General features: G+C 69.7%; 55 protein-coding genes (1 of these 55 cut by a window edge). 35 read left to right on the top strand and 20 right to left on the bottom strand.

The window, feature by feature from the left end:
- Window positions 1-121 precede the first annotated feature (121 nt).
- The gene (minC, locus tag AAHF99_RS24200; protein ID WP_342166925.1) at window positions 122-832 is read right to left on the bottom strand and encodes a septum site-determining protein MinC; all 711 of its coding nucleotides are present in this window, start codon (window positions 830-832) and stop codon (window positions 122-124) included.
- Window positions 833-990: 158 nt separating this feature from the next.
- Between minC and addA the strand changes: the two genes are divergently transcribed.
- Both addA and trxA read left to right on the top strand, forming a co-directional pair.
- Window positions 991-4,467: a double-strand break repair helicase AddA gene (gene addA / locus AAHF99_RS24205; protein WP_342166926.1), complete on the top strand. Its 3,477-nt coding sequence runs from the start codon at window positions 991-993 to the stop codon at window positions 4,465-4,467.
- Between the two features lie 177 nt (window positions 4,468-4,644).
- A complete protein-coding gene (gene trxA, locus AAHF99_RS24210) occupies window positions 4,645-4,974 on the top strand; it encodes a thioredoxin (protein ID WP_243952045.1) in 330 nt (109 codons plus the stop codon).
- Window positions 4,975-5,010: 36 nt separating this feature from the next.
- On the opposite strand, the gene AAHF99_RS24215 is transcribed toward trxA, so the two are convergent.
- Window positions 5,011-5,658 (bottom strand): TetR/AcrR family transcriptional regulator, encoded by a 648-nt coding sequence (locus tag AAHF99_RS24215; RefSeq protein WP_412759943.1) that lies wholly within the window; start codon window positions 5,656-5,658, stop codon window positions 5,011-5,013.
- 104 nt (window positions 5,659-5,762) lie between these two features.
- Here AAHF99_RS24215 and AAHF99_RS24220 point away from each other — a divergent pair, with 104 nt between their 5' ends.
- From AAHF99_RS24220 to AAHF99_RS24265, 10 genes are all read left to right on the top strand, one after another.
- Window positions 5,763-6,974, top strand: a complete 1,212-nt coding sequence (locus AAHF99_RS24220; RefSeq protein ID WP_342166928.1) for an HlyD family secretion protein — start codon at window positions 5,763-5,765, stop codon at window positions 6,972-6,974.
- An 11-nt stretch (window positions 6,975-6,985) separates the two neighbouring features.
- On the top strand, window positions 6,986-8,572 hold the full coding sequence (locus AAHF99_RS24225) for a DHA2 family efflux MFS transporter permease subunit (protein ID WP_342166929.1): 1,587 nt from the start codon (window positions 6,986-6,988) through the stop codon (window positions 8,570-8,572).
- Between the two features lie 126 nt (window positions 8,573-8,698).
- Window positions 8,699-9,853: an RIP metalloprotease RseP gene (rseP, locus tag AAHF99_RS24230; protein WP_342166930.1), complete on the top strand. Its 1,155-nt coding sequence runs from the start codon at window positions 8,699-8,701 to the stop codon at window positions 9,851-9,853.
- Window positions 9,854-10,271: 418 nt separating this feature from the next.
- Entirely contained in the window at window positions 10,272-12,830 is a 2,559-nt protein-coding gene (gene bamA / locus AAHF99_RS24235) for an outer membrane protein assembly factor BamA (RefSeq protein ID WP_342166931.1), read from the top strand.
- Window positions 12,831-13,006: 176 nt separating this feature from the next.
- Window positions 13,007-14,068 (top strand): UDP-3-O-(3-hydroxymyristoyl)glucosamine N-acyltransferase, encoded by a 1,062-nt coding sequence (lpxD, locus tag AAHF99_RS24240; RefSeq protein ID WP_342166973.1) that lies wholly within the window; start codon window positions 13,007-13,009, stop codon window positions 14,066-14,068.
- 109 nt (window positions 14,069-14,177) lie between these two features.
- Complete coding sequence (gene fabZ, locus AAHF99_RS24245; protein ID WP_243952038.1) at window positions 14,178-14,642, top strand: 3-hydroxyacyl-ACP dehydratase FabZ; 465 nt, start codon at window positions 14,178-14,180, stop codon at window positions 14,640-14,642.
- A 4-nt stretch (window positions 14,643-14,646) separates the two neighbouring features.
- Window positions 14,647-15,465, top strand: coding sequence for an acyl-ACP--UDP-N-acetylglucosamine O-acyltransferase (gene lpxA, locus AAHF99_RS24250; protein WP_342166932.1), 819 nt, complete (start codon window positions 14,647-14,649; stop codon window positions 15,463-15,465).
- Between the two features lie 10 nt (window positions 15,466-15,475).
- Window positions 15,476-16,339 (top strand): LpxI family protein, encoded by an 864-nt coding sequence (locus AAHF99_RS24255; protein WP_342166933.1) that lies wholly within the window; start codon window positions 15,476-15,478, stop codon window positions 16,337-16,339.
- Complete coding sequence (gene lpxB, locus AAHF99_RS24260; RefSeq protein WP_342166934.1) at window positions 16,336-17,532, top strand: lipid-A-disaccharide synthase; 1,197 nt, start codon at window positions 16,336-16,338, stop codon at window positions 17,530-17,532. Before AAHF99_RS24255 ends, lpxB begins: the two co-directional genes overlap by 4 nt.
- Window positions 17,533-17,600: 68 nt before the next feature.
- Entirely contained in the window at window positions 17,601-18,086 is a 486-nt protein-coding gene (locus AAHF99_RS24265; protein ID WP_342166935.1) for a hypothetical protein, read from the top strand.
- 4 nt (window positions 18,087-18,090) lie between these two features.
- Here AAHF99_RS24265 and AAHF99_RS24270 read toward each other — a convergent pair whose 3' ends face one another.
- Complete coding sequence (locus AAHF99_RS24270; RefSeq protein WP_342166936.1) at window positions 18,091-18,306, bottom strand: hypothetical protein; 216 nt, start codon at window positions 18,304-18,306, stop codon at window positions 18,091-18,093.
- A gap of 74 nt (window positions 18,307-18,380) precedes the next feature.
- On the opposite strand from AAHF99_RS24270, the gene AAHF99_RS24275 reads away from it, so the two are divergent.
- Together AAHF99_RS24275 and fae are read left to right on the top strand one after the other, a co-directional pair.
- On the top strand, window positions 18,381-19,640 hold the full coding sequence (locus AAHF99_RS24275; protein WP_342166937.1) for an NRAMP family divalent metal transporter: 1,260 nt from the start codon (window positions 18,381-18,383) through the stop codon (window positions 19,638-19,640).
- Between the two features lie 60 nt (window positions 19,641-19,700).
- A complete protein-coding gene (gene fae, locus AAHF99_RS24280) occupies window positions 19,701-20,240 on the top strand; it encodes a formaldehyde-activating enzyme (protein WP_342166938.1) in 540 nt (179 codons plus the stop codon).
- 114 nt (window positions 20,241-20,354) lie between these two features.
- Here the strand turns inward: fae and AAHF99_RS24285 are convergent, their stop codons facing one another.
- Complete coding sequence (locus AAHF99_RS24285; RefSeq protein ID WP_342166939.1) at window positions 20,355-21,503, bottom strand: DSD1 family PLP-dependent enzyme; 1,149 nt, start codon at window positions 21,501-21,503, stop codon at window positions 20,355-20,357.
- 211 nt (window positions 21,504-21,714) lie between these two features.
- On the opposite strand from AAHF99_RS24285, the gene AAHF99_RS24290 reads away from it, so the two are divergent.
- From AAHF99_RS24290 to mutL, 8 genes are all read left to right on the top strand, one after another.
- Window positions 21,715-22,434 carry an ABC transporter ATP-binding protein gene (locus AAHF99_RS24290; protein ID WP_409564601.1) on the top strand — a complete coding sequence of 240 codons (720 nt, stop codon included), beginning with the start codon at window positions 21,715-21,717 and terminating at the stop codon, window positions 22,432-22,434.
- Window positions 22,427-23,167 (top strand): ABC transporter ATP-binding protein, encoded by a 741-nt coding sequence (locus tag AAHF99_RS24295; RefSeq protein WP_342166940.1) that lies wholly within the window; start codon window positions 22,427-22,429, stop codon window positions 23,165-23,167. Before AAHF99_RS24290 ends, AAHF99_RS24295 begins: the two co-directional genes overlap by 8 nt.
- A 59-nt stretch (window positions 23,168-23,226) precedes the next feature.
- Complete coding sequence (locus AAHF99_RS24300; RefSeq protein ID WP_409564600.1) at window positions 23,227-24,444, top strand: ABC transporter substrate-binding protein; 1,218 nt, start codon at window positions 23,227-23,229, stop codon at window positions 24,442-24,444.
- A gap of 27 nt (window positions 24,445-24,471) precedes the next feature.
- A complete protein-coding gene (locus AAHF99_RS24305) occupies window positions 24,472-25,359 on the top strand; it encodes a branched-chain amino acid ABC transporter permease (RefSeq protein ID WP_243952027.1) in 888 nt (295 codons plus the stop codon).
- A gap of 23 nt (window positions 25,360-25,382) precedes the next feature.
- Window positions 25,383-26,369 (top strand): branched-chain amino acid ABC transporter permease, encoded by a 987-nt coding sequence (locus tag AAHF99_RS24310; RefSeq protein WP_342166941.1) that lies wholly within the window; start codon window positions 25,383-25,385, stop codon window positions 26,367-26,369.
- Between the two features lie 7 nt (window positions 26,370-26,376).
- Window positions 26,377-27,135 (top strand): SDR family NAD(P)-dependent oxidoreductase, encoded by a 759-nt coding sequence (locus tag AAHF99_RS24315; protein ID WP_342166942.1) that lies wholly within the window; start codon window positions 26,377-26,379, stop codon window positions 27,133-27,135.
- A 235-nt stretch (window positions 27,136-27,370) separates the two neighbouring features.
- Complete coding sequence (locus tag AAHF99_RS24320) at window positions 27,371-27,727, top strand: hypothetical protein (RefSeq protein WP_243952024.1); 357 nt, start codon at window positions 27,371-27,373, stop codon at window positions 27,725-27,727.
- Window positions 27,728-27,779: 52 nt separating this feature from the next.
- Window positions 27,780-29,678 (top strand): DNA mismatch repair endonuclease MutL, encoded by a 1,899-nt coding sequence (gene mutL / locus AAHF99_RS24325; protein ID WP_342166943.1) that lies wholly within the window; start codon window positions 27,780-27,782, stop codon window positions 29,676-29,678.
- 6 nt (window positions 29,679-29,684) lie between these two features.
- Here the strand turns inward: mutL and AAHF99_RS24330 are convergent, their stop codons facing one another.
- Complete coding sequence (locus AAHF99_RS24330) at window positions 29,685-30,062, bottom strand: 4a-hydroxytetrahydrobiopterin dehydratase (RefSeq protein WP_243952022.1); 378 nt, start codon at window positions 30,060-30,062, stop codon at window positions 29,685-29,687.
- A gap of 193 nt (window positions 30,063-30,255) precedes the next feature.
- Here AAHF99_RS24330 and AAHF99_RS24335 point away from each other — a divergent pair, with 193 nt between their 5' ends.
- The 3 genes from AAHF99_RS24335 to AAHF99_RS24345 are packed head-to-tail and all read left to right on the top strand — an operon-like array spanning window position 30,256 to window position 32,716.
- The gene (locus AAHF99_RS24335) at window positions 30,256-31,242 is read left to right on the top strand and encodes an ABC transporter substrate-binding protein (protein ID WP_342166944.1); all 987 of its coding nucleotides are present in this window, start codon (window positions 30,256-30,258) and stop codon (window positions 31,240-31,242) included.
- 21 nt (window positions 31,243-31,263) lie between these two features.
- The gene (locus AAHF99_RS24340) at window positions 31,264-31,995 is read left to right on the top strand and encodes an ABC transporter permease (RefSeq protein ID WP_342166945.1); all 732 of its coding nucleotides are present in this window, start codon (window positions 31,264-31,266) and stop codon (window positions 31,993-31,995) included.
- Window positions 31,976-32,716 carry an ABC transporter ATP-binding protein gene (locus AAHF99_RS24345; RefSeq protein WP_342166946.1) on the top strand — a complete coding sequence of 247 codons (741 nt, stop codon included), beginning with the start codon at window positions 31,976-31,978 and terminating at the stop codon, window positions 32,714-32,716. The genes AAHF99_RS24340 and AAHF99_RS24345 overlap by 20 nt, the downstream gene beginning before the upstream one ends.
- Before the next feature lie 3 nt (window positions 32,717-32,719).
- Here AAHF99_RS24345 and AAHF99_RS24350 read toward each other — a convergent pair whose 3' ends face one another.
- On the bottom strand, window positions 32,720-34,627 hold the full coding sequence (locus AAHF99_RS24350; protein WP_342166947.1) for a hypothetical protein: 1,908 nt from the start codon (window positions 34,625-34,627) through the stop codon (window positions 32,720-32,722).
- A gap of 134 nt (window positions 34,628-34,761) precedes the next feature.
- Entirely contained in the window at window positions 34,762-35,088 is a 327-nt protein-coding gene (locus AAHF99_RS24355) for a HesB/IscA family protein (RefSeq protein ID WP_243952017.1), read from the bottom strand.
- A gap of 116 nt (window positions 35,089-35,204) precedes the next feature.
- On the opposite strand from AAHF99_RS24355, the gene AAHF99_RS24360 reads away from it, so the two are divergent.
- The 4 genes from AAHF99_RS24360 (at window position 35,205) to AAHF99_RS24375 (ending at window position 39,677) form a co-directional block, all read left to right on the top strand.
- A complete protein-coding gene (locus AAHF99_RS24360) occupies window positions 35,205-36,464 on the top strand; it encodes a deoxyguanosinetriphosphate triphosphohydrolase (protein ID WP_342166948.1) in 1,260 nt (419 codons plus the stop codon).
- 89 nt (window positions 36,465-36,553) lie between these two features.
- Window positions 36,554-37,399 (top strand): tryptophan synthase subunit alpha, encoded by an 846-nt coding sequence (gene trpA, locus AAHF99_RS24365; RefSeq protein ID WP_342166949.1) that lies wholly within the window; start codon window positions 36,554-36,556, stop codon window positions 37,397-37,399.
- 37 nt (window positions 37,400-37,436) lie between these two features.
- Complete coding sequence (accD, locus tag AAHF99_RS24370) at window positions 37,437-38,345, top strand: acetyl-CoA carboxylase, carboxyltransferase subunit beta (RefSeq protein WP_342166950.1); 909 nt, start codon at window positions 37,437-37,439, stop codon at window positions 38,343-38,345.
- Window positions 38,346-38,351: 6 nt separating this feature from the next.
- Window positions 38,352-39,677, top strand: a complete 1,326-nt coding sequence (locus AAHF99_RS24375) for a bifunctional folylpolyglutamate synthase/dihydrofolate synthase (protein ID WP_243952013.1) — start codon at window positions 38,352-38,354, stop codon at window positions 39,675-39,677.
- A gap of 7 nt (window positions 39,678-39,684) precedes the next feature.
- On the opposite strand, the gene dxr is transcribed toward AAHF99_RS24375, so the two are convergent.
- The 6 genes from dxr to AAHF99_RS24405 form a co-directional block, all read right to left on the bottom strand.
- Complete coding sequence (dxr, locus tag AAHF99_RS24380; protein WP_342166951.1) at window positions 39,685-40,863, bottom strand: 1-deoxy-D-xylulose-5-phosphate reductoisomerase; 1,179 nt, start codon at window positions 40,861-40,863, stop codon at window positions 39,685-39,687.
- Between the two features lie 19 nt (window positions 40,864-40,882).
- A complete protein-coding gene (locus AAHF99_RS24385) occupies window positions 40,883-41,755 on the bottom strand; it encodes a phosphatidate cytidylyltransferase (RefSeq protein ID WP_342166974.1) in 873 nt (290 codons plus the stop codon).
- Window positions 41,756-41,768: 13 nt separating this feature from the next.
- Window positions 41,769-42,332 (bottom strand): ribosome recycling factor, encoded by a 564-nt coding sequence (frr, locus tag AAHF99_RS24390; RefSeq protein ID WP_342166952.1) that lies wholly within the window; start codon window positions 42,330-42,332, stop codon window positions 41,769-41,771.
- Window positions 42,333-42,448: 116 nt separating this feature from the next.
- A complete protein-coding gene (gene pyrH, locus AAHF99_RS24395) occupies window positions 42,449-43,171 on the bottom strand; it encodes a UMP kinase (RefSeq protein ID WP_342166953.1) in 723 nt (240 codons plus the stop codon).
- 421 nt (window positions 43,172-43,592) lie between these two features.
- A complete protein-coding gene (gene tsf, locus AAHF99_RS24400) occupies window positions 43,593-44,519 on the bottom strand; it encodes a translation elongation factor Ts (protein WP_342166954.1) in 927 nt (308 codons plus the stop codon).
- Window positions 44,520-44,646: 127 nt separating this feature from the next.
- Window positions 44,647-45,717 (bottom strand): 30S ribosomal protein S2, encoded by a 1,071-nt coding sequence (locus tag AAHF99_RS24405; RefSeq protein ID WP_342166955.1) that lies wholly within the window; start codon window positions 45,715-45,717, stop codon window positions 44,647-44,649.
- 239 nt (window positions 45,718-45,956) lie between these two features.
- Between AAHF99_RS24405 and AAHF99_RS24410 the strand changes: the two genes are divergently transcribed.
- A complete protein-coding gene (locus AAHF99_RS24410) occupies window positions 45,957-46,214 on the top strand; it encodes a CCDC90 family protein (protein WP_342166956.1) in 258 nt (85 codons plus the stop codon).
- Here AAHF99_RS24410 and AAHF99_RS24415 read toward each other — a convergent pair.
- From AAHF99_RS24415 to AAHF99_RS24445, 7 genes are all read right to left on the bottom strand, one after another.
- Entirely contained in the window at window positions 46,198-46,935 is a 738-nt protein-coding gene (locus tag AAHF99_RS24415; protein WP_342166957.1) for a pseudouridine synthase, read from the bottom strand. The two genes, AAHF99_RS24410 and AAHF99_RS24415, sit on opposite strands and share 17 nt — an antisense overlap.
- Window positions 46,932-47,837, bottom strand: coding sequence for a class I SAM-dependent methyltransferase (locus AAHF99_RS24420; RefSeq protein ID WP_342166958.1), 906 nt, complete (start codon window positions 47,835-47,837; stop codon window positions 46,932-46,934). The genes AAHF99_RS24415 and AAHF99_RS24420 overlap by 4 nt, the downstream gene beginning before the upstream one ends.
- A 138-nt stretch (window positions 47,838-47,975) precedes the next feature.
- Entirely contained in the window at window positions 47,976-48,935 is a 960-nt protein-coding gene (gene era / locus AAHF99_RS24425) for a GTPase Era (RefSeq protein WP_342166959.1), read from the bottom strand.
- Window positions 48,932-49,726, bottom strand: coding sequence for a ribonuclease III (gene rnc, locus AAHF99_RS24430; protein ID WP_412759944.1), 795 nt, complete (start codon window positions 49,724-49,726; stop codon window positions 48,932-48,934). Before rnc ends, era begins: the two co-directional genes overlap by 4 nt.
- The gene (gene lepB, locus AAHF99_RS24435) at window positions 49,696-50,481 is read right to left on the bottom strand and encodes a signal peptidase I (protein WP_342166961.1); all 786 of its coding nucleotides are present in this window, start codon (window positions 50,479-50,481) and stop codon (window positions 49,696-49,698) included. Before lepB ends, rnc begins: the two co-directional genes overlap by 31 nt.
- Window positions 50,482-50,647: 166 nt before the next feature.
- Window positions 50,648-51,046, bottom strand: a complete 399-nt coding sequence (acpS, locus tag AAHF99_RS24440) for a holo-ACP synthase (protein WP_342166962.1) — start codon at window positions 51,044-51,046, stop codon at window positions 50,648-50,650.
- Window positions 51,043-51,789 carry a pyridoxine 5'-phosphate synthase gene (locus AAHF99_RS24445; RefSeq protein WP_342166963.1) on the bottom strand — a complete coding sequence of 249 codons (747 nt, stop codon included), beginning with the start codon at window positions 51,787-51,789 and terminating at the stop codon, window positions 51,043-51,045. Before AAHF99_RS24445 ends, acpS begins: the two co-directional genes overlap by 4 nt.
- A 320-nt stretch (window positions 51,790-52,109) precedes the next feature.
- Between AAHF99_RS24445 and rpsF the strand changes: the two genes are divergently transcribed.
- The 5 genes from rpsF to AAHF99_RS24470 form a co-directional block, all read left to right on the top strand.
- Window positions 52,110-52,526, top strand: coding sequence for a 30S ribosomal protein S6 (rpsF, locus tag AAHF99_RS24450; protein ID WP_243952000.1), 417 nt, complete (start codon window positions 52,110-52,112; stop codon window positions 52,524-52,526).
- Window positions 52,527-52,528: 2 nt separating this feature from the next.
- A complete protein-coding gene (gene rpsR / locus AAHF99_RS24455; RefSeq protein ID WP_091948993.1) occupies window positions 52,529-52,783 on the top strand; it encodes a 30S ribosomal protein S18 in 255 nt (84 codons plus the stop codon).
- Between the two features lie 129 nt (window positions 52,784-52,912).
- The gene (locus AAHF99_RS24460; protein WP_342166964.1) at window positions 52,913-53,920 is read left to right on the top strand and encodes a DUF2232 domain-containing protein; all 1,008 of its coding nucleotides are present in this window, start codon (window positions 52,913-52,915) and stop codon (window positions 53,918-53,920) included.
- Between the two features lie 46 nt (window positions 53,921-53,966).
- Complete coding sequence (gene rplI, locus AAHF99_RS24465) at window positions 53,967-54,539, top strand: 50S ribosomal protein L9 (RefSeq protein ID WP_342166965.1); 573 nt, start codon at window positions 53,967-53,969, stop codon at window positions 54,537-54,539.
- 222 nt (window positions 54,540-54,761) lie between these two features.
- Window positions 54,762-55,111, top strand: partial view of a replicative DNA helicase gene (locus AAHF99_RS24470; RefSeq protein ID WP_243951997.1) — the start only. Its footprint extends 1,138 nt past the window's final position; 350 of the gene's 1,488 nt are visible here — the first part of the coding sequence; the start codon lies at window positions 54,762-54,764; its stop codon lies off the right edge, out of view.

Below are 55,111 nucleotides of genomic sequence, written 5' to 3' on the forward strand. Positions count from 1 at the left end.
TATGCTGGATCGCTCGACGGATCGCCTCCGTCGTCGTGGCGCTGCCGTGAAGAACCTGGCCCATAGCGCGTCCCTCCACTCCGACGTGAAGAGTGCACCATCAAACCCCGGGATCAAACATCTAGCGCGTCTGATCGAACAGCGACAGCCTTAGCGAATCCTCGACCAGCCGCACCTCCACCGGCTGGTTGCGGAAGGCGGGGTCGAGATCGTCGGCGGCCTTGTACAGGCCGTCGATGGCCACAAGCTCCGGCTCGAAGCGGCGGCACCAGATCCGCGCGGTGGGGTTGCCCGAGGCGCCCGCCACCGCCCGGCCGCGCAGGGCGCCGTAGACGTGGATCGAGCCCCCGGCGATCACCTCCGAGCCGGAGGCGACCGCGCCGAGCACGGTGACGTCGCCGTCGAGGTGCAGGATCGTCTGGCCGGAGCGGACGGGGCTGTCGAGGATCAGCGACCGGGCCGGCATCACGCGGGCGGCGGGCTCCGGCGCGGGGGCGTCGGGCGTCTCCACCTCCCCCGAGGGCCGGCCACCCGAGAGCGAGGGCGGCAGGCCGGGGCCGAGCATGCCGGGCGGCGCGCCCTCGATACCGTGAACGGGGATGTTGCGCGCGGTGAGGTCCGCCACGAGCCCGTCGAGATCCTCCCGCGTCAGCGACAGGCCGGTGAGATCGAGGATGGTCGGGCGTCCGGCGAAGAAGGCAGGGGCCCGCCGACAGAGGGCGTCGAGGTCGGCGAACCAGTCCGAGACCGGCGGCACGGGCGCCAGCACGGTCGCCATGAAGGAACGGCCGCGGAAGCGGATCGGCGGACGGGCCTCGTTGGAATTGGTCATCGTCACCGGCGGATCGGGTGGTTTCGCAGGCAAACGCCTTCGCTCATCCATGAGGCGGCGCAGGCGCCTCCGCAATCCCGGTGCGTCACGGAGATGGCGCGCGAGGCGAACACCTCGTGTACAAGTCGGGTCTCACGACGATCGCGCGGACGGACACCTTGGATTCCCCAGCGGGACGGACCCTGCCAGACACTGCCCGGACGATCGTCGTCGATCCGCTGACCCGCGAGAACCAGCGCCGGGCGGCCGATCCGCGCGCCTCGGCCTGGGTCTCGGCCAATGCCGGCGCGGGCAAGACCAAGGTACTAACCGATAGGGTCGTGCGGCTGCTCCTCGACGGGTCGCCCCCCGGCCGCATCCTCTGCCTCACCTTTACGAAAGCCGCCGCCGCCAACATGGCGATCCGCGTGTTCCAGCGCCTCGGCCGCTGGGTCACGCTGGAAGATGCCGCCCTCGCGGACGAACTCATCGAACTGACCGGCGAACGGCCCTCGGCCGAGCGCCTGCGCATGGCGCGGCGCCTTTTCGCCCGCGCCGTGGAGACGCCGGGCGGCCTGAAGATCGAGACCCTGCACGCTCTCTGCGAGCGGCTGCTGCACATGTTCCCGTTCGAGGCGAACGTGCCGGCCCGCTTCGTGGTGCTGGACGAGACGCAGGCGCAGGAAATGTTCGCCCTGGAGACGGCGAACGTGCTCGCCGACGCGACCCAGGCCGGCGAGAGTCCGTTGGGCGCGGCGCTGGCCCGCGTCACCGCCGAGGCGACAGGGGAGGCCCTGCACGATGCGGTACGCGCGGCGGTACGCGCCCATGCGCTGATGGCGAGCCGCAACGGGCTCGACGGCGCCTTCACCCGCCTGCGCAGCGAACTCGGCCTCGCCGCCGGGGAGAGCGCGGAGCGGATCGAGGCCGCGATCCTCGATGACGGGCTCGACGACCTCACCGCCATCGCCGCCGCCCTCCAGACCGGCAAGGCCAGCGACGCCACCCTGGCCGAAACGGTTATGGAGGCCCACGCCGCGCTGAACCGCCCTGACCGGGGCGAGGCGGTCGAGCTCTACAAGGCGATCTTCTTCACACAGAAGGACGAGCCGAAGGCCGACAAGAGCCTCGGCACCAAATCCGTCCCCGAACCGGTGAAGCTCGCGCTGATCGAGGAGCGGGACCGCCTCGTCCCCCTCTTCGACCGCTTACGCGCCGCCCGCGCCCATGCGCGGACGGAGGCGCTGTTCATCCTCGCCGCCGAGATTCATCGCCGAGTGGAGGGGCAGAAGGCCCGCCTTGGCGCCCTCGACTTCGACGACCTGATCCGCCGCGCCCTCGATCTGTTGTCGCGGGTCGGCGCGGGCTGGGTACTCTACAAGCTCGACAAGGGCATCGACCACGTCCTCGTGGACGAGGCGCAGGATACGAACCCCGAGCAATGGGCGATCCTGCGCACCCTGACCCAGGAATTCGCCGCCGGGGCCGGCGCGCGGGAGGGCCACCGCACCCGCTTCGCGGTGGGCGACCCGAAGCAGTCGATCTACGGCTTCCAGGGCGCCGACCCGCGCGAATTCGCGGTGACGCGCAAGGCCTGGATCACCGAATCGCGCGCGGCGAACATCGTCTTCGCGGACGTGCCCCTCACCCTCTCCTTCCGCTCCACGACAATGGTGCTGAAGGCGGTCGATGCGGTCTTCGCCATCGACGCGCACAATGACGGCCTGTCCGAGGAGGACATCCGCAAACCCGTCCATGCGAGCGCCCGCCCCCAGGCGGCGGGCTCCGTGGAGATGTGGGACATCGCCGAGCCCGAGGCCACCGACGAGGTGAGCGCCTGGACCGCCCCGGTCGATACGCCCGATCCCGGCGCCCCGGCGCTGCGGGTCGCGCGGCGGGTGGCCTTGGCCGTGCAGGCCTGGACCCGCGACGGCGACGCCACCGGTCGGATCTGGCGGCCGGGGGACATCCTGATCCTCGTGCGCAAGCGCGGCCCCGCCTTCGAGGAGGTGATCCGCGCCCTCAAGGGCCTCGGCGTCCCCGTGGCTGGGCAGGACCGGCTGGAGGTCTCGGCCCATATCGCGGTGATGGATCTCGTCGCCATCGGCCGCGCCGGGCTGCTGCCCGCCGACGACCTGACCCTGGCGACCGCCCTCAAGACGCCCCTCGTGGGGCTGTCCGACGAGGATCTGGTGCGCCTCGCCTCCGAGCGGGACGAAGCGGAGACATTGCAGGACGCCCTCGCCCGCCACGCCGAGGCGGGCGACGCCGCCGCGATCGCCGCGCGGGACGCCCTGAACACCTGGATCGGCCTCGCCGGCGCGCTGGGGCCGTTCGGCTTCTACGCGCGGCTGCTCGGCCCGATGGAGGGACGGGCGAAGCTCGTGGCGCGGCTCGGCGGCGAGGCGGGCGACGCCATCGACGTGTTCCTGGCGGCGGCAGCGCAGTCCGAGGGCAGCGACGAGGCGCCATCGCTCGGCGGGTTCCTGGCGCGCTATGTCGGCGCCGAGGCCGGGCACACCGTGAAGCGCGACCTCGAATCGGGCCGCGACGAGGTGCGCGTGATGACCGTGCACGGCTCCAAGGGGCTGGAAGCGCCGGTCGTGGTCATTCTCGACGGCTGCGAGGCCTTCGCTGGGAAGGACCCGCCGCTACTGCCGATGCTCGGGCGCGACGCGGTGCTGCCGCCGGTCTGGGCGGGCAAGTCGCAGGATTGCGCGGCGACGGAACAGGTCCGCGCCGCCCTCTCCGCGCGGTCGCGACAGGAGCACAACCGCTTGCTCTACGTCGCCATGACCCGCGCCGCCGACCGGCTGATCGTCGCCCCCTTCCGGGGCAAGATCCGCGAGACGGACGCCGCATGGTGCCGGATGATCCGCGCCGGGATGGAAGCCGCCCTCGGCGAGGGCGAGACCGTCGAACTGTCCTACGGCCCGGCGACGCTCTGGCGCGAGGGCACAACGGCCAGGGGCGAGGCGCCTGCGTCCCGCACCCGCGAGGACCGGCCCGAGGCTCCGGCGTGGCTGCGCCGCCGCGTCGAGACGGAAACTGTGGCGGAAGCGCCGCTGCATCCTTCCGGCATGCTCGATGCCGCCGACGGGGCGCGCCTGCCCCCGCCACGCCTCGCCGATGCCAATGCCCGCCGCCGGGGCCTCCTCGTCCACGCCCTGTTGCAGCACCTGCCGCGCGTGGAACCGGCGACGCGGCGCAAGGCCGGGCTGGCCTATCTGCAATCGCGCGCGCCGGGCCTCGGCGAGCCGGCCCTGCGGGGCATCCTCGGGGCGGTCATGCGCCTTATCGAGGATCCCGCCCTCGCACCGCTCTTCACGAACGACGCCCGCGCGGAGGTGAGCCTGTCCGGCCGCGTGAGCGTCGGTGGGGTGGAGCGCCCAGTGACGGGCCGCCTCGACCGCCTCGCCGTCACCGATGACACGGTGACGCTCGCCGACTTCAAGACCGGCCGCCCGCCCGCCGAGGACGCCCCCCTCCCCGAGATGGAGGCGAGCCAGATCGCCCTCTACGCCCGGCTGCTCGCGCGGATCTATCCCGGCAAGCGCATCCTGCCGATGCTGGTTTGGACCTCCGGCCCGGTCATCCGCGAACTGGACGACGCCACCGTCGAGGCGGCGCTGGCGCGGGTGGGGATCGCGGGCTGAGAAAACCGTGGACGCAATCGGTTCGGGCATGAATGGCGTGCCCCGCCGTCATGCGTCCCGCGCCGCGCTCCTTGACCACCCGGACGCCCGTCGCCAATTCTGGCTCGACCGTGCGGGCGAGTGTCCGTCCGTGGCCGTCCGGCATCCCCAGCCGGCGGCGTTGCGAAAGGTAGTACGATGGCGACGGTGAAGGTTACCGACGCGAGCTTCGAGCAGGACGTTCTCAAGTCCGCGGAGCCGGTTGTCGTGGATTTCTGGGCCGAGTGGTGTGGCCCCTGTCGGCAGATCGGCCCGGCGCTCGAAGAGATCGCGACCGATCTCCAGGGCAAGGTGAAGATCGCCAAGGTCAACGTCGACGAGAACCCGGGGATCGCCTCTCAGTACGGCATCCGCTCGATCCCGACGCTGCTCTTGTTCAAGAACGGTGAGCGGGTCGACCAGAAGGTCGGCGCGGCCCCGAAGGGCGACCTGTCCCGCTGGATCTCGGCTCAGACCGCCTCGGCCTGATCCGCACGAGGCGTCGGGCCGCCCGGCCCGGCGCCCTCACGGCGCGTAGCCAGCGAGGAAGATCCGCACCGCCTCATCGACCCGGTGGTGGAGTTCGCCTTCGTTCTCAATGCCTCCGGCCGAGAACAGGAGCCGCGTGAACAGGCCCGCCTGACACAGGTGCAGGAAGTGCTTCGCGGCGAGTGTCGTGTCCGCCTTATTCAGGCGCCCCGCGACGACCTGCGCGTCGAGATAGGCCGCGAGCCGCCCAACCCCGAGTGCCGGCCCCGCCTCGAAGAACGCCCGCCCCAGATGCGGGAACTTCTCGCAGGCGCCGATCACCATGCGCACCAGCGAGACGTGCTCGGGCTTGCTCATCTCCACGAGATAGATCCGGCCGAGGCGCGTGAGCACGCCGCGCATGTCGGGATCCTCGACATCCAGCGAGAACAAAGCCTCCGCAAGATCGCGCTTCTGCGCGATGGTCAGCGCCTCGAACAGCGCGTCCTTGCTGTCGAAATAGACGTAGAGCGTCCCCTTCGACACGCCGGCGGCCTTGGCGATCTCGCCCATGCTCGCCCCGTCGAAGCCCGACGCCGTAAAGACCCGGCGCGCGCCTTCCAGGATCTGCCGCCGCTTCTCCGTCTCGACTCCGTCGCGCTCGACGGCACTCGTCCCCGCCACCTGTCTTGCCCCCAAGCTCATTGACCGAACGGTTCGGTCAAAATATGCTGAGGGAATTCGGGATCGGCGTCAACGCTCGTTCCGCTCATTGACCGAACGGTTCGGTCAAACTGGAGTGTATTCGGATGTCCCTCCGTGAGGATGCCGGGCGGCCGACCGAGGTCGCGGACGACGAGAGCCTGAGCGCAGCGTCTCCGCCACGCGCCGATTCCCGTTCGGTGGCCACCGTGCCCACGCAGGCCCTGGCGCCGGCTGAGCCGGTGAAGCGCAAGCGTCCGCTCCGCAAGCTTCTGCTCCTCGGCCTGCTGGCGGCGGCCGTCGGCGGGGGCGGCTACGAGGGCTGGCAATGGTGGAGCGTCGGGCGGTTCTTCATCTCGACCGACGACGCCTATGTGCAGGCCGACATCTCGGTGCTGGCCGCCAAGGTCTCGGGCTATCTCGAAGCCGCGCCCGTGGTGAACGGCCAGACGGTCGCGCGCGGCGATGTCATCGCCAAGCTCGATGACGGCGATTACCGGCTCGCCTTGCAATCGGCGCGGGACAAGCTCGCCACCCAGCAGAGCACCATCGAGCGGATCGGCCGGCAGGCGGATGCCGCCGAGGCGCAGGTCGCGCAGGCTTCCGCGCAGGTGGAGGCGAGCCGCGCCGACGCCGTGCGCGCCGATGCCGACTATCGCCGCGCCACGCAGATGCAGGCCGATTACGTCGCGAAGTCACGCATCGACCAGACCAAGGCGGACCGCGACCGCACCGAAGCCGCAGTGAAGGGCGCGGAAGCCGCGCTGCTCGCCGCCCGCGCCAACGTCGATGTCCTGCGGGCGCAGCAGAAGGAGGCCCGGAACCTCTCGGCCGAGCTGAGCACCGCCGTGGACCGCGCCCAGCGCGACCTCGACTTCACGGTGATCCGCGCGCCCTTCGATGGCGTCGTCGGCAACAAGGCGGTGGAGGCGGGCGCCTACGTGGCGCCGGGCACCCGCGTGGCCGCCCTCGTGCCGCTGCAGAGCGTCCGCATCGACGCGAACTTCAAGGAGACGCAGGTCGAGCGGATGCGCCCCGGCCAGGCGGTGATCGTGACCGTCGATGCCTATCCCGACCGGCCGATCCGGGGTGTGGTGGAATCGTTCTCGCCGGCCTCCGGCTCGGTGTTCAGCCTGCTGCCGCCTGACAACGCCACGGGCAACTTCACCAAGATCGTGCAGCGCCTGCCCGTGCGGGTGAAGGTGCCCCTCGACGTCGCCCGCGAGGGCATCCTGCGGCCGGGCCTCTCGGCGGTGGTGAAGGTGGACACCCGCGAGGCGGGCGGGCGGGCGAACGCCCGGGTCGCCGAGGCGCACTAGAGCCCGCCGCCATGGCCGCCTCCGCCGCCCTCTCGCCGGCCGCTATCCCGGTGCCGGCCGATCCGCCTCTCGACCGGCGGCGGATGATCGCCTTCCTGTGCATGGTGTTCGGGATGTTCATGGCGATCCTGGACATCCAGATCGTCTCGGCCTCCCTCAACGAGATCCAGGCCGGGCTCTCGGCCTCCGGCGACGAGATCCCCTGGGTCCAGACCAGCTATCTCATCGCGGAGGTCATCTCGATCCCGCTCTCGGGCACCCTCTCGCGGGTGCTCTCGACCCGGTGGATGTTCGCCATCTCGGCGGGCGGCTTCACCGCCATGAGCCTGATGTGCGCCTCCTCCTCGACCATCGGCGAGATGATCGTCTGGCGGGCGCTCCAGGGCTTCATCGGCGGCGGGATGATCCCGACCGTCTTCGCCTCGGCCTTCACGATCTTCCCGCCCTCGAAGCGGACCATCGTCTCGCCGATGATCGGCCTCGTGGCGACCCTGGCGCCGACCATCGGCCCCACGGTCGGCGGCTATCTCACCGACCTCATGTCCTGGCACTGGCTGTTCCTCGTGAACGTCGTGCCCGGCATCCTCGTCACGGTCTCGACCGCGATCCTCGTGGATTTCGATAAGCCGAACCTGTCGCTCCTCGACGATTTCGACTGGTTCGGCCTCGGCGCGATGGCCGCCTTCCTCGGCTGCATGGAATACGTGCTGGAGGAAGGTCCGAACCATGACTGGTTGCAGGACGAGGCGGTCTTCGCCTGCGCGATCATCTGCGTCGCGAGCGGCCTGCTGTTCTTCTGGCGGGCCTTCACTGCCCGCCAGCCCATCGTGGACCTGCGCGCCTTCTCGGACCGCAACTTCGCCAGCGGCTGCGTGGCGAGCTTCATCATGGGCATCGGCCTCTACGGGCTGACCTACCTCTACCCGGTCTATCTCGCCCGGGTGCGCGGCTACTCGGCCCTGATGATCGGCGAGACGATGTTCGTCTCCGGCCTCTGCATGTTCGCCACCGCGCCCATCGCCGGGCGGTTCTCCGGCAAGGTCGATCCGCGCATCCTCATGGCGATCGGCTTCGCCGGCTTCGCGGCGGGCACTTGGATCGTCACCGGCCTGACCAAGGATTGGGACTTCTGGGAACTGCTCTGGCCGCAGGTGCTGCGCGGCTGCTCGCTGATGCTGTGCATGATCCCGATCAACAACATCGCGCTCGGCACCCTGCCCCCGGCGCGGATGAAGAACGCCGCCGGGCTCTACAACCTCACCCGCAACCTCGGTGGCGCGGTGGGGCTCGCGCTCATCAACACCCTGCTCAACGACCGCTGGGACCTGCACCTCACCCGGCTGCACGAGCGCTTCACGTGGTCCCACGCCCCGGCCCTGGAGCGGCTCGACGCCATGCAGCGGGGCTTTTCGGATTACGGCAGCGCCGCCTCGTCCATGGCGCTGAAGGCCATGACCAACACGGTGCGCATCCAGGGGCTGGTGATGGCGTTCGAGGACGTGTTCCTCGTCCTCACCGTGCTGTTCCTCGCCATGGCCTGCGCGGTGCCGCTGATCCGCAAGCCGAGGGCCAGCGCGGGCGGGGGCGGCGGCCATTGAGGGGTGGATTGCGGGGGGCGCTGCGGATGCGGCAGGATTGAATAGCCTCCGCCAGTACCGATCTGCTAATGACGGATCACGGGACCGACGGAAGACGGCCCCGCGCCGACGGCCGGGACGGGACGCATGGATTTTCTCAACGCTATGGGCGGCACCGCCGGAAGCTTCTTCGGCGCCGTCATCCCGTTCCTGTTCGTGCTCACGGTCGTCGTGTTCGTGCACGAGATGGGCCACTTCCTCGTCGGCCGCTGGTGCGGTGTCGGCGTCCACGCCTTCTCCATCGGGTTCGGCCCGGAACTGTTCGGCTTCAACGACCGTCGCGGCACCCGCTGGAAGCTCTGCGCCATCCCCCTCGGCGGCTATGTGAAGTTCCACGGCGACGCCAACGGCGCCAGCGTACCGGCCCCCGAACTCATCGCGCAGATGACCCCGCAGGAGCGGGCGATCAGCTTCCCGACCCAGCCTGTCGCCAAGCGCGCGGCCATCGTCGCCGCCGGGCCGGTGGCGAACTTCATCCTCGCCATCGCCCTCTTCGCCGGGGCGATCTGGCTCGGCGGGCGCTACGAATTGCCGGCCCGCGTCTCCTCCGTTGAGGCGAGCAGCGTCGCCGACCAAGCCGGCTTCAAGCCGGGCGATCTCATCACCGCGATCGACGGCGAGGCGGTCGGCGACTTCAACGCCATGTACCGGACGGTGACGGGCTCGGCCGGCACCCCCCTCGCCTTCACCGTCGAGCGGGACGGCCGCACCCTCACCATCAACGCCACGCCGGCTACTATCGAGGAGCGCACGCCGTTCGGCCGCCACCGGATCGGCCGGCTCGGCATCCGCTCGCCCAACGGCAGCGAGGCGAAGCTCGTCCAGTACAACATCGCCAACTCGCTGAAGCTCGGGGTGAGCGAAACCTACTTCGTGGTGGAGCGGACCTTCTCCTACCTCGGTAAGCTGATCACCGGCCGCGAATCCGCCGATCAGCTCTCCGGCCCCATCGGCATCGCCCGCGTCTCGGGCGAGGTCGCCAAGACCGGCGGCGTCGGCGGGCTGGTCGGGCTCATCGCTCTGCTCTCCGTCTCGATCGGGCTGCTGAACCTCTTCCCCGTGCCGCTGCTCGATGGCGGGCACCTGCTGTTCTACGCCTTCGAGGTGGTGCGCGGCCGTCCCCTCAGCGAGCGCGCGCAGGAGGTCGGCTTCCGCATCGGCCTCGCCCTGGTGCTGATGCTGATGCTGTTCGCCGCCTGGAACGACATCCTCAACCTCGGCGCCTCCCTGCGGAACACCTGATCCGCCCCAGTGGGGGCGGTGGATAGGGTGCAAAAATAAACCCGCCCGCCCCCGCCCCGGCGCCCAGCGAGCGCCACAATCTTGGCCGTACTCTCTCCTCCAGCGAGCTTGCGGGACGGTTTACAACCGCTGAACGCATGAGCCGGTGCCACCGGAAAGTGGCGCTGCCACAGGCATTTACGCCTTGTTCAGCATGATCGCCGCTTTCGTCGCACGGTGACCGCCGCGTTAAGTGGCGCGAAGGCCACGACGCGGCAAAATCCCCTCCTGAACGCTACGGCCACGTTTGCTTGGCGGGGGAATCCCTTTAAGAGCTTTGCTTGGACCGAAGCCACGCTTGGACCACGGGAATGGGACGATCGACCAACGGTCGCCCGCGCAGGCAAGGCCTGCGACCAGATCAGAAACGGGCGATTGCATGATGTCGTTGACGGGCAAGCATCGGCGTAAGTCGATGCGGAAGACCATCGTCCTGATCTCCGCCGGGGCGGGTATGGTCCTGGGCGGAGCCGCCCAGGCTCAGCAGATTGTCGTGCAGGGCAACCAGCGCGTCGATTCCGACACCATTCGGTCCTACGTCACCGGCACCGCTTCGGGCTCCGCAGAGGAAGCCCGGCGCAACCTGCTCGCCAGCGGCATGTTCTCGGACGTGAAGGTGTCCCAGGGTGGCGGACGCACGGTCGTGACCGTGCGCGAGAACAACCTGATCAACCGGGTGGTCTTCGAGGGCAACAAGAAGGTCGAGAAGGCGACGCTGGAGAGCGTGGTCGAGTCGAAGTCGCGCGGCCCCTACAGCGAGGCCACGATCAACGCCGACCTCGCCCGCATCCGTGACGTCTACAAGCGCTTCGGCCGTGGTCTCGCCAAGGCCACCTACCGCACGGTCACGCTGCCCAACGGCCGCGTCGACGTGATCTACGACATCGACGAAGGCGATAAGACCGGCATCCTGTCGATCAACTTCGTGGGCAACCAGGCCTATTCCGAGCGGACGCTGCGCGGGCTGATGAGCTCGTCGGAGATGAACTTCCTGTCGTTCATCAAGACCTCGGACGTCTACGATCCGGACCGGATCAGCCAGGACCTCGAGCAGGTGCGCCGCTACTACCTGAAGAACGGCTATGCCGACTTCCAGGTGGTGAACGCCGATGCGCGCTACGTCGAGGGTGAGCAGTCCGGCTACGTCATCACCATCACCCTGAACGAGGGCCAGCAATACGCGGTCGGCGCCGTGGCGGTGGATTCGCGCCTGCCCGGCCTCGACACCGAGGCCCTGCGCAGCGACATCGCCACCAATGTCGGCGACACCTACAACGCCGACGACGTCGAGCGGACGCTGAACACCTTGACCCGCGACGTGAACCGGGCGGGCTACCCGTTCGCCCAGGTCCGCCCGACCGGCCAGCGCGATCCGGCGACCCAGAAGGTCTCCCTCGGCTTCGTGGTCGAGGACGGCCCGCACGTCTACGTCGAGCGCATCAACGTCCGCGGCAACACCCGCACCCGCGATTACGTCATCCGCCGCGAGCTCGATTTCGCCGAGGGCGACGCCTACAACCGCGTGCTCACCGACCGCGCCGAGCGCCGCCTGAACGGCCTGGGCTTCTTCAAGAAGGTCCGGTTCTCGAACGAGCCCGGCTCCTCCCCCGACCGCGTCGTCGTGAACATCGATGTCGAGGATCAGCCCACGGGTTCGTTCTCGGTGGCGGGCGGCTACTCCACCCAGGACGGCATCATCGGCGAAGTCTCGGTCTCCGAGTCGAACTTCCTCGGCCGTGGCCAGTACGTGCGCCTCGCCGGTACCGGCGGCCAGTACTCGCGCGGTGTCGATTTCTCGTTCACCGAGCCGTACTTCCTCGGCTACCGCCTCGCGGCCGGCTTCGATGCCTTCTACAAGTACTCGGACCTGACCCGGTACTCGCGCTACGAGACGACCGTCTATGGCGGCCAGCTCCGTATCGGCCTGCCGATCACCGAGGAATTCGGCGTTACCCTTCGCTACTCGCTGTACAACACCGAGCTGAAGGTCCCGAACAGTCTCAAGAAGCCGTACAACGACTGTTCGATCCCGATCCCGGGCTACACGCAGACCTACGCGGGTGGCACGATCCTGAACGGACGCGACGTCGGCGGCCAGTCGATCTACCCGAACTGCGCGTATGACGGTGAAGCCTCGATCGCCATCAAGGGCTCGCAGGGCAACACCCTCACCTCGCTGGCCGGTCTGACCCTCGCCTACTCGACGCTCGACGTCATCGGCGCGCCGCGCAACGGCATCTACGCCGAGTTGAAGCCGGACGTGGCCGGCATCGGCGGCGACTCGAAGTTCTTCCGCGTGACGGCCGACGCCCGTTACTACAAGGAACTGTACGAGGACGTCGTTGGCTTCGTCCGCTTCCAGGGCGGTCACGTCGAGGCGCTGGACGGCAAGCCGCTGCGCGTCACCGACCAGTTCTTCCTCGGCCCGTCGCTGGTGCGCGGCTTCGCGCCGAACGGCATCGGCCCCCGCGACGTCGGCATCGCCGACGCCCGGTCCAACGCCATCGGTGGCTCGACCTATGTCGGCGGCACCGTCGAAATCCAGTTCCCGCTCTACGGCGTGCCGCGCGATCTGGGCCTGAAGGGCGCGGTGTTCGCCGATGCCGGAACGCTGTTCGGCTATCACGGCCAGCGCACCTTCGACGTGAACGGCGATCAGTTCATCAACGGCTTCGCCGCCGGTCGATGCAACTTCAACGCCTTCACCATCGGCGTCGAGCCGGAGTGCGTGAACGTCCGCGACAAGGCCGTCATCCGGTCCTCGATCGGCGCGTCCATCCTCTGGAACTCGCCGCTCGGCCCGATCCGGTTCGACTACGCCTACGCCCTGAGCAAGGACGAGGGTGAGAAGGTCATCATCCCGGGCACCGGCAAGATCGGCCATATCGGCCGCGACCAGACCCAGGCGTTCCGCTTCTCCGGCGGCTCGCGCTTCTAAGACCCTGCAGCGATGCTCCGGCCGGGGATGCCCCGGCCGGAGTTTCTCGTTTATAGAGCGCCCTGACGCTCCCCTTCGCCGACCGTCCCCCGCCTCGGACGTTTCGATTCCGGGAGCCCCCCTCGCCGGACGCGCCGAGCCCGACGATGGGCGTCATCGGCGCGGTTTGGTTCGAGATGTCCGACACAGAGTTCTTCACGCCCTCGGCCGCGATCGCCTACGCCGACATCGCCGCTGCGGCCGGTACCGCCCTCCCCGAGGGCGTGGACCCCGCCCGCACCATCGCCGGGGCCGCCCCGCTGGAAAGCGCCGGACCCTCCGACCTCGCCTACATGGACAATGCCCGCTACGGCGAGGCCCTCGCGCAGACCCGCGCCGGCCTCTGCCTCGTCGGGCCGCGCTTCGCCGCCCGCGTTCCTGCGGAGACGGTCGCCATCGTCTGCCGCGATCCCTACCGGGTCTACGCCGCCCTGCTCGGGCGGCTGCATCCTGACGCCCTGCGGCCGGGGCCGCAATTCGGCGGCCGGGGCCTCGCCTCCGGCGCCCATGTCCATCCGGAGGCGCGGCTGGAGGAAGGCGTGACGGTCGATCCCGGCGCCGTGGTCGGGCCGGGGGCCGAAATCGGGTCGGGCACGGTGATCGGCCCGAACGCGGTGATCGGACCGGGGGTGCGGATCGGCCGGGATTGCGCCATCGGCGCGGGGACCACGCTGAGCCATGCCCTCGTCGGCAACCGGGTCATCGTCCATCCGGGCGCCCGGATCGGGCAGGACGGGTTCGGCTTCGCCATGGGCGCGACGCACCTGAAGGTGCCGCAGGTCGGCCGGGTGATCGTGCAGGACGATGTCGAGATCGGCGCCAACACCACCATCGACCGGGGCGCCTCCCGCGATACGGTGATCGGCGAGGGCACGAAGATCGATAACCTCGTGCAGATCGCCCACAACGTCGTGATCGGGCGCCACTGCGTCATCGTCTCGGGCGTGGGCATCTCCGGCTCAACGACCCTGGAGGATTACGTGGTGCTCGGCGGGCAGGTCGGCGTGGTCGGGCACCTGCGCATCGGGCGCGGCTCGCAGATCGCCGGTTCCTCGAACGTCAACCGCGACGTGCCCCCGGGCTCGCGCTGGGGCGGCACGCCGGCCAAGCCCGTTCGGGCCTGGTTCCGGGAGCTGACCACCCTCGCCCGCCTCGCGGAACGGTCGGGCCAGGATGCCGCCGAGGGCGAGAAGTCCTGAGGGGCGCGGGCCCTAAAACGGTGCCCCGCCCTTGCACATCCATGCATTTCTGCAAAAGAGAGGCCGCCGCCGGCACGGCGCCGGCGGCCAGCGAGGGCGGCACAACACGATGAGCGAGGCGGATCAGGTTCTCGGGACGGCTGACATCCACAAGTTGCTGGAACTGCTGCCGCACCGCTACCCGTTCCTGATGGTCGACCGCATCGTGGAGATCGACCGGGACGAATCCTGCGTCGGCATTAAGAACGTGACGGCCAACGAGCCGCAGTTCCAGGGCCATTTCCCCAATCTGCCGGTCTTCCCCGGCGTGCTCATCATCGAGGGCATGGCGCAGACGGCCGGCGCAATCTGCTGCCGCCACATCATGACGGACGAGCTTCGCACGAAGCAGGTGTTCTTCATGACGATCGACAAGTGCAAGTTCCGCAAGCCGGTCATCCCGGGCGACCAGATCCGCTTCGAGATGCGCAAGATCAACCACCGCCGCACCATGTGGTGGTTCCGCGGCGAGGCGAAGGTGGACGGCGTGCTGGTGGCCGAGGCCGAGATCGGCGCCATGCTGGTGACGGAGTGAACCGATGAGCGCCCCCGCGATCCACCCGAGCGCCGTGGTCGAATCCGGCGCCGAGATCGGCGACGGGGTGCGGATCGGCCCGTTCTGTCATGTCGGGCCGGATGTGGTGCTTGGCGAGGGCTGCGAGTTGGTGAGCCACGTCGTGGTGGCCGGACGCACCCGCGTCGGCGCGCGGACGCGGATCTTCCCCTTTGCCTCCATCGGCCACCCGCCGCAGGACCTGAAGTATCGCGGCGAGCCCTCGACGCTGACGATCGGCGAGGAATGCCTGATCCGCGAGGGCGTCACCATGAACCCCGGCACGGCGGGCGGCGGGTTGCAGACCGTGATCGGCGACCGCTGCGCCTTCCTGGCGAACTCCCATGTCGGGCACGACTGCCATGTCGGGTCGAACGTGGTCTTCTCGAACAACGTGATGCTCGCCGGCCATTGCTGGGTCGGCGATTACGCGATCCTCGGCGGCGGCGCGGCGGTGATCCAGTTCGCCCGCGTCGGCGCCCACGCCTTCGTCGGCGGCTTGTCCGGGCTGGAGAACGATTGCATCCCCTACGGCATGGTGCTCGGCAACAGGGCCTATCTGTCGGGGCTGAACATCGTCGGCCTGCAGCGGCGGGGCTTCGCCCGCGAGGACATCCACACTTTGCGCCGGGCCTACCGGCTGCTCTTCGCGCAGGAGGGCACGCTGATGGAGCGGGTGGAGGACGTGGCGACGACCTTCGAATCCCACACGGCGGTGCGCGAGATCATCGAATTCATCCGCGCGGGCGGCAAGCGCTCCATCTGCACGCCCCGCGAGGCCCCCATTCCGGTGGGCGGCGCCTGACACCCTCGCCATGGAGCAGGCCGCTTCGCCCGGCGGGGAAAACCTCGTCCTGATCGCCGGCGCCGGCCGCCTGCCGGAACTCGTCGCCGATTCCCTGGTCAGGGCGGGCAAGCCGTTCCGCATGATTGCCCTGCGCGGCTTCACCGGCCGCCCCCTGCGCGGGCGGGCGGACGCGGTGGTGGACCTCCTCGACCTCGCCGCGACGCTCGCCCACCTCAAGAGCTGGGGCCCGGCGGTGGTGGTGCCGGCGGGCAGCGTCGCCCGGCCGAGTGCGGCGGCGATCTTCAATGCCGGCGCAGCGTGGCGCAACCGCGAGGCCCTGCGCGAGATCGCGGGCGGCGGCGATGACCGCCTGTTGCGTGCCGCCGTCTCGCTGGTGGAGGAGAACGGGCACCGCGTGCTCGGCGTGCACGAGGCGGCGCCGGATCTGCTCTGCCCGGAAGGACCGCTCGGCCTCGTGAAGGCCGATAGCGAGGCGATGGCCTCGATCCGCACCGGGCAGGCCGTGCTCTCGGCGCTGGCGCAATTCGATGTCGGTCAGGCGGTGGCGGTGGCCGGGGATAGGGTCCTCGCCGTCGAAGGGCCGGAGGGCACGGACAAGATGCTCGCCCGCGCCCGCGCCTTGGGGCGCAAGCCTTTCGGCCGGGGGCGCCCCAATGCCGGGACGGTGCTGGTGAAGGCGCCGAAGCGCGGTCAGGATTTGCGCATCGACCTGCCGGCCGTCGGCCCCCGCACGATCCGCAACGCCCATGCGGCCGGCTGCACCGGGCTCGCCCTGAAGGCCGGCGGAACTCTCATCATCGACCGGGCCGCGACGGCGGCCGAGGCGGACAGGCTCGGCCTGTTCGTCATCGGCTTCGGGGGCGACGCATGAGCGCCCCCCGGATCTGGCTGGTGGCGGGCGAGGATTCCGGCGACCAGCTCGGCGCGAAGCTGATGCGCGCCCTGCGCGAGGCGGCGCCGGGAGTGACCTTCGGCGGCGTCGGCGGGGACGCCATGGCGGAGGCGGGTTTCGCCTCGCTGTTCCCCCTCGATGACGTGGCGGTGATGGGCTACCTGCCGGTCCTGGCCCGCGCACGGACGCTGCTGCGGCGCATCCGCGAGACGGCGGACGACGTGGTCGCCGCGCGCCCGGACGTGCTCGTCATCATCGACAGCCCCGGCTTCACCCATGCGGTCGCCAAGCGGGTGCGCAAGGCGGTGCCTTCCATCCCCATCGTGGATTACGTCTCGCCGAGCGTCTGGGCGTGGCGCCCCTGGCGGGCGAAGGGCATGCGCCCCTTCATCGACCACGTTCTCGCCCTGCTGCCGTTCGAGCCGGAGGCGCACCAGCGCCTCGGCGGCCCGGCCTGCACCTATGTCGGCCATCCGCTGATCGAGCGCCTCGGCGAGTTGCAGCCCGATGGGGCGGCGCAGGCGCGGCGCGAGCGGGCCCCCTACTCTCTCGTGGTGCTGCCGGGCTCCCGCCGCTCCGAGATCGAGCGGCTGATGCCGGTCTTCGGGCCGACCCTGGCGCGGGTCGCGCGCGAGGTCGCGGTGGAAGCCGTGCTGCCGGCGGTCTCGCGCCACCGGGCGCGGATCGAGGAACTGGCGAGGGCCTGGGACGTGCCGGTGCGGATCGTCTCGGGCGAAACCGAAAAGTACGCGGCGTTCCGCTCCGGCCGGGCGGCGCTCGCGGCCTCGGGCACCGTGACCCTCGAATTGGCGCTGGCCGGGGTGCCGAGCGTCGTGGCCTACAAGGTCTCGCGGGCGGAGGAGTTCATCGCCCGGCGGCTGATTCAGGTCCCGAGCATTGTGCTGCCGAACCTGATCCTGAACCGGAACGCGATGCCGGAATTCGTGCAGGCGGATTGCTCGCCGGAAAACCTCTCGGCGTCGCTGCTGCCGTTGCTGCGCGGCGGGCCGGAGCGGGAGGCACAGATCGCCGCCTTGGACCGGATGGACGACCTCACCATCCTGCCGGACGGCGACACCCCGAGTCGGGCGGCGGCGCGGGTGGTACTCGCGATGCTGCACCCTCCGGCGGTGGCCAGGGGGACACAGGCCGGGGATGGCGGCGCGGCGTAAGGCGCCGACAGCTTGACCGCAGAGTGGGGCGCGGTTCAATGCGCTCACGGGTGCCCGAGCGGGTCGGGATGGCCTCGTTGAGAGAGGGATGGCGGATCGTGCGGCGGTTTCCGCTCCTCGTCCTGGCGGCCCCGGTGCTGGCGGCGGCGCTCGTCGGCTGCACCGCGACGAGCTTTTCCTACATCTCCAAAACGTATGTCGGCCTGCCGTCGCAGGTCGTCACCATCGGCTGCAAGGAGCCCTACGAGATCTATGACAACCGGCAGCAGCGCCGGATGCTCATCGTCTCGAACGCCCTGCGCGAAGTCACCGGCTGCAACCTGAACGACCTGAGCATCGATCCCGACCCGTCCGCGTCCCGCACCGGCCGCTTCCGCACGGCCGCCCGCACCTACCTCGACGAGACCGTCCGCGAGGATTGCACGATTACGGGTGAGACGGATTTCGACGCGCTGAAGATCGAGTTCGCCTATTCCTGCGCGGCGCCGATCGAGAAGCGCGGCACCAAGGTTCCGCGTCTGCCGGGCCGTCGCCCCGGCCTCCAGGCTCAGTAAGGGCTCAGAGCTCCGGGCGCGGGAAGGTGCGCTCGGCCGCATCGCCCGCCGCCGCGAGCAGGGCGCGGGCGAAGGCCCTGGCCTCGGCCCGGTCGAGGATCACCGCCGCCGTCACCGGCTGGCCGGCGAGATCCGGCAGGGTCAGTTCGAGGCGAACGCCCTCTCTGACGGCGCTGGCTTGAAGGCTCCAGCCTGCCTCTCGTCCCGGCTGCTCGGCCATGGTGCTCCCCCCGTGAGAAATGACGCACCCCGCCCTCGCGCGGAACCGGTGCCGGCACGGCCTGTTCCCGCCCCATGCCGACGCGCCAAGCCTCTACGGCCTCCTCACTGCCCCGCCTGTCGGGTTTCCTCAAGGTCGCCGGGCCCGGCCTTGTGGTGATGCTGGCGGATACGGATGTCGGCAGCCTCATCACGGCGGCGCAGAGCGGCGCGAAATGGGGATACTCGCTGCTCCTGCTGCAGCTTCTATTGATCCCGATCCTCTACATCGTCCAGGAACTGACCGTCCGCCTCGGAACGGCGACGGGGCGCGGCCATGGCGAACTGATCCGCGAACATTACGGGCCGGTGCTGGCTTGGATTTCCTATGCCGGGCTCGTCGTCGCGGGGGTCGGCGCCATCGTCACCGAGTTCTCGGGCATTGCCGGGATTGGAGACCTGTTCGGGGTGCCGCGCCTCGTCAGTCTCGGGCTTCCGGCCGTCCTCCTGCTGCTCCTCGTCTTCACCGGCAGTTACCGGCGGGTGGAGCGGGTCGCGCTGGTGGTGGGGCTGTTCGAACTGGTCTTCATCGGGCTCGCCATCGCGGCAAAGCCGGACCCCGACGCGATCCTCAAGTCGTTTGCGCACATCCCGCTCGGCAACGGCGATTTCCGGGTGTTGATCGCGGCCAATATCGGCGCCGTCATCATGCCGTGGATGATATTCTACCAGCAATCGGCCGTCGTGGACAAAGGCTTGGGCTGGGATCACATGCGCCGCGCGCGGCTCGATACGTTCATCGGCGCGGTGATTTCGCAATGCGTGATGGGCGCGATCCTCATCACGGCGGCGGCCACCATCGGCCAATCCGGCCAGGGCACGAAGCAGGGCCTGGAGACGGTGGGCGACCTCGCCAAGGCGTTCACCCCGGCCCTGGGCCCGCTCCTCGGGCAGGCGGTGTTCGGGATCGGGATCATCGCCGCCGCCTTCATCGCCCTGAACGTGGTCGCGCTGGCGCTGGCCTGGGGCTTCGGCGACGTGACGCAGCGACCGCATTCCCTGGAGAAGTCCCCGCGCGAGGCGCCGGCCTTCTACGCCATCTTCACCATCGCGGTGGTTGCGGGCGCCATCGCCGTGCAACTCGTGTCGAATCTCGTGGCCTTGAACGTCGCCGTCGAGGTGATGAACGCTCTGCTTCTGCCCCTGGCGCTCGGCCTGCTCATCCTCCTCGCGACGCGGGCGCTGCCGGAGGACAAGCGCGTGAAGGGGACCTACAAATGGGTCGTCTATACGGTGTCGGGGGTGACGGTCGCCTTCGCGATGGTGGGTGTCCTCGACGGAATCGGTTTGATCTGACGAGTCCCGGTTGACGGCGTGGGAGGGATGATGTCTCCCCGGCGCGACAAGGAGGCGTTTATGTCAGAGATTTGGTTCCGCGCCGGTGAGGCGACAGTGCTGGCCGCCGAGGGCCAGTACACCGACGCAATGCCCGAGGTGTTGATCGGCTCGGTGCGCGGCCCGGTCGGCCAGGCCTTCGCCTCGATGATGGGGCAGGCCCAGGGCCACACCCGTATGTACGTGGTGCGCGACCTCAACCAGCTCGTGCGCCCGGTGACGATGATGACCAGCAAGGTCACCATCCAGAGCGCCGATTACGTCGAGCTTCTGGGCGGCGTCGTCCAGGCCGCGACGGGCGATGCCATCGTGGATTGCATCATCGAGGGCATCCTCCCGAAGGACGGCCTCGACGACCTCTGCATGATCATCATGATCTGGCTCGATATCCGCTGCGCGGACGACGACAACCTCGACCGCAAGGACCTCTACCGGACCAATTACGAGGCGACCAAGATCGCCATCGCCCGCGCCCTGAAGGGCGAGCCGACGGTGGACGAACTGATCGCCAACCGGAAGACGGTGAAGCACTACGCGCTGGAAGACCTGATCGAGTATTAAGGATCTTCCTCCGTCATTGCGAACGCAGTGAAGCAATCCAGGGAAGCGGGACGCCTCAGAACGGTGCGGCTCCCTGGATTGCTTCGCTGACGCTCGCAATGACGGTCACAGCCTTCACCACCCGTTGATCCGCGGCCATTCCGCATAGCGCCGTCCTTCACCGTCGAGGACGTGATAGCGGTCGTATTGCGCGGCGGTGGCACAGGCGTGGTTCGGCAGGATCCGTACCAGCGTGCCCACGGGCAGGTCGGGGCGCTCGGCGCCGGAGCCCTTCCGCAGGGCGAGCACCCCGTGCTCCTGGTTCGCCTGGGCGACGATCAGGTCCTCGAAAGGACGTCCCGCCCGGTCGCAGACGATCCCGTAGCCCTGGTCCACGGCCTGCGCCGCCGTCCCCCGGTCGCGGGACATCGCCATCCAGCCGGCATCGGTGATGATCCAGCCCTTGTCCGGCCGGTGGCCGATGACGCTGGCGAGCACCGAGACGGCGATGTCGTCCACCGCGCAGGAGCCGATCCCGGCCTGCACCAGATCCCCGAACATGTAGACGCCGGCCCGCACCTCGGTGACGCCGTCGAGATGGCGGGCGTGCCGCGCGGTCGGGGTCGAGCCGACGCTCACCACGGAGCAGGTCAGCCCCGCCGCCCGCAGGGTCTCCGCCGCCTGGACCGCCGCCCGGCGCTCGCCATCGGCGGCCTCCGCCAGCGCCTCGGGATCCGACAGGCCATAGCTCTCGCCCGCATGAAGCAGCACGCCGCGCAGTTCCGCGCCCTCGGCGAGCGTCGCGCCGATGCCGCGCAGGAGGTCGGCATCGGCGGGCTTCACGCCGGAGCGATGGCCGTCGGGATCGACCTCGATGAAGACGGGCAGCCGGTCCCCGGTGGCCCGGCTCCATCGCGCGACGGCCTCGGCCTGCGCCAGCGAATCGAGAACCAACGCGAGGTCCGCGCCCCAGCGGCTGCGGATCGCGCCGACCCGGTCGAGCTTGTGGGGGGCGATGCCGACCGCGTAGGTCAGGTCGCGCACGCCGCGCTCGGCGAAATACTCGGCCTCCTTCAGCGTCGAGACCGTGGCGGGGCCGTCCGGACCCGTCATCGCCATGCGGGCGACTTCGATGGACTTCGCGGTCTTGAGATGCGGGCGGAAGGTCACGCCGTGCCGCTCCACCTGCGCGCGCATGCCGGCGAGGTTGGCGGAAAGCTTGCCCTCGTCGAGGAGAAGGCAGGGCGTCTGCAGGCCGTCGAGCCCGTCCTGTGATCCTGTCATCGCGTCACCACTCCAAAGCCCCCGCCGCCCCTTTAGGCCTTCCGGTCGACCGGCAAAACCAGGGCGGGCGTATCAGCGGCCGTGGATTGTTTGTGGCGCCTCACCGAATCCGGTGGACGGCGCGAGACGCCTTCGTCCATAGAGCCTTAAACAAATGCGGGGAGGGCCGCTCTTGGGACGGGACGTGATCCTGGCAACTCAAGGGTTGACCATGGAATTCAAGGGATTTCGTGCGGTCAACAACGTTGCGCTGCAAGTCGAACGCGGCACGATCCACGCGTTGATCGGCCCCAACGGGGCCGGCAAGACGACCTGTTTCAATCTTCTCACCAAATTCCTGCAGCCCACCGCAGGCTCGATCCGCTATAAGGATCGCGACATCACGGGCCTGAAACCCGCCGACGTGGCGCGTCTTGGGCTTGTCCGGTCGTTCCAGATCTCGGCCGTGTTCCCGCACTTCACGGTGATGGAGAACGTCCGAATTGCCCTGCAGCGGCGGCGGCACGGCGATTCGTTCGATTTCTGGCGCGGGGAGAAGATGCTGCGCGCCTTCGATGCCGAGGCGCTGGAACTCGTGGAGGCGGTCGGCCTCTCCGAGTTCGCCCGGACGCTGGCAGTGGAGCTCTCCTACGGCCGCAAGCGCGCCCTGGAGATCGCGACGACGCTGGCCCTCGACCCGGAGATGCTGCTCCTCGACGAGCCGATGGCCGGCATGGGCCACGAGGACGTGGACCGCACCGCGCAGTTGATCCGCCGGGTTGGCAAGGACCGCACCATCCTCATGGTGGAGCACAACCTGTCGGTGGTGGCCTCCCTGTCGGACCGCATCACCGTCCTGGCGCGCGGCCAGGTGCTCGCCGAGGGCGATTACGCCACCGTCTCGAAGGATCCCCGCGTGATCGAGGCTTACATCGGGGCGGGACATGCCTGAGGCGGCCATGAAGGCATCCCCCGCCGCCGCGGCGGCCTCGCTGCTCACCGTGCGCGGCCTCGAAGGCTGGTACGGCGAGAGCCATGTGCTCCACGGCATCGACATCGACGTGAAGGCCGGCGAGGTCATCACGCTGCTCGGCCGCAACGGCGCGGGCAAGACCACGACGCTGCGCGCGATCATCGGCATCCTCGGGCGCCGCTCCGGCTCCATCGTCTATGACGGCGTCGAGACCATCGGCATGGCCTCGCGCAAGATCGCCAAGCTCGGCCTCGGCTACGTGCCGGAGGAGCGGGGCATCTTTTCGAGCCTCACAGTGCACGAGAACCTGATGCTGCCGCCCCGGGTGAAGCCCGGCGGCATGACGGTGGCCGAGATCCACACCCTGTTCCCGAACCTCAAGGAGCGGGCGGGCAGCCAGGGCACCAAGCTCTCGGGCGGCGAACAGCAGATGCTCGCCATCGGCCGCATCCTGCGCACGGGTGCGAAGCTGATCCTGCTCGATGAGCCCACCGAAGGACTGGCTCCGGTGATCGTCCAGCAGATCGGCCGCACGATCCAGAAGCTGAAGGCGGACGGCTATACCATCGTCCTTGTGGAGCAGAACTTCCGCTTCGCGCAGACGCTGGCCGACCGTCACTTCGTGATCGAGCAGGGGCGGGTCGTCGATCAGATCGCCAACGCCGATCTTGACGCGAATACTGACAAACTTCACGCCTATCTCGGCGTGTGAGCATCACTGTTCCTACTTCTATTGTCGACCGGCCGATCCGGCCCCAAGGAGTGACACCGATGAACGGACGCTTCCCGCTCGCCGCGCTCGCGGGCGCCTTCCTCGCGGGTGTCGCCATGGTCGCGCCGGCTTCCGCCCAGACCGCCGTGAAGATCGGCATCCTGGGTGACCGCTCGGGCGCCTATTCCGACATCAGCGGCGAAGGCTCGGTGGTCGCCGCCAAGCTCGCGCTGGAGGACTTCAAGCCGGAGGAGAAGGGCCTGAAGGTCGAGATCGTCTCGGCCGACCACCAGAACAAGCCGGATGTCGGCGCGGCCATCGCCCGCCAGTGGTACGACCGCGATCATGTCGACATGATCACCGACGGCGTCACCTCTTCCGTCGCCCTGGCGATCAGCCAGGTGACGAAAGAGAAGAACAAGGTCTTCATCGACACGGGCGCCGGCACCGCCGACCTCACCGGCCCGCAATGCAGCCCGAACACCATCCACTGGGTCTACGACACGGTGGCGCTCGCCAACGGCACCGGCGGCGCGATGGTGAAGCGCGGCGGCAATACGTGGTTCTTCCTTACGGCCGATTACGTCTTCGGCCAGACGCTCCAGCGCGACACCACCAAGGTCATCGACAAGAACGGCGGCAAGGTCGTCGGCTCGGTGAAGACGCCGTTCCCGACTGCCGACTTCTCGTCCTTCCTGCTTCAGGCGCAGAGCTCCGGCGCCAAGGTGATCGGGCTCGCCAACGCGGGCGCCGACACGATCAACTCCATCAAGCAGGCCGGCGAGTTCGGCATCACCGAGGGCGGGCAGGCGCTTGCCGGCCTCCTTGTCTTCTCGTCGGACGTGCATTCCCTCGGCACGAAGGTCGCGCAGGGCCTCGTGCTCACCGAGCCCTTCTACTGGGACCTCAACGATCAGACCCGCGCCTTCTCCGACCGCTTCGCCAAGCAGATGAAGGGTTCGAAGCCGACCTCGAACCATGCCGGCGTCTATTCGGACGTGCTCCACTACCTGAAGGCGGTGGCCGAGATGAAGTCGACCGCCGATGGCGCCGCCACGGTCGCCAAGATGAAGGCGATGCCGACCGACGACCCGCTGTTCGGCAAGGGCGTGGTGCGGGCCGACGGCCGCAAGATCCACGACATGTACCTGTTCGAGGTCAAGAAGCCCGCTGAGTCGAAGGGGGAGTGGGACCTCTACAAGAAGCTCGAGACGATCCCCGGCGATCAGGTCTTCCGCCCGCTGGGCGAGGGCAACTGCCCGCTGGTGAAGGGCTGAGCGTGTAGGCGTCTGGGAGTTTCGGCGATGATGACGATTTTCGGCGTGCCGACCCAGGCGCTGTTCGGCCAGCTCTTGCTGGGGCTGATCAACGGCTCGTTCTACGCGATCCTGTCGCTCGGGCTGGCGATCATCTTCGGCCTGTTGAACATCATCAACTTCGCCCACGGCGCGCTCTACATGATGGGCGCGTTCGTGGCGTGGATGCTGCTCACTTATTTCGGCCTCGGCTATTGGTGGGCGCTGGGTCTGGCGCCCCTCGTCGTCGGCGTGTTCGGGGTGATCCTCGAACGGGTACTGATCGCGCGGCTCTACAAGCTCGATCACCTCTACGGCCTGCTCCTGACCTTCGGCCTCGCGCTGATCATCCAGGGCCTGTTCCGCAACCAGTACGGCGTGTCGGGCCTGCCCTACGCGATCCCCGCCGAACTGTCGGGCGGCCAGCGCCTGCCCTTCATGTTCCTGCCGAACTACCGGGCGTGGGTAGTGGTGGCCTCGCTCACCGTCTGCATCGCCACCTGGCTCATCATCGAGAAGACCAAGCTCGGCGCCTATCTGCGCGCGGCCACCGAGAACCCGACCCTCGTCCAGGCCTTCGGCGTGAACGTGCCGCTGTTCCTGACGCTGACCTACGGGTTCGGCGTCGCGCTCGCGGGTTTTGCCGGGGTGCTCGCCGCGCCGATCTATTCGGTGAACCCGAACATGGGCGCGGACATCATCATCGTGGTCTTCGCGGTGGTGGTGATCGGCGGCATGGGCTCGATCATCGGCTCGGTGATCACCGGCTTCGCCCTCGGCCTCGTCGAGGGCCTGACCAAGGTGTTCTACCCGGAGGCCTCCTCCACCGTGATCTTCGTCATCATGGTGGTGGTGCTGCTCGTCAAACCCGCCGGCCTGTTCGGGCGCACGGCCTGACCGCGAATCGAGGCTCGACACACATGGCCGACACCGCCGCCCTCGACGCCGCCCCGATCGCCGCCTCCCTGCCGGAGAGCCGGGACGACAAGGCGCTTCAGCGCAAGATCTTCATCGGCCTCGCCCTGCTGCTCGTGGCGGCGCCGATGGTGCTCTACCCCGTCTACCTGATGAAGGTGCTGTGCTTCGCGCTGTTCGCCTTGGCCTTCAACCTGCTGCTCGGCTACGGCGGCCTGCTCTCCTTCGGTCACGCCGCCTATTTCGGCATGGCGAGCTACCTCTCGGCCTACAGCGCCAAGATGTGGGGGCTGACCCCGGAACTGGCGATCCTCCTCGGCACGGCCACCGCCGCCCTGCTCGGGCTCGTCTTCGGCTCGCTGGCGATCCGGCGGCAGGGCATCTACTTCTCGATGATCACCCTGGCGTTGGCGCAGATGGCGTTCTTCTTCGCCCTGCAGGCGAAGTTCACCGGCGGCGAGGACGGCATCCAGGCGGTGCCGCGCGGCGCCCTGTTTGGGGTGATCCCGCTCGACGACGACCGCGCGATGTATGCCCTTGTCGCGGTGGTCTTCTTCTTCGGGATGCTCGCGATCTACCGGATCATCCACTCGCCCTTCGGGCAGGTGCTGAAGGCGATCCGCGACAACGAGAACCGCGCCGTCTCCCTGGGCTACCGGGTGAACCAGTACAAGCTCGCGGTCTTCGTCCTCTCGGCGACGCTGGCCGGGCTCGCGGGCGCCACCAAGGCCATTGTGTTCCAGCTCGCCTCGCTCACCGACGTGCACTGGTCGATGTCGGGCGAGGTGGTGCTGATGACACTGGTGGGCGGCATGGGCACGGTGTTCGGCCCCATCGTCGGCGCGCTGGTGATCGTCACGATGGAAACCTACCTCGCGCAGTTCGGCGCCTGGGTGACGGTGATCCAGGGCTGCGTCTTCGTCCTCTGCGTGCTGCTGTTCCGCGAGGGCGTGGTGGGGCTCATCGCGCGCCGGCTGCGCAAGCCGCTTTAGGAATCCCGTGCAGATCGCCGATCACGTCTTCCTCGTCACCGGAGCGGCCTCCGGCCTCGGGCGTGGCGTCGCCGAACATCTCGCGGCCGAGGGCGCGAAGCTCGTCCTGGCCGATCTCGACCCGCGCGGCAAAGAGGTCGCACAGGCGCTGGGCGCCACCTTCGTCCGCACGGACGTGGCCGACGAGGCGCAGGGGCGCGCCGCCGTCGAGGCCGCCGTCAGCACGCATGGCGGCCTGCACGGCCTCGTCAATTGCGCGGGCATCGTCTCGGGCGGGCGGGTCGTCGGCCGCGACGGGCCGCACGACCTCGACGCCTTCGCCCGCACCGTGCGGGTCAACTTGATTGGCACGTTCAACATGATCCGCCTCGCCGCCCAGGCGATGGCGGCGGGCACGCCCAACAGCGAGGGCGAGCGCGGGGTCATCGTCTCGACCGCCTCCATCGCCGCCTTCGACGGGCAGATCGGCCAAGCGGCCTACGCCGCCTCGAAGGGCGGCGTGGCGAGCCTCACCCTGCCGCTGGCGCGGGAACTGGCCCAGCACGGCATCCGCGTCGTCGCCATCGCCCCCGGCGTGTTCGAGACGCCGATGATGGCGGGCCTGCCCGAGCCGGTGCGCGAGGCGCTCGGCCAATCGGTGCCCTTCCCGCCCCGCCTCGGCCGACCCGCCGAGTTCGCGAGCCTCGTCGCCCATGCCATCGCGAACCCGATGCTCAACGGCGAGGTGATCCGCCTCGACGGCGCCCTGCGCATGGCGCCGCGCTGAGTGTTTTGCTCACGCACTGTCTAGGGCGCCCAACGTGGAAGCAAATGGCCCACGCCGCCAAAAAGCGCCAAGGCCAAGCTTGTGTTGCATTCGAGCATCGAAAAACAATCAGGCGTCTCGGAAGATCAGAATTTCCGGCCGCAGACCCAAGACTTCAGCGACGCGGAAACGGCCACGCTACCCTTCGTTAACCAATCGATCCTCATCATCCACTCATCAGCCGATGGGTGAAGCGATGTCCCAGGCCCGCACTCGCAGTTTCGACGACCCGACCCTCGATTGCCCGGTGCCACCCGAAACGGTGGGCCGTCTGGCGAGGGCGACACCGGGCGACCTGCCCGATCTCGTGGAAGGCATTCCGGAATCGACGCGGGCGCGGCTCGCCGTCTGGCTCTATGGGCGCAGCCACACCCACGAGATCGGCGTGCGGATCGCCGCCACCTGCGACGGGTCGAGCCTGCGCCGGGCGGGCGGCCTGATCGGCAACGCCCTCTACGACCTCTCCCGCCGGCCCTACGCGGCGCCGACCCACGGCACCCGCAGCCACGGCGCGGCGCGGATCAGCCTCGGCGGGTCGAGCCGCTTCGTCTGACCGCGACGCGGCCCCTGTCGCCCGGCGCGGCCAGGGGGTATTCTGGCGGGACATGTCCGCTCCCGCCGCACCGATCCGCCGCCTCGACCCCGTCCTCGTGGACCGCATCGCGGCGGGCGAGGTGGTCGAGCGCCCGGCCTCGGCTGTCAAGGAACTGGTCGAGAACGCCATCGACGCGGGCACCCGCGCCATCGAGGTCACGATCGAGAGCGGCGGCCGGCGCCTGATCCGGGTGGTCGATGACGGGCGCGGCATGTCGCCCGACGACCTCACCCTCGCGGTCGAGCGGCACGCCACCTCGAAACTGCCGGATGGCGACCTCGGCGCCATCGCCACCTTGGGCTTCCGCGGCGAGGCCCTGCCCTCCATCGGCGCGGTCTCGCGCCTGTCGATCACCACCCGCGCCGAGGGGGCCGAGGCCGGGGCGAGCCTCGTGGTGGATGCCGGACGCAAGGGCGAGGTCGTCCCGGCGGCGGGCGCGCGCGGCACCCGCATCGAAGTGACGGACCTGTTCGCCGCGACTCCGGCCCGGCTAAAGTTCCTGAAATCCGACCGGGCCGAGAACGCGGCCGTCGGCGAGATCGTCCGCCGCCTCGCCGCCGCGCAGCCGGGCATCCGCTTCACCCTGCGCACCGAGGCGGGGCAGCCCCTGGTTCTCCCCGCCGAAACGGGCGACGAGGCCTCCCTGCGCCGGCTCGCTGCCGTGCTGGGGCCGGACTTCCCGGCGAACGCCCTGCCGGTCGGCCTGGAGCGCGAGGGCTTCGCCGTCACCGGCCATGTCGGCCTGCCGACCTTCCACCGCGGCGTGGGGAGCCACATCCACCTCGTGGTGAACGGGCGGCCGGTGCGCGACCGGCTGCTGCTCGGCGCGGTGCGCGGCGCCTATGCGGACACCCTGGCCTCCGACCGGCATCCGGTGCTCGGCCTCGTCATCGCCTGCGCCACCGACCTCGTGGACGTGAACGTCCACCCGGCCAAAACGGAGGTGCGTTTCCGCGAGCCCGGCCTCGTGCGGGCGCTGATCGTGAGCGCGATCCACGATGCCCTGCGCCGGGGCGGGGCGCGCTCCGCGACCACAGGGGGCCAGCGGACCCTGGAGGCCCTGCGCCCGACCCTGCCGCGCATGACCGCGCATACGGGCTACACGGCCCCGAGCCTGTTCCACACGGCGACCGCGCCGCTGCCGCGCGGCCTGCCCTCCTTCGCCGCGCCCTCAGGCTACAGCACCCCCGCCTACCGGCCGACGCCCGGCCTCGCGGAATCGGTTCAGGCCCTTCTGGAGCCGGCGCCCTCGCTGCCGCCGCAGGCAGAGGCCGCGCCGGAGAGCGACCCCGCCGGAGAGGACCATCCCCTCGGCGCGGCGCGGGCGCAGATCCACGGCACCTACATCCTCGCCCAGACCCGCGACGGGCTCGTGATCGTGGACCAGCACGCGGCGCACGAACGGCTCGTCTACGAGCGGCTGAAGGCGCAGCGGGCGGCAGGTGGCATCGCAAGGCAGGGGCTGCTGATCCCCGACGTGGTGGAGATGGAGCCGGAGGCGGCGGAACGGCTCTGCGCCTGCGCGGCGGATCTGGAACGGCTGGGCCTCAGCCTCGAACCGTTCGGGCCGGGCGCGGTGCTGATCCGCGAGGTGCCGGCGCTGCTCGTCGGCGCGAGCATCCGCGACCTCGTGACGGACATCCTCGATGCGCTGGACGCGAGCGGCCTCGAAGAAGGCGGCGATCCCGCCACCGAGACGGGTCCGCTCGGGCGGCGCCTCGACGCGGTGCTCTCGCGGATGAGCTGCCACGGCTCGGTGCGGGCCGGGCGGCGCCTCAAGCCGCAGGAGATGAACGCCCTGCTGCGCGAGATGGAGGCGACGCCGAATTCCGGCCAGTGCAATCACGGCCGCCCGACCTCGGTGGAGCTGAAGCTCGCCGACATCGAGCGGCTGTTCGGGCGGCGGTGAGCCGGCCTACTTCTCGTACTTGATGTAGGCGAAGCGCGGATCGGTGGGGGTGCCTTCGAGCCCCTGCCCCTCCAGGCCCGGCTGCCAGGAGACAACCTCCTCGATCTTCTTCGCCAGGGCGAAATCCTTGTCGGTGATGCCCTTGGCGGCGTGGTTCATCAGCCGGACCTCGACCCAGGCGTAGGAGGCGGTGATGTCGGGGTGGTGCCACGCGGCCTCGGCGAGGTGGCCGACCGTGTTGATCACCATCAGCGTGCTCTTCCACCCGGCCGTCTTGTAGGTGCGGCGGATCCACCCGTCCTCCAGGCGCCAGGACGGCAGCTCGGCCTTCAGCCGCGCTTCCACCGCCGCATCGTCCATCGCGCCCTCACGCCGCTCGGTCATCGTGTTCGCTCCCTGATCGTTGGCGCGCAACGTGCCTGCCCCTTCGGCGCGGTGCAAGGTCGCCCGCGCGCAGGTGGACGCGGCGGGCGGGCCGCCCTATGACCTTTTGGCAATGGCGTCCGCCCGTGGCGGCGCCCAAGGCTGCATGGCCGGCAAAGCCATCGGACCGGAAAAACCGGAGGAGAAACGGCCCATGCTGTCACGGCGCGCCATGCTCGCCGCCGGCCTGCTCGGCGGCCTCGCGGCCCGCGCCGGGCAAGCGAGCGACCTCCCTTCGATCAAGCTCGGCAGCCTGCCCTTCGGCACCTCCACCTGGGAGGCGGCGGTCATCAAGGCGCGGGGCCTCGACGCCGCCAACGGCTTCACCCTGGAACCGACCAAGCTCGCCGGCAACGACGCCGCGCGGATCAGCTTCGTCGGCGGTCAGGTCGATACGATCATCGGCGACCTGCTCTGGGCGGCCCGGCTGAGCAACGAAGGCCAGGCCCTGCGCTTCATCCCCTATTCCACCTCCGAGGGCGCCGTGATGGTGCCGAAGGACAGCCCGATCCAGAGCCTGAAGGACCTCGTCGGCAAGAAGGTCGGCGTGGCGGGTGGCCCCCTCGACAAGAATTGGCTGCTGCTGAAGGCCCAGGCCCGCGACGCGGCTGGGATCGACCTCGAGAAGCAGTGCGAGATCGCCTACGGCGCGCCGCCGCTCATCACCCTGAAGCTCGAACAGGGCGCCCTCGACGCGGCGCTGACCTACTGGACCTATTGCGCGCGCCTCGAACCCAAGGGGTTCCGCCGGCTGATCCGCGCCGAGGACATCATGCGCGCGCTGGGCGCGGGCGGCGATGTCTCGCTGATCGGCTACCTGTTCCACGCCACCACCGTGGCCGAGAAGCCGGCGGCGGTGGGCGGGTTCTACCGCGCCTCGCGGGCGGCGAAGGACATGCTGGCCTCCGACCCCACGACCTGGGACATCGTGCGCCCGCTCATGGACGCGAAGGACGACGCGACCTTCGAGACGCTGAAGCGCGAGTTCCTGGCCGGCACCCCGCGCCGCCCGGTCGCGGCGGAGCGTGCGGACGCCGCCAAGCTCTACGCGGTACTCTCACGGCTCGGCGGAGAACGCCTCGTCGGGGCGGGCAACGGTCTGCCGCAGGACTTCTACTACGACGGCTCCCGCGATGGCTGACACCAGCGTGGTTCCGCCGGCGTGCTGACCCGCATCGTTTCCCTGGCGATCCTCGTCGCCGCGTGGCAGGCCGCCGCGTGGGAGGCCCATTCGCGCCTGCTGCCCGCGCCCCTCGCGGTGCTTGACTTCATCGTCGCGGAGGCCAAGCGCGGCGACCTCGCGCACAACATCGGCATCACCCTGCTGCGGGTGGCCATCGCCTTCGCCATCGCCATGGCGCTCGGCATCGCCCTCGGCGTGGCCCTCGGGCGCTCGCGCAAGGCCGACCTCGCCCTCGACACGCCGCTCCTCGTGCTGCTTAACACGCCGGCCCTCGTCATCACCGTGCTGGCCTATGTCTGGGTTGGGCTCACGGAGACGGCGGCGATCCTTGCCGTGGTGCTGAACAAGCTGCCGAACGTCGCCGTCATCGTCCGCGAGGGTGCGCGCAATCTCGATCCCGGCCTGGAGGAGATGGCCCGCGCCTATCGCTTCGACCGCTGGACGTGGATGCGCGATGTCCTCATCCCGCAGTTGCAGCCCTACATCGTCACGGCGGCGCGGTCTGGGCTGTCCCTCGCCTGGAAGATCGTCCTCGTGGTGGAGTTGCTGGGGCGGCCGGACGGGGTCGGCTTCGCGATCAACTTCTACTTCATCCAGAGCACCGACGTGGCCGCCATCATCGGCTACAGCCTCGTCTTCATGACGGTGATGATCGGGATCGACGTGCTCCTTCTCCAGCGGCTCGAAGCCTATGTCCGACGCTGGCGTTGAGACCGCGCCGGTCCTGCGGGTCGCGGTCGCGGGGAAGACCTACCGGCCGAAGGGCGCCGAGCCCGTCGAGGCCGTACGCGACCTCGCCTTCACCATCCGCGAAGGCGAGATCGTCTGCCTCATCGGCCCTTCGGGCGCGGGCAAGACGACGACGCTGCGCATCCTCCTCGGCCTCGACACGGATTTCACCGGGGAGGTCGCGGGCGCGGAACAGGCCGGCATGGTGTTCCAGGAGCCGCGCCTGCTGCCCTGGCGCAGCGTCGAGCACAATGTTCGCCTCGGCCTCACGAAGGCGGAACGGGGCCGCGATCTCGACGCCCTGTTCGAGCGGCTGGGCCTGACGCCCTGGCGGACCCGCTTCCCCGGCGCGCTCTCCCTCGGGATGCAGCGGCGGGTGGCTCTGGCGCGGGCGCTCGCTGGGGGCCCGCGCGTGCTGGTTCTGGACGAGCCCTTCGTCTCGCTCGACGACAACGCGGCATCGGAACTGCGGGCGCTGGTGGTCGATACGGTCGATGCGGCCGGGATGAGCGTGCTGATGGTGACGCACAACGTCGCCGAGGCCATCGCCATCGCCGACAGGCTGCTGCTCGTCTCCCGCCGCCCGGCGACCCTCGTCGCCGACATCGCCCTCGACCGCCCCCGCCCGCAGCGGGACCGGGCTTGGGCCGACGCGACGCGGACGAGCCTGTCCGCGCGCCACCCCGAGGTCATCGCGGACTGAACGTCAGTTCGCCTTGGCGTCCACGTCCAGCCGGTCGAGCACGGCGGCGGGGGACGGGGCGGTGCCGAGCTCCACGAAGCCGATGCCGGTGGGCTCCTTCGCCTTGGCGCGGATCGTCAGCTTGCCGGGGTTCATCACGAACTGGCCCATCGCAGCGCCGATGGTCTTCGCCGCCGGTCCATTGCCGAGGATCACCGGCACGCCGAGCACGCTCGCGGTGACGTATTCCTTGCGCAATTCGTCGGGCTTGAGGCTCAGCTCCTTCGCCTGCGCGGCGAGGAAGCGCTCGAACAGGCCGCTGTTCTCCACCGTCAGGTCGAGGGTGCGGGCGTTACCCGAGAAGAGCAGCATCGTCTGCGCCGGCACGCTGCCGGAGAACAGTTCGGGGCCGATGCCGCCGAACAGGGCCGCGAGCTTCACCGTGCCGATATCCTTGCCGGAGAGCGTCACGTCACGCAGGGCGACGGTGCGCGCGGCATCGTCCCAGGCGGCGTCGGCCGACATGTCGAAGCTCAGATCGCCATAACCGAAGGCCGGCAGGGCGCCCACCAGCGGCAGGCCGGCGGCCAGGGAGGCGGGCACGTCGAGCCCGGTGAGCGTCAGCCGCGTCGAGGCCGGAGCCCCCTCCACGACCGGGCCCGGCCCGAAGACGCCCCGCCGCAGGACGACGCGGTTCACCTTCGCCGGAATTGGCACCAGGGGATCGCCCGCCTTCGCATCCGGCGCGCGGGCCTCGGCCATCCGCGCGCGGGCGGGCTTGGCGCCCTGCGCCAGCTTCTCGCGCGGCGTGTCGAGGGCGCCGCGCTTCTGCACCGGGGTTTCCGGCGGGAGATCGACGGTGAGGTCGGTGAGGGTGAACGTGCCGAGCCCAGTGGCGAGGCGCCTGGCCTCATCGGCGCCGGGCGTTGTGTCGGGCTTCTCGGCGAGGCGGCGCAGTTCCGCGATGACCGGCCCGAGGCTCGTGCCGGTGAGGGTCAGCCGCCCGAGCCGCGTCCGCGTGACGCCGCTCGCGAGGGAGAACCCCTCGATGCCGACGCCCGCATCGGGTCCGGTGGACGTGTAGAACAGGCGCTCGATCTCCGCGAGCAGGGGCTCGGCGGTGGAATCGCTGATGCTCACGCCCTTGATGTCGACGCTGCCGATCGTCTGCGCACCGAGGATGTCGGCGGCGGCCGAGGCCGAGCGGCTTTGCGTCGCCGGATCGTTCAAGCCGCCCGTGAGGGCGTCGAGGGCGCCGTTCCAGCCACCCGGCACCTGCCGGGCGCCGAGGTCGCGGCCTTCGAGCCGCGTGACCTTCACGGTCGTGCCCTTCTCGTCCGAGATGGCGATGTCGGAGAGTTGCAGGCTGCCGTAGACCCGCAGCACCGGCCCCTTGCCGTCCCCCGCCTCGGTGGCGAGACGCCCGAAGGCGGTGAGGTCGACATCGGTGGCGCGGAAGGCGCCGTAGGTGCCCGCCGCCCCCGGCGAGGCCTTGGTGCCCTTGGACGACAGCGTGACGCCCGAGGCGGTGAGTTCACCGATCCTGCCCGCGCGGACATCCTTCGCGACCACGTCGCGATAGGTCGCGCTCTGGCGCAGGTCGCCGGGGCCGGCATGTTCCGAATCGACCACCGGGGCGGTCAGGCTCGCCGCGTCGAGCCGCGCGAGGCGCGTCGCCCACGGCTCCGGCCCGTCCGGCTTGAGGATCGCGGCGAGGTCGTCCTTCGAGAGGCGCGTGCCGCTCGCCGTCAGCCTCGGCACCTTCACGACCGTGGCGCCGAAGGGCAGCATCACGTCGGTGAGGGTCACATCCTGGACGGCGGCGGCGCCTTCCTGCGCAACCCCCGGCTGCGGGACGACGAGGCCGACCGCCAGCGCGGCAGCGCAGGCCGCGAGAGCCGACCGAAGACGGCGAGCCGCCGGAAAGGTCATGGACAGGTCCGATTTACCGAAGCACGGGCGCGCCTCATCGGGTGGCGCGTTTTACGACGCGACACAATCCCGCGATGGTGGCGTGAGCGTGGCGGACGGGACCTGTCACCCGCCCGCAACGCCGCAAGCCTCGGTTAAAGGGAGAACGAAGTACCGCAACCGCAGGATGCGGTGGCCAGCGGGTTCTCGATCTTGAAGGATTGGCCGATCAGATCGTTCACGAAGTCGATGGTCGAGCCGGCCATGTACTGCACCGAGACCGGATCCACGACCACCGTCGCGCCATCGCGCTCGATGGCGATGTCCTGGTCCTGCCGGTCGCGGGCGATGTCGAAGGAATAGGAGAAGCCGGAACAGCCGCCGCCGTTCACGCTGATGCGGAGCAGCGATCCGGGGGGCTCGCCACCCATGATCTCGTTGATGCGCTTGGCGGCGCGGGGCGTCAGGATAATCTCGGACATCGGTTCAGCCACAGGCATTTCCGCGGCGGCGCGGGACGGCGATTGCCCTGCGCCCTCGGACCACCAAGATATGAGCCTCGGGTCCGTGCTGCAATGCGGGCGCGTGAGGAGCGAGCGTGCAGGATACGAGACGGCCCAACGGCGAGCGGTGGCGGGCACCCTACGCGACGGATCCGGCTGCAACGCGGGGCCGGCTCATCCCCGAGCCGGGTTCGCCCACGCGCAGCGATTTCCAGCGCGACCGCGACCGGATCATCCATTCCACCGCCTTCCGGCGGCTGAAGCACAAGACGCAGGTCTTCGTGCATCACGAGGGCGACCATTACCGCACGCGGCTGACCCATTCCCTCGAAGTGTCGCAGATCGCCCGCGCGCTCGCCCGGGCGCTGGGGCTCGATGAGGATCTGGCGGAAGCTCTCGCCCTGTCGCACGACCTCGGCCACACCTGCTTCGGCCATACCGGCGAGGATGCGCTCGACGCCTGCATGGCGCCGTTCGGCGGGTTCGACCACAACGCCCAGACCCTGCGGATCGTGACCCGGCTGGAGCGCCGCTATGCCGGCTTCGACGGGCTGAACCTCACCTGGGAGACCCTGGAAGGGCTGGTGAAGCACAACGGCCCGCTCCTCACCGCCGAGGGCCTGCCGACCCCGCGCTACGCCGAACGCGGCATCCCGGCGGCGATCCTCGAATACGACGCGGTGAATCCCCTCGACATCGCGCTCCATGCCGGGCCGGAGGCGCAGGCCGCCGCGCTCGCCGACGACATCGCCTATGCCGCGCACGACCTCGATGACGGGCTGCGCGCCGGCCTGTTCGACCTTTCCGACCTCGACGCCGTGCCGTTCCTCGCGGGGCTGCTCGATGAGATCGCCACCCTGCATCCCGGCCTGGAATCGGCGCGGGTGGTCCACGAACTCGCCCGGCGGGTCATCACCCGCTTCGTGGAGGATGTGATCCGCGAGAGCGAACGGCGGATCGCGACCCTGGACCCGAAGACCGTCGCGGACATCCACGCCGCCGGGGCGCCGGTCGTCGCCTTCTCCCCCGCCATCGAAGCGGCGGATGCCGAGGTGATGCGTTTCCTCTGGAAGCGGATGTACCGCGACCCCAGCGTCATGGCCGTGCGCGAGCAGGCCGCCTCCATCGTCTCGGACCTGTTCACCGCCTTCAAGGCCGACCCGTCGCGCATGCCGCCGGAATGGAGCGCCGATCTCGCGCAGGCCTCCGAGCCGCGGATCGCACGGCGCATCGCGGACTACATCGCGGGCATGACCGACACCTACGCCGTGCTCGCCCATCGCAAGCTGTTCGCGGCCACGCCGGAGCTGGAGCGCTCCCCGCCGAGCCGGGGCCTGCCGTTGGCGGAACCCTGAGCGAGACAAGCGCCGGCTCCGCCCCGCTTCACGGCAGGGCGGGGATGGTGTAGCGCGATCCGTTCCCCGAAAGCCTTTTGCACCGACCCATGCCGTCTGCCACGCCGAGCCGCATCGACACCGCCTTCGCCAAGGCCCGCTCCGAAAGCCGTGCGGTGCTCGTCACCTACGTCATGGCGGGCGATCCCGACCCGGAGACCTCGCTGGAGGTCCTGCGCGCGCTGCCCGGCGCGGGGGCGGACATCCTCGAATTCGGTATGCCCTTCACCGATCCCATGGCCGACGGGCCGGCGATCCAGGCGGCGGGCCTGCGCGCCCTGAAGGCCGGGCAGGACGTGGCGAAGACGCTGGGTCTGGTCCGCCGCTTCCGCGCCGAGAACGATACCACGCCGATCGTGCTGATGGGCTACTACAACCCGGTCCACACCTATGGGGTGGATCGCTTCCTCGCCGACGCGGTCGAGGCCGGGATCGACGGGCTGATCGTCGTCGATTGCCCGCCGGAGGAGGATTCCGAACTCTGCCTGCCGGCGCTCGCGAAGGGCATCGCCTTCATCCGGCTGGCCACGCCCACCACCGACGAGCGCCGCCTGCCGGCCGTGCTCGCGAACACGGCGGGATTCGTCTACTATGTGTCGATCACCGGCATCACCGGCACGGCGACTCCCGATTTCGGGCGGGTCGCCGAGGCGGTGGGGCGGATCCGCAAGCACACGGATCTGCCGGTGGTGGTCGGCTTCGGCGTGAAGACCGGCGCCCACGCAGCCGCCATCGCCAAGGGCGCGGACGGGGTCGTCGTCGGCTCGGCGCTGGTCGATGCGCTGCACCGCTCCCTCGACGGCGAGGGCCGCGCAGGCCCCGGCACGGTCGAGGCCGTCACCTCCCTGGTGCGCGAACTGGCCGAGGGCGTCCGCTCCGCCGGCCGCAGCGCCTGAACCCCCTTTCCGCATCGAACGACACGGGCGTTTCAGCATGGTCGAACCGATGAACTGGATCTCGGAGGTCGTGCGCCCCCGGATCAAGACGCTGTTCAAGCGCGAGACCCCGGAGAACTTGTGGGTCAAGTGCCCCGATACCGGCCAGATGGTCTTCCACAAGGAGGTGGAGGCCAACCACTGGGTCATTCCCGGCTCCGAGCATCACCTCAAGATGAGCGCCACGGCGCGCCTCAAGATGATGTTCGACGGCGGCACCTGGATCGACGTCGCCCTTCCCGAGGTGCCGACCGACCCGCTCAAGTTCCGCGACGAGAAGCGCTACGTCGACCGGCTGAAGGACGCCCGCAGCAAGACCGGCCTGCAGGACGCCTTCAAGATCGGCTTCGGCCGGGTCGGCAGCATCCCGATGACGCTGGCCGTGCAGGAATTCGGCTTCATGGCCGGCTCGCTGGGGATGGCAGCGGGCGAGGCCTTCGTGCGCGGCGCGGAGAAGGCCGTCGAGAAGAAGACCCCCTACGTCCTGTTCTCGGCCTCCGGCGGCGCGCGGATGCAGGAGGGCATCCTCTCGCTCATGCAGATGCCCCGCACCACCGTGGCGGTGCGCCGCCTGCGCGACGCGCGGCTGCCCTACATCGTGGTGCTGACGAACCCGACCACGGGCGGCGTCACCGCCTCCTACGCGATGCTGGGCGATGTCCACCTCGCCGAGCCGGGGGCGCTGATCTGCTTCGCCGGCCCGCGCGTGATCGAGCAGACGATCCGCGAGAAGCTGCCGGACGGCTTCCAGCGCGCGGAATACCTGCGCGAGCACGGCATGGTGGATCAGGTGGTGCACCGGCACCAGTTGAAGGACACGATCACCACCCTCTGCGGCCTGCTGATGAACCTGCCCGCCCCCGCGCAGGCCGAGCCGGCCGCGGAACCCGCCTCTGAAATGGCCTGAGGGCCGATGGATTCCTCCGACGCCCTCCTGGCGCGCTTCCTGGCGCTGCACCCTCGCACCATCGATCTGTCCCTCGGGCGGATCGAGCGGTTGCTCGCGCGGCTGAACCACCCGGAGCGGCGCCTGCCGCCGGTGATCCACGTCGCCGGCACCAACGGCAAGGGCTCGACCATCGCCTTCATGCGGGCGATCCTGGAGGCCGGGGGGCTCGCGGCCCACGTCTACACCTCGCCGCATCTGGTGCGGTTCCACGAGCGCATCCGCCTCGGCGCCATCGGCGGCGGGCGGTTCGTGGACGAGGAGACCCTGGCCGACGCGTTCTCCCGCTGCGAGGCCGCCAACGCGGGCGAGCCGATCACCGTCTTCGAGATCACCACCGCCGCCGCGCTGCTGCTCTTCTCCGAGCACCCGGCCGACGTGCTGCTGCTGGAAGTCGGCCTCGGTGGGCGGGTGGACGCCACCAACGTCATCGACCAGCCGGCCTGCGCGGTGGTGACGCCCATCGGCCGCGACCACGCGGAATATCTCGGGGACACGGTGGAATCGGTCGCCACCGAAAAGGCCGGCATCTTCAAGCGCGGCTGCCCGGCGGTGATCGCAGCCCAGGATTACGCCGAGGCCGATACGGTGCTCTGCCGGCAGGCCGAGCGCGTCGGGGCCGACCCGATCATCATCGGCAACCAGGATTTCTCCGTCCACGAGGAGCGCGGGCGGCTCGTCTACCAGGACGAGACCGACCTGTTCGACCTGCCGAGGCCGAAGCTCGCCGGCCGACATCAGCTCGTGAACGCCAGCACCGCCATCGCAGCCCTCCGTGCGGCCGGGTTCGGCGACATCGGCACCGTTGCCCTGGAACGCGGCCTGACGGGCGTCGAATGGCCGGGCCGGCTACAGCGCCTCGGCAAGGGGCGCCTCGCCGCCCTCGTGCCCAGCAGCGCGGAGCTCTGGCTCGACGGCGGGCACAACATGGATGGCGGGCGCATCCTCGCCGCCGCCATGGGCGATCTCGGCGAGCGCAGCGACGCGCCCCTCGTGCTGATCGTCGGACTGCTCGGCACCAAGGACGCCGACGGCTTCCTGCGCCATTTCGTCGGGCTCGCCCGCGCGCTGATCGCGGTGCCGATCTCCGGTCAGGTCGCCGCCCGTCCGCCGGAGGAGGTCGCGGAGATCGCCGAGCGCGCCGGCCTGTCGTCGCGGATCGCCCCGAGCGTCGAGGCGGCTCTGTCGGCCGTAGGCGACATCGCCTTCGAGCGCGCGCCGCGCATCCTCATCTGCGGCTCGCTCTACCTCGCGGGGCAGGTGCTGGCGGCGAACGGCACGCCGCCGACCTGAGCCGCTTTCAGCCCGCCGCGCGCAGCTGGGGCAGGGCCTCGGCGCTCCAGGCGCGCACGTGGGCGTCGATGGCCAGCGCCTCTTCGACATCCGCCGGGGCGTGCGGATAAACCGGCGCGAAATGCGTGCAGGCCCGCTCCACGAGTTCGGCGATGCCGTAGAAGCCGATGCGCCCGCCGATGAAGGCGGCCACCGCTACCTCGTTCGCGGCGTTCATCACGGTCGGTGCGGCGCCCCCGTCGGCCATGGCGGCGCGGGCGATCCGCAGGCAGGGGAAGCGCTCCTCGTCCGCCGCCTCGAAGGTCAGCGCGCCGAGCTTCACGAGGTCGAGCGGCCGCCCGCGCTCGATGCCGAGCCGGTCGCCGAGGCCGAGGCAATGCGAGATCGGCACGCGCATGTCGGGCAGGGCCAGTTCCGCCGTCACCGCCCCGTCGATCCAGTAGACCATCCCGTGGATGACCGATTGCGGATGCACCACCACGTCGAGCCGCGCCGGCTCGATGCCGAAGAGGTGGTGCGCCTCGATCAATTCCAGCCCCTTGTTCATCAGGGAGGCGGAATCGATGTTGATCTTCATGCCCATCGACCATGTCGGGTGGGCGGCGGCCTCGGCGGGCGTCGCGGCGGCGATGCGCTCCCGCGTCCAGGTGCGGAACGGGCCGCCGGACGCGGTGATCATCAGCGTACGCACGTCGTCCAGGGGCCGCCCGTGCAGGGCCTGCGCGAGGGCGTCGTGCTCGGAATCCATCGGCCAGATGGTGGCGCCGTAGCGCTTGGCGTCGCGCATGAACGCGTCGCCCGCGCAGACCAAGCTCTCTTTGTTGGCGAGCGCCACCGTGCGTCCGAGGCGCAGGGCGGCATGCGTCGGCTTGAGGCCGGCGGCTCCGCTCACCGCCGCGACCACGATGTCGGCATCGCGCGCGACGGCCTCGAGCACGGCCCCCTCCCCCGCGCCGTTGGCGATGCCGCTGCCCGACAGCGCCTCGGCGAGCGCTGGGCCGGCGGCCGGGTCGGCGAGCGCCGCGAAGCTCGCGTTCAGCTCGCGGGCGACCTTGGCCAGCGCCGCCGCGTCGCGCCCGCCCACCACCGCGCCGGTGCGGAAGCGGTCCGAATGCTGTGTCAGCAGGTCGGCGGTGGAACGGCCGATGGAGCCGGTGGCCCCGAGTACGGTGACGGTCTGCGTCACGGGCGGAACTCCTGAGATATTAGCCGATCAGGCCATACCCGCGCAGGGCGAGATAGAGTCCCGCGAGCACGGCGACGGCGAAAAACCCGTCGAGCCGGTCCATCACCCCGCCATGGCCGGGGATGATGCGGCTCGAATCCTTCACGCCGTGGCGGCGCTTCAGCCACGATTCGTAGAGGTCACCCGCCTGGGACAGCACGGAGGCCAGCGCGCTCACGCCCGCCACCACCGGCAGGGAGGCGCCGCGCGGCAGGGTCATCCCCATCAGGTCCGCGCCGACAGCGACCAGCGTCCCGGCGGCGACGGCGCCGAGAAGGCCACCCAGAGCACCCGACCACGTCTTGTTGGGCGAGACCCGCCGCATCAGCTTCGGCCCGCCGAGGCGGCGCCCGACGAAATAGGCGGTGATGTCGGTCGCCCAGACCACCGCGAACATCCAGATCGGCCCGATCAGCGCCAGGGTGGCGTCGTCCCGCAGGGCGGTCGGCACCGCCGCGATCACCCCCGCGCAGAGGAGGCCGACCAGCGCCCTCGCCCGCCCCGCGCCGGTGCGCGCGACGGTGGCGCAGGCCGCCGCCCCGAGGACGAGGATCGCAGCACAGGCAACAGCAGGGGCGTTTTGCTGGAGGGCCAGAACCATCGCGGCCAGCGTTGCGGCGCCCAGCGCGATCAGCACCTCGCGCGGCTCGACGCGGCTCATGACGATCCATTCGCCGTATCCGGCGATGCCGGCCACGAGCCACACGGCCGCGAAGGCCCATCCGCCCTGGATCAATGCCGCAATGACGGCGGCTCCCAGGACGATCCCCGAGGCGACGCGCAGCCACAACTCCCGGCGCGAGCGGCGCACGGGAGCGATGGGCGCGGCCGAAACCGCCTCGGCCGGGACCACGGTCACGCCGGCCTCAGACCTGCATGATTTCCTTTTCCTTCGACGACAGCACGCCGTCGATCTCGGCGATGTGGGAATCCGTGACCTTCTGGACGTCGCCGGCCTGACGCTTCTCGTCGTCCTCGGAGATGGCGCTGTCCTTCAGGAGCTTCTTCAGGTGATCGAGCCCATCGCGGCGGACGTGGCGCACGGCGACGCGGGCCTCCTCCGCATACTTGTGCGCGACCTTCACCATTTCCTTGCGGCGCTGCTCGTTCATCTCGGGAATGCGCAGGCGGATCGTCTGCCCTTCCGTCTGCGGATTGAGGCCGAGGTCGGACTCACGGATCGCCTTCTCGACGGCGCTGACCATGCTGCGGTCCCAGACCGAGATGGACAGGAGACGCGGCTCCGGCACGCTCACCGTCGCCACCTGGGACATCGGCGTCATCGATCCGTAGGCATCGACCTGGATCGGATCGACCAGACCCGGCGTGGCTCGGCCGGTGCGCAGGGAGCCGAGATCCTTCGAGAGAGACGAGACGGCGCCCTGCATACGGCGCTTGATGTCGTTGAGATCGAATTCCGGAGTGGCCATGGCGTCAGGTCCCTACGGGCATGGTGGAAAGGGGGCGCAGCGCAGGGCGCGCGATCGCGGCCTCAATGGACGAATTTTTTCTCGCCCGCAAACGCCGGGTTGCAGCATCCCCAGTGTTAGGGGATCACATGGGTCGAAGGGGCGTCACCCGACAGGATCGCGGCGATGGAACTCGGCGCGTGGACCGAGCCGACCACGATCGACAACCGGCTCTCGCGGGCGAGCGCGAAGGCGGCGGTGTCCATCACCTTCAGGTCGCGGGCGATGGCCTCGTCATGGGTGATGCGGTCGTAGCGGACGGCGTTGGGGTCCTTCTTCGGATCGGCCGAATAGACCCCGTCCACCTGCGTCGCCTTCAGCACGGCATCGCAGCGCAACTCGGCGGCGCGCAGAACGGCGGCGGTGTCGGTGGTGAAATACGGGTTGCCGGTGCCGCCCGCGAGGACCACCACCTGCCCCTTGTCGAGGTGGTGCAGGGCCGGCTGCCGGGCATAGGTCTCGCAGATCGTCGGCATCGACACGGCCGACATCGTCCGCGCCTGCACGCCCGCTGCGTTGAGGGCGGTCTCGATGGCCAGCGAGTTCATCACCGTCGCCATCATGCCCAGCGAATCGCCGGTCGCCCGGTCGATCCAGCCGGCCGCCGAGATGCGCGCGCCACGGATCATGTTGCCGCCGCCGACGACGATGGCGATCTCCAGCCCCTTCTCGATGGACCGGGAGATGTCCTCGGCCAAAGCAGCCAGGGTCGGGGGATGCAGCCAATAGCCATCGGGGGCCGCCAGGGCTTCGCCGGAGAGCTTCACGAGCACACGACGAAAGGGCGTCGATGCGGGCATCTGGAGTCCTCGTGACAGCCCGAACCGCCGGGCGGCAGCTTCTACGCCAGACCCCGCTCGCGCGTCGAGGGCAGCACAGACGAAATCACCGGACTGCCTGGGCAGCCCGGTGATGAAGTGGTGGACCCGTCGAGGGGAAGCCGGCCCGGAGGGCCGGGTGGTGTCAGTGGCTGGAGACGAAATCCAGCACGCCCGCGGCCGTCATGAAAAGGCCGGAAGCGAAGACACCGATCATGAGGTAGCTGAAGCTCTTTGCCATGAGCCCAAGGTAGGGGTCCGGCCATGGTCACGCTGTGCGTCGGGGCACGTGCCAGGGCGGATTATTGCACCGCACAAAAACGACACGCGCGAGTGCGCAGAACAGAGCCCGCCGGGGGCGACCCGGCGGGCTTCGCAACGATCCGCGAGGGATCCGTTCGGATCAGGCGCGACCGGCCTGCTGGGCGACCTCGGTCGCGAAGTCCGGGCCTTCTTCCTTCTCGATGCCCTCGCCCAGCGCATAGCGGACGAAGCCCTTCAGGGTGACGGGGCCGCCGACCTTGCCGGCCGCTTCCTTCAGCACCTGGGAGACGGTCTTCGAGCCGTCGTGCACGAAGGGCTGCTCCAGGAGAGTGACCTCCTTGTAGTAGGACTTCAGGCCGCTCTCGATGATCTTCTGCATGACGTGATCCGGCTTGCCGGCGTTCTTCTCACGCAGGATGTTCGACTCGCGCTCCACGGTCCCGGCATCGACGCCGGAGGCGTCGAGAGCCACCGGGTTCGTTGCCGCGACGTGCATCGCGATCTGGCGGCCGAGCGTCGAGAGGGCGTCCACGTCCCCCTCAGACTCGAGGGCCACGAGCACGCCGATCTTGCCGAGGCCGTCGGCGATCTGGCTGTGGACGTAGCTGGCGATCACGCCCTTCGTCACGTCGAGCTTGGCGACGCGACGCAGGTTCATGTTCTCGCCGATCGTGGCGATCAGGCTCTGCAGCTGGGCCGAGACGGTCTCGGACGAACCGGGGAAGGTCGCGTTCTGCAGGCCTTCGAGGGTGCCGTCGGTGTTGAGGGCGATCTTGGCGGCCTCGCGGGCGAAGGCCTGGAAGCCGTCGTTGCGGGCCACGAAGTCAGTCTCGGAGTTCACCTCGACGATGGCGGCGTGGTGCCCGGCGGACTCGACGGCCACAAGGCCCTCGGCGGCGACGCGGCCGGCCTTCTTGGCGGCCTTGGCGAGACCCTTCTTGCGCAGCCAATCGACGGCGGCCTCGATGTCACCCTGCGTCTCGGCGAGGGCGCCCTTGCAATCCATCATGCCGGCGCCGGTCTTCTCGCGAAGCTCCTTCACCATCGCGGCAGTGATGTTGGCCATGGCCGGTTCCTTTCGTGCGGTTGAGGGCGGTTCGATGACAGAGGCCCGGCGCTCGGGGCGAGCGGCCGGGCCCGGTAGGCTGGGGTGTGCGACCGGCCGATGACGGCCGGTCCACGCTCCGGTCGGATCAGGCCGCGGCGGCGGCCTCGACGAAGCCGCGGGCCTGCGAGACCCACGAATCGCGGTCGATGCGGCCGTTGAGCTTCAGGTCGGCATCGACCTTGGCGACTTCCTCGGGGGTCATCGCGGCGATCTGCCAGTAATGGTAGATGCCGGCATCGTTGAGCTTCTGGACGATCTGCGGACCGGCGCCGTTCAGCTTGGTCAGGTCGTCGGGGGCGCCGCGCGGGGCGGCGAGAAGCTCGAAATGCTCGGTCGACTCGGCGAGCATCGCCACGTCGGCCGGATCGAGGGAGTCGGTCGCCACGGAGGCCGGGGCGGAGTCGTCGTTGGCCGGCAGCTCTTCGGCCATCGGCTCCTCGGAGGCGCCGAGGTCGACGCCCGACGAACCCTGGGCACGCGAGATGCCGTCGATGGCAGCGCGGGCGATCAGGTCGCAGTACAGCGCGATGGCGCGGCCCGCGTCGTCGTTCGCCGGCACGACGTAGGTGATGCCGTCGGGGTTGCAGTTGGTGTCGACCACGGCGGCGACCGGGATGCCGAGGCGGTTCGCCTCCTTGATCGCCAGCTGCTCCTTGTTGGTGTCGATCACGAACAGCAGGTCCGGCACGCCGCCCATGTCCTTGATGCCGCCGAGCGCCTTCTCGAGCTTGTCCTTCTCACGGGACAGCATCAGGCGCTCCTTCTTGGTCAGGCCCGGGCCGCCGGTCTCCAGCGTCTCGGAGACCTTGCGGAGGCGCGAGATCGAGCCCGAAATCGTCTTCCAGTTGGTCAGCGTGCCGCCGAGCCAGCGGGAGTTGACGTAGTACTGGGCCGAACGGCGGGCGGCCTCGGCGATCGTGTCGGCGGCCTGGCGCTTCGTGCCGACGAACAGCACGCGGCCGCCACGGGCCACGGTGTCGCTCACGGCCTGGAGGGCCTGATGCATCGCCGGGACGGTCTGGGCGAGGTCGATGATGTGGATGTTGTTGCGGGTGCCGAAGATGTAGGGCTGCATCTTCGGGTTCCAGCGGTGCGACTGGTGCCCGAAGTGAGCGCCGGCTTCGAGCAGCTGACGCATGGAAAAGTCGACGGCCATCGTAAATCTCTCTCCGGTTAAATCCGCCGCGGAGGGTTGCGACCGGCCTCAAGCCGGCCACCGGAAACGCCCCATTGAATCATGGGGCCGGCTCCGCGTGTGGGATGGGTCGGGCGGTTAGCAGAACCACCCGGCGGTGGCAAGTCTGTGGAGGATTTGGACTACTTCGTCCGGAGCATTCCCGGTCCCTCGCAGGCGATCTTGCAGCCCGTGGGTTCGGCAGCACATAACAAGATGCCATGACCGCCGTCGCCTTCGACACCCTCCGCTTTGTTCGCGCCCTTCGCGAGAAGGCGAAGCTTCCCCCTGAACAGGCCGAAGGGCTGGCCGACGCCATGTCGGAAGCCCTGCAGGGCGATCTCGTCACCAAGTCCGATCTACGCGCCGAGTTGGCGGAGACCCGCTCAGAGATCATCCGCTGGGTCGCGGGCCTCATCGGCTTCCAGACGCTGGCGATTCTTGGCGCGGTGCTCGCCTTCGTCAAAGTCCTGCACTGAACAGCGCGGCGATCTCCGCCTCCCCAAGGACGCGGAATTCTCCCGCCGGCAGGTCGCCGGGCAGGTCGAGGCCGCCGACCCGGTCACGGTGCAACGCCTCCACATGGTTGCCGAGCGCCGCGAACATCCGGCGCACCTGATGGTAGCGGCCCTCCGTCAGCGTAACCGCGCAATGGGTCGCGTCCTGCGTCTCCATCGCAACCGGCAGGAGGGGCCTGTCCTCCCCGTCGAGCATGAGCGTGCCGGCGGCGAGCGCGGCCTCCTCGTCGCCCCGGAGCGCCCGGGCGAGCGTCACTCGATAGCGCTTGGCGACGTTGGCCTTCGGCGAAATGATCCGGTGCAGCAGGGCGCCGTCGTCGGTGAGCAGCAGCAGGCCGGACGTGTCCTTGTCGAGCCGCCCCACCGTCGAGAGGGGCGGGTCGCGGTGGCGCCAGCGCTCCGGCAGCAGCCCGTAGACCAGCGGCCCCGCCTCCTTGTGCGAGCAGGTGACGCCCACCGGCTTGTGCAGCAGCAGGCACAGGCCGGGCAGCGGATCGAGGGGTTCGTCTTCCACCGTGAGACGGGCCGGCAGGTCCGGCGTCAGGGCGATCCGCTCGCCGGCATCGGACAGGGCCGCGCCGTCGAGGCGGATCTCGCCCATCCGCGCGAGGGTCTGGATCTCCCGGCGGGAGCCGTAGCCAAGATTGGCCAGCAGCTTGTCGAGGCGGACGGCCTTGCTCACCGCCTTGCCTCGAACACCTTGTAGCCGCCCTCCTGCGCCACCGTCTCGACGCTGCGGAACCGCTCACGCAGGGTCGCCTCGTAGGGCAAGTGCGCGTTGGCCACGAGCCACAGCGTCCCGCCCGACCTGAGGGAATCGGCCGCCCGCTGGATGAAGGTCTTGCCCAGCGCCTGATCCTCGGCGCCGCCGTCGTGGAAGGGCGGGTTGCTCACGGCGAAGTCGAGGCCGGTGGGCAGGGCCGATGCCGCCCGAAGGTCCCCCCAGACGATCTTCGCGCGCGGATCGGAGACGTTGCGCTTGGCCATCTCGATGGCCCGCCGGTCCAGGTCGATCAGGGTGATCTCGGTGACGGCGGAGGAGCCCAGCACCATCCGGCCGAGCAGGCCGAGGCCGCAGCCGAGATCGACGCCGCGCCCCTTGAGCGCCGGCAAGCGGGTCATCAGCAGGGCCGTGCCCGGATCGAGCCTGTCCCAGGAGAAGACGCCCGGCTGCGTGCACAGGGCGAGGTTGTCGATGTGGCGCGGCCCACCCTCGTCGATGGCGACCCCGAGCCCCGCCGGCTCGGGCGGGCGGGCGACGGTGCAGATGCGGTGGTGGCGCTTCGGCATGTCCGACGGCACGCAGCCGAAGCCGGCGAGTTCCTTAGCGAGGCGCGCGCCGCCGCGATCCTTCGGCGCCAGCGCCGTCAGCCGCGCGCCGGGCGCGAGGGCGCGGAGCGCATGGGCGAGGACGTAGCGGCGCTCGATCGTGCCGGCCGGCGCGTACACGGTCGCACCTTCGAGGCTCGCATCCGCAACGTCTTCGAGACGCGACGAACCGACGATGACGGGCGAGACCTGCAGGGCCGCGTCGGGTGTTTCGGCAAGGTCGACGGGAGGCAAGCCGTAGACGGCGTGGGACATGGTGCGAGGGCTATCGAGTAAACATTCGGGGAAACATCACCCCCGCACGCAGTCCGTGAGCGCGTTCGCCAGACAGGGAATCGGGGGGATGACTCCCTGATACACCGGGCGCCCCTCGCTGCCCAGCACGGGGGCGGATCAGCCGCGGGGGAATTCGAGACCCATCTCGCGGTAGCGCGCGGGATCGTCGGCCCAGTTCTCGCGCACCTTCACGTGCAGGAACAGGTGGACCGTCGCCTCCGCCGCCTCGGCGATCTCGAGGCGCGCGGCCTGACCGATGGAGCGGATGGTCTGGCCGTTCTTGCCCAGAACGATGGAGCGCTGGCTCTCGCGCTCCACGAAGATTGTCTGCTCGATCCGCACCGACCCATCGGTCTTCACCTGCCACTGGTCGGTCTCGACCGTGGAGCGATACGGCAATTCCTCGTGTAGCCGATCGTAGATTTTCTCGCGGGTGATCTCGGCGGCGAGCATCCGCAGGGGCGCGTCGGAGACCTGATCCTCCGGGTAGAGCCACGGGCCGGCGGGCATCCGCGCCGCCAGCGCCTTGCGCAGGTCGCCGATGCCGTCGCCCTTCAGGGCCGAGATCATGAAAGTCTCGGCGAAGGGCGCCGCCTCGTTCAGCTGCGCGGCCAGCGCCAGCAGCCGCTCACGCGGGATCAGGTCGATCTTATTGAGGATCAGCAGCTTCTCCCGCTTCACGTCCTTGAGACGCGAGAGGATGGCCTGCACCTCCTCGTCCACGCCCTTGCGGGCATCGACCAGCAGGCACACCGCGTCGGCATCGGCGGCGCCGCTCCAGGCGGAATGCACCATCGCCCGGTCGAGCCGGCGCTTGGGGGCGAAGATGCCGGGCGTGTCCACGAGGACGATCTGCGCCGCGCCCTCCATCACGATGCCGCGCACCAGGGCGCGGGTGGTCTGCACCTTCCGCGACACGATGGAGACCTTCGTGCCGACGAGGCTGTTGAGCAGCGTCGACTTGCCGGCATTCGGAATGCCGATCAGCGCGACGAAGCCTGCCTTCGAATCGGCCGGCGTGCCGGGCAAGGGCGTGGGCGTGAGCCCCACGGGGTCGGGGGTATCCTGATCGGTCATGTCGTCTCCGCGGCGGCTTCACCGACCGCATGGATGCCTTCGCGGGCGAGCAGCGCCCCGGCGGCGGCCTGCTCGGCCACACGCTTCGAGGTGCCCTCACCGTAGCCGGGTTCCAGCCCCTCGACCTGCACCGCCATGCGGAAATGCGGGGCGTGATCGGGGCCGGTGCGTTCCACGACGGCATAGGTAGGAATCGGCAGGCTTCGGCTCATGGCCCATTCCTGCAGGGTCGATTTCGCGTCGCGCCCGCGCGGGGCGGTGCCGGGCTCGGCCGGGCGGAAATGCGCTTCCACGATGGCGCGGGCCGCATCGAAGCCGGCATCCAGATAGACGGCGCCGAGGATCGCCTCGCACACGTCGGCCAGGATGGTCTGGTTGCGGCGCCCGCCCCCCATCACCTCGCCCTGGCCGAGAATCAGGTGCGCGCCGACGCCCCAAGTGCCGGCCACGGCCGCGCAGGTCTCCCGCCGTACGAGGCCGGCGAGCTGGCGCGAGAGGTCGCCCTCGTCGGCATCCGGCAGGGCGGCGTAAAGGCCCTCCGCCACCGCCAACCCGAGCACCCGGTCGCCCAGGAATTCGAGCCGCTGGTAGCTGCCGTTGCGGCCGGCGGCCTTGCTGGTGTGGGTCAGCGCGCGGGTCAGGAGCTCCCTGTCCGCGAAAACATGGCCGATCTTCTGCTCGAGTTCGGCGAGCGGCGGGCGCGGCTTGTGCGCTCGCTTGGCCCGCGCCGAGACGCGCGGAAGGGGTGTCGCGTCCGCGCTCAATGGATCGTCGAGAACAGGCGCGTCCAGCGCACGTGGGCGGGCCAGTTCCAGATCTGCCAGGCCGGCGTACCCTCGTCGATGGAGAAGAAGATCATCTCGGCGCGCCCGACGAAGTTGGCGAACGGCACGTAGCCGACATTGGCGAGGTCCCGCGAATCGGTGGAGTTGTCGCGGTTGTCGCCCATCATGAAGTAATGGCCGGCGGGGACGGTGTACAGTTCCGTCCGGTCCCAGAAGCCGTTGTCCCCATCCCGCTCGATCACCCGGTGGGCCACGCCGCCGGGCAGGGTCTCCATGTACTGGGGCACCTTGGTCGGCTGGCCGTAGGCGTCAGCGGTCTCGTAATCGGCGATGCGCTCGCGCTTCACCGCCTGGCCGTTGATGTTGAGGACGCCGTCGATCATCTGGATCTTGTCGCCCGGCAGGCCGATCACGCGCTTGATGTAGTCGGTCGCATTGTCCTTCGGCAGCTTGAACACGGCGATGTCGCCGCGCTTCGGCTCGGCCGCCCAGACCCGACCCTTGGCCTCGATCGGAATGTATTCCGAGAGCGGCAGCGAGAACTTCGAGTAGCCGTAGGAGTATTTCGAGACGAACAGGTAGTCGCCGATCAGCAGCGTCGGCACCAGCGAGCCCGAGGGGATGTTGAACGGCTGGAACAGCAGGGTGCGGACCACGAGCGCGATGAGCAGCGCCTGGATACCGACCTTCAGGGTCTCGCGGATGCTCGCCCAGGTGCCGGTATCGGCCGGCTTGGCGAGCGACTTGCCCTCGTGATTCACGCGCACGTTCCTACTGATCGACCGGGTCCGCCGTCCGGCGCCCGGGAGGTGACGCCGAGGGCGGCTTTTGCGCCATCCATTCGCGAGGATTGCGCCGCCATCGTGTCCGCTGGGTGCGGCGATCTAAACCATGCGAAGCCCCCCGGCAACGCGCGGAGGTCCCATCCTAATCCCGCAGGGCCTCAATGACCACGAAGGCCTGCGCCAGCGGCGGGTCGTCGGTGAGGCTCACATGGATCCGCGCCGCGTGCCCCTCGGGGACCATCGCCGCCAGCCGCTCGGCCGCGCCGCCGGTAAGGCGCAGGGTCGGCTGACCGGAGGGGAGGTTCACCACCTCCATGTCCCGCCAGAACACGCCCTCGCTCAGGCCAGTGCCCAGCGCCTTGGCGCAGGCCTCCTTGGCGGCGAAGCGCCGGGCATAGCCCTCCGCGCGGGCCTTGCGTCGGTCGCAGCGGGCGCGCTCGCCCTCCGTATAGACCCGGTGCGTGAAGCGCTCCCCGTGCCGGGCCAGGGTCTTCTCGATGCGGCGGATGTCGCAGAGGTCGGAGCCGATGCCGAGAATCATCCGCGCGCCCTGTCCATCGCCGCGCGCATGTCGCGGATCGCCTGGGGGAGGCCGACGAAGATCGCGTCGGCGATGAGCGCGTGGCCGATGTTGAGTTCGCGGATCTCCGGCACCGCCGCCACCGGCCCGACGCTCTCCGTCGTGAGCCCGTGCCCGGCATGGATCTCCAGCCCGAGGCCATCGCCGTGCGAGGCCGCACGGCGGATGCGCGCGAGTTCCCGCTCGACTTCCGCCCGGTCGCCCGCCACGGCGGCCTCGCAATAGCTGCCGGTGTGCAGTTCCACGACCGGCGCCCCCAGGGCATGGGCGGCCTCCATCACCGCCGGCTCCGGCTCCACGAACAGCGACACGCGGATGCCCGCCTCCGCGAGGGCGCGGATGCGGGGGGCGAGGTGCGCGCGCCCGCCGACGATGTCGAGCCCGCCCTCGGTGGTGCGCTCCTCGCGCTTCTCCGGCACGAGGCAGGCGGCATGTGGCCGGGTGGCGATGGCGAGGGCGACCATCTCGTCGGTCGCCGCCATCTCGAAGTTCAGCGGCACGGTGAGGGCGGTTTTCAGCGCGGCGATGTCGGCATCGCGGATATGGCGGCGATCCTCGCGCAGGTGGGCGGTGATGCCGTCGGCCCCGGCCTCCACGGCGAGGCGCGCCGCGCGCACCGGATCGGGATAGGTGCTCCCCCGCGCGTTGCGGACGGTGGCCACGTGATCGATGTTGACGCCGAGGCGGAGCGGATGGGCGGGCATGATCGTCTTCGGTCGTTGCGCTGGGGCCTTACCTGTCGGCTTGCGCGCCTCTTCGCAAGGCCGCGCGACAGGCTCTCGGACTTGCGCCATGCGGCCAAACGGTCTAAGGGCGCCCCTTGCGTTCGCTCCGGCCGGGGGCTGAACGGACGGTGCCGTTCGCGGCATAGGGGTTCGCCCCGTCGTCCCGTGTCTCCGCCTTCGATCAACCGCTCGGGCCTTACATCGGCTCGAAGGGCTTGGCGCCGAGCAGACGTGAAAGTGAACCGGCCCGGACATGCCGCGCAAGCGGTCGGGCCTCCTTTGACCATGAAAGGCCCGGAATGCCTCTCTACGAGCACGTGCTCCTGGCGCGCCAGGATGTGACGTCCCAGCAAGTCGAGACGATGATCGACACCTACAAGGGCGTCATCGAGCAGAACGGCGGGCGTCTCGAGAAGATCGAGATGTGGGGCGTAAAGTCCCTCGCCTACCGCATCAAGAAGAACCGGAAGGCGCATTTCGCCCTCCTCAACATCGACGCGCCGCCTGCGGCGATCGCCGAGATGGAGCGCCAGATGCAGATCTCGGAAGACATCCTGCGTTTCATGACGGTGCGGGTCGAGGAACTCGATTCCGAGCCGTCCGCGATGATGCAGAAGCGCGACCGCGACGACCGCAAGGATCGTGAGCGTGGCCGGCGTCGTGACGACGACGGCTTCGGCGGCGGCGGCGGTGGCGGCTTCGGCGGGGAGAACTGATCATGGCTTTCGGTGCTGGTGGTGGCGGCGGTGGCCGTCGTCCGTTCTTCCGTCGTCGCAAGACCTGCCCGTTCTCCGGCGCCAACGCGCCGAAGATCGACTACAAGGACGTGAAGCTCCTCTCCCGCTACGTGTCGGAGCGCGGCAAGATCGTCCCGTCCCGCATCACGGCGGTGTCGGCCAAGAAGCAGCGTGAGCTCGCCCAGGCGATCAAGCGCTCGCGCTTCCTTGGCCTGCTCCCCTACGTGATCAAGTAGGCGACACGAGAACCGCCGGCCCGGCGAACCCGGGCCGGCTCCTTCAGAGCGGCGACCCCGCTCGATCGTTGGGGCAGCGTTCTTCCAGCCCCTAACCCCTCCCTCGCGGGCGGGGGGACAGCGGAACCCATGACCCACAACCTCGTCCTCGGCATCGGCGCGGGCCTCGTCTCCGCACTCCTCTTCGGCGTCCTGCTGAAGGGAACTGGCCTTGCCGTCACCCTCTACCTGCTCGCCCCGCTGCCGATCCTGATCGTCGGCCTGGGCTGGAGCCACCGGGCCGCGCTCGCCGCCGCCGCCACGGGCAGCCTCGTGCTGATGGGGGTGATCCAGCCCTTCATGGGCCTCGCCTTCGCCGCCTACATCGCCCTGCCCGCATGGTGGCTCGCCTACCTCGCGCTCCTCGGCCGCGAGACGCCGGCAGGCCTCGAATGGTACCCGACTGGCCGTCTCCTCGGCTGGATCGCGGCGACCGCCGCCCTCGCCTTCATCTCCATCGCGGTCCTGTCCTCGCCGAACTTCGCGGCCTACGAGGCGCAGCTCCAGAAGCTCTCGCACGCCCTGGTCGAGACGCGCACCGGGACGCCCCGCCCCGCCCCGCAGGCGGACAAGGCCCCCGAAGCGGCGCCCGAGGCGGCACCGGATGACGCGACCAAGGACGATGCCAGCAAGGTCGACGTCACCCGCGACGAGCTGGCCGACGCCTTCGCCACCATCGTGCCGGCGCTCGCCGCGCATGGTTTGGCCATGCTCCTCACCTTCTATCTCTGGGCCGCCGCGCGGATCGTGCGCATCTCCGGCCGGCTGATGCGGCCCTGGCCCGACCTGCCCTCCACGAAGATGCCGCGCTCGTGCCTCGGCGCGCTGGCCTTGGCCGTGCTCCTGAGCTTCGCGCCGGGCTATGCCGGCGTGCTCGGCGTCGCCCTGGTGGGCGCCTTCACCGCCGTCTTCGCCCTGCAGGGCCTCGCCGCCTTCCACGACCGCTCGCGCGGACGGCCGGGGCGCGGGCTGATGCTCTTCGCGATGTACATGGTCCTGTTCGTGACCCAGGGCATCGCCCTGATCGCCCTCACCCTTTTCGGCCTCGCCGATACCGCCCTCGACCGCCGCCGGCCGAAAGGCCCCGTGGCGCCGTGACCCCGGGGCCGTCCGGCCCCACCCTACCCCCCGAAGGAGACAGACAATGGAAGTGATCCTGCTCGAACGCGTCGCCAAGCTCGGCCAGATGGGCGAGACCGTGAACGTCCGCCCCGGCTTCGCCCGCAACTTCCTGCTTGCCCGTGGCAAGGCCCTGCGCGCCACCGAGTCGAACAAGAAGCACTTCGAGACCCAGCGCGCCCAGCTCGAGACCCGCAACCTCGAGCGCAAGAAGGACGCCGAGGCCGTCGCCGAGAAGCTGAACGGCCAGAGCTTCATGCTCATCCGGCAGTCCGGCGAGACTGGCGTGCTCTACGGCTCCGTCTCGACCCGCGACATCGCCGAGATCGTCACCAAGGACGGCTTCTCTGTCGAGCGCGGCCAGATCGTCCTCAACCAGCCGATCAAGACGCTGGGCCTGTTCACCGTGCCGGTGACGCTGCACCCCGAGGTCGAGATCCAGATCACCGTCAACGTCGCCCGGAGCCCGGAAGAGGCCGAGCGTCAGGCTCGCGGCGAGGCGGTCATCGAGCGCGATGCGTTCAACCTCGACGACCTGGGCCTCGAAGTCGGCGCGGCCCTGGCCGATGCCGGCGAGGGTGCGGACGACCGGGGCTGAGCTCTGCACAGCGGTGATTGCGGGGAGAACCGCCGTCACCGCTTGACACGTTCCGTATTTGTTCCAGCATGGATGCCCGCCCGCTTTCGAGTCGGCGGGCATTCGCGCATCCGGGGTGAGACCCTGGAACGCGGTGATCGGCTAAGCTTCGGTCAACCACTCGAGGCGATGGTCGGGATGTGAGATGCGCCGCTCGGGCGCCAGACGGGAGACGTTCCGCCGATGGCACTGCCCAACGCGATTACGGCCAAGCTCGAAGCGGTGAAGGCGGAATACCGCGTCGCCCCGCACAACATCGACGCGGAACAGGCGCTGCTCGGCGCCATCCTCGTGAACAACGACGCCTATTACCGCGTGTCGGACTTCCTCCTCTCCGAGCACTTCATGGAGGATGCCCACCAGCAGATCTTCACCGTCGCGGCCTCGCTGATTAAATCCGGCAAGCTGGCGACGCCGATCACCATGAAGACCTATCTGGGCGATGCCGATTTCGGCGGCCAGACGGTGATCCAGTACCTCGCCCGCCTCGCCGCCGACGCCACCACGGTGATCAACGCGGCCGAGTACGGCCG

This window comes from Methylobacterium litchii (genome assembly GCF_038442315.1).
Classification (GTDB): domain Bacteria; phylum Pseudomonadota; class Alphaproteobacteria; order Rhizobiales; family Beijerinckiaceae; genus Methylobacterium; species Methylobacterium litchii.

What these genes read in the sequence shown, in the direction of transcription:
- minC (WP_342166925.1), bottom strand. Translation starts at nt 832, where the DNA reads ATGACCAATTCCAACGAGGCCCGTCCGCCGATCCGCTTCCGCGGCCGT.
- trxA (WP_243952045.1), top strand. Translation starts at nt 4,645, where the DNA reads ATGGCGACGGTGAAGGTTACCGACGCGAGCTTCGAGCAGGACGTTCTC.
- AAHF99_RS24215 (WP_412759943.1), bottom strand. Translation starts at nt 5,658, where the DNA reads ATGAGCTTGGGGGCAAGACAGGTGGCGGGGACGAGTGCCGTCGAGCGC.
- AAHF99_RS24220 (WP_342166928.1), top strand. Translation starts at nt 5,763, where the DNA reads ATGTCCCTCCGTGAGGATGCCGGGCGGCCGACCGAGGTCGCGGACGAC.
- AAHF99_RS24225 (WP_342166929.1), top strand. Translation starts at nt 6,986, where the DNA reads ATGGCCGCCTCCGCCGCCCTCTCGCCGGCCGCTATCCCGGTGCCGGCC.
- rseP (WP_342166930.1), top strand. Translation starts at nt 8,699, where the DNA reads ATGGATTTTCTCAACGCTATGGGCGGCACCGCCGGAAGCTTCTTCGGC.
- bamA (WP_342166931.1), top strand. Translation starts at nt 10,272, where the DNA reads ATGATGTCGTTGACGGGCAAGCATCGGCGTAAGTCGATGCGGAAGACC.
- lpxD (WP_342166973.1), top strand. Translation starts at nt 13,007, where the DNA reads ATGTCCGACACAGAGTTCTTCACGCCCTCGGCCGCGATCGCCTACGCC.
- fabZ (WP_243952038.1), top strand. Translation starts at nt 14,178, where the DNA reads ATGAGCGAGGCGGATCAGGTTCTCGGGACGGCTGACATCCACAAGTTG.
- lpxA (WP_342166932.1), top strand. Translation starts at nt 14,647, where the DNA reads ATGAGCGCCCCCGCGATCCACCCGAGCGCCGTGGTCGAATCCGGCGCC.
- AAHF99_RS24255 (WP_342166933.1), top strand. Translation starts at nt 15,476, where the DNA reads ATGGAGCAGGCCGCTTCGCCCGGCGGGGAAAACCTCGTCCTGATCGCC.
- lpxB (WP_342166934.1), top strand. Translation starts at nt 16,336, where the DNA reads ATGAGCGCCCCCCGGATCTGGCTGGTGGCGGGCGAGGATTCCGGCGAC.
- AAHF99_RS24265 (WP_342166935.1), top strand. Translation starts at nt 17,601, where the DNA reads ATGGCCTCGTTGAGAGAGGGATGGCGGATCGTGCGGCGGTTTCCGCTC.
- AAHF99_RS24270 (WP_342166936.1), bottom strand. Translation starts at nt 18,306, where the DNA reads ATGGCCGAGCAGCCGGGACGAGAGGCAGGCTGGAGCCTTCAAGCCAGC.
- AAHF99_RS24275 (WP_342166937.1), top strand. Translation starts at nt 18,381, where the DNA reads ATGCCGACGCGCCAAGCCTCTACGGCCTCCTCACTGCCCCGCCTGTCG.
- fae (WP_342166938.1), top strand. Translation starts at nt 19,701, where the DNA reads ATGTCAGAGATTTGGTTCCGCGCCGGTGAGGCGACAGTGCTGGCCGCC.
- AAHF99_RS24285 (WP_342166939.1), bottom strand. Translation starts at nt 21,503, where the DNA reads ATGACAGGATCACAGGACGGGCTCGACGGCCTGCAGACGCCCTGCCTT.
- AAHF99_RS24290 (WP_409564601.1), top strand. Translation starts at nt 21,715, where the DNA reads ATGGAATTCAAGGGATTTCGTGCGGTCAACAACGTTGCGCTGCAAGTC.
- AAHF99_RS24295 (WP_342166940.1), top strand. Translation starts at nt 22,427, where the DNA reads ATGCCTGAGGCGGCCATGAAGGCATCCCCCGCCGCCGCGGCGGCCTCG.
- AAHF99_RS24300 (WP_409564600.1), top strand. Translation starts at nt 23,227, where the DNA reads ATGAACGGACGCTTCCCGCTCGCCGCGCTCGCGGGCGCCTTCCTCGCG.
- AAHF99_RS24305 (WP_243952027.1), top strand. Translation starts at nt 24,472, where the DNA reads ATGATGACGATTTTCGGCGTGCCGACCCAGGCGCTGTTCGGCCAGCTC.
- AAHF99_RS24310 (WP_342166941.1), top strand. Translation starts at nt 25,383, where the DNA reads ATGGCCGACACCGCCGCCCTCGACGCCGCCCCGATCGCCGCCTCCCTG.
- AAHF99_RS24320 (WP_243952024.1), top strand. Translation starts at nt 27,371, where the DNA reads ATGTCCCAGGCCCGCACTCGCAGTTTCGACGACCCGACCCTCGATTGC.
- mutL (WP_342166943.1), top strand. Translation starts at nt 27,780, where the DNA reads ATGTCCGCTCCCGCCGCACCGATCCGCCGCCTCGACCCCGTCCTCGTG.
- AAHF99_RS24330 (WP_243952022.1), bottom strand. Translation starts at nt 30,062, where the DNA reads ATGACCGAGCGGCGTGAGGGCGCGATGGACGATGCGGCGGTGGAAGCG.
- AAHF99_RS24335 (WP_342166944.1), top strand. Translation starts at nt 30,256, where the DNA reads ATGCTGTCACGGCGCGCCATGCTCGCCGCCGGCCTGCTCGGCGGCCTC.
- AAHF99_RS24345 (WP_342166946.1), top strand. Translation starts at nt 31,976, where the DNA reads ATGTCCGACGCTGGCGTTGAGACCGCGCCGGTCCTGCGGGTCGCGGTC.
- AAHF99_RS24350 (WP_342166947.1), bottom strand. Translation starts at nt 34,627, where the DNA reads ATGACCTTTCCGGCGGCTCGCCGTCTTCGGTCGGCTCTCGCGGCCTGC.
- AAHF99_RS24355 (WP_243952017.1), bottom strand. Translation starts at nt 35,088, where the DNA reads ATGTCCGAGATTATCCTGACGCCCCGCGCCGCCAAGCGCATCAACGAG.
- trpA (WP_342166949.1), top strand. Translation starts at nt 36,554, where the DNA reads ATGCCGTCTGCCACGCCGAGCCGCATCGACACCGCCTTCGCCAAGGCC.
- accD (WP_342166950.1), top strand. Translation starts at nt 37,437, where the DNA reads ATGGTCGAACCGATGAACTGGATCTCGGAGGTCGTGCGCCCCCGGATC.
- AAHF99_RS24375 (WP_243952013.1), top strand. Translation starts at nt 38,352, where the DNA reads ATGGATTCCTCCGACGCCCTCCTGGCGCGCTTCCTGGCGCTGCACCCT.
- frr (WP_342166952.1), bottom strand. Translation starts at nt 42,332, where the DNA reads ATGGCCACTCCGGAATTCGATCTCAACGACATCAAGCGCCGTATGCAG.
- pyrH (WP_342166953.1), bottom strand. Translation starts at nt 43,171, where the DNA reads ATGCCCGCATCGACGCCCTTTCGTCGTGTGCTCGTGAAGCTCTCCGGC.
- tsf (WP_342166954.1), bottom strand. Translation starts at nt 44,519, where the DNA reads ATGGCCAACATCACTGCCGCGATGGTGAAGGAGCTTCGCGAGAAGACC.
- AAHF99_RS24405 (WP_342166955.1), bottom strand. Translation starts at nt 45,717, where the DNA reads ATGGCCGTCGACTTTTCCATGCGTCAGCTGCTCGAAGCCGGCGCTCAC.
- AAHF99_RS24410 (WP_342166956.1), top strand. Translation starts at nt 45,957, where the DNA reads ATGACCGCCGTCGCCTTCGACACCCTCCGCTTTGTTCGCGCCCTTCGC.
- AAHF99_RS24420 (WP_342166958.1), bottom strand. Translation starts at nt 47,837, where the DNA reads ATGTCCCACGCCGTCTACGGCTTGCCTCCCGTCGACCTTGCCGAAACA.
- era (WP_342166959.1), bottom strand. Translation starts at nt 48,935, where the DNA reads ATGACCGATCAGGATACCCCCGACCCCGTGGGGCTCACGCCCACGCCC.
- acpS (WP_342166962.1), bottom strand. Translation starts at nt 51,046, where the DNA reads ATGATTCTCGGCATCGGCTCCGACCTCTGCGACATCCGCCGCATCGAG.
- AAHF99_RS24445 (WP_342166963.1), bottom strand. Translation starts at nt 51,789, where the DNA reads ATGCCCGCCCATCCGCTCCGCCTCGGCGTCAACATCGATCACGTGGCC.
- rpsF (WP_243952000.1), top strand. Translation starts at nt 52,110, where the DNA reads ATGCCTCTCTACGAGCACGTGCTCCTGGCGCGCCAGGATGTGACGTCC.
- rpsR (WP_091948993.1), top strand. Translation starts at nt 52,529, where the DNA reads ATGGCTTTCGGTGCTGGTGGTGGCGGCGGTGGCCGTCGTCCGTTCTTC.
- AAHF99_RS24460 (WP_342166964.1), top strand. Translation starts at nt 52,913, where the DNA reads ATGACCCACAACCTCGTCCTCGGCATCGGCGCGGGCCTCGTCTCCGCA.
- rplI (WP_342166965.1), top strand. Translation starts at nt 53,967, where the DNA reads ATGGAAGTGATCCTGCTCGAACGCGTCGCCAAGCTCGGCCAGATGGGC.